This is a genomic window from Wohlfahrtiimonas chitiniclastica DSM 18708, assembly GCF_000375345.1.
Taxonomy (GTDB): Bacteria; Pseudomonadota; Gammaproteobacteria; order Cardiobacteriales; family Wohlfahrtiimonadaceae; genus Wohlfahrtiimonas; species Wohlfahrtiimonas chitiniclastica.
Genome location: NZ_AQXD01000002.1, coordinates 287,015 through 344,685, shown reverse-complemented (window position 1 = coordinate 344,685; position 57,671 = coordinate 287,015). Strand labels below are relative to the sequence as shown.

The 57,671-nt window shown below is 44.2% G+C and carries 56 protein-coding genes and 1 riboswitch (2 of these 57 running past the window's edge); of the genes, 24 read left to right on the top strand and 32 right to left on the bottom strand.

Annotated elements, in window-relative coordinates; translation table 11 throughout:
* Positions 1-10, top strand: partial view of a beta-ketoacyl-ACP synthase I gene (gene fabB, locus B143_RS0106245; RefSeq protein ID WP_008315707.1) — the end only. 1,211 nt of this gene lie to the left of the window's left edge; only the last 10 of its 1,221 coding nucleotides appear in the window; the start codon falls outside the window, past its left edge; its stop codon occupies positions 8-10.
* 59 nt (positions 11-69) lie between these two features.
* Here fabB and rlmH read toward each other — a convergent pair whose 3' ends face one another.
* A complete protein-coding gene (gene rlmH / locus B143_RS0106240) occupies positions 70-540 on the bottom strand; it encodes a 23S rRNA (pseudouridine(1915)-N(3))-methyltransferase RlmH (RefSeq protein WP_008315708.1) in 471 nt (156 codons plus the stop codon).
* A 1-nt stretch (position 541) separates the two neighbouring features.
* Positions 542-856 carry a ribosome silencing factor gene (gene rsfS / locus B143_RS0106235; protein ID WP_008315709.1) on the bottom strand — a complete coding sequence of 105 codons (315 nt, stop codon included), beginning with the start codon at positions 854-856 and terminating at the stop codon, positions 542-544.
* Between the two features lie 142 nt (positions 857-998).
* Here rsfS and hemL point away from each other — a divergent pair, with 142 nt between their 5' ends.
* The 9 genes from hemL to rpsT all read left to right on the top strand — a co-directional run bounded on the left by hemL (position 999) and on the right by rpsT (position 7,723).
* Positions 999-2,282 (top strand): glutamate-1-semialdehyde 2,1-aminomutase, encoded by a 1,284-nt coding sequence (gene hemL / locus B143_RS0106230; RefSeq protein ID WP_018122616.1) that lies wholly within the window; start codon positions 999-1,001, stop codon positions 2,280-2,282.
* Positions 2,283-2,285: 3 nt separating this feature from the next.
* Complete coding sequence (gene rpe / locus B143_RS0106225; RefSeq protein ID WP_018122615.1) at positions 2,286-2,957, top strand: ribulose-phosphate 3-epimerase; 672 nt, start codon at positions 2,286-2,288, stop codon at positions 2,955-2,957.
* A 60-nt stretch (positions 2,958-3,017) separates the two neighbouring features.
* Positions 3,018-4,055 (top strand): type IV pilus twitching motility protein PilT, encoded by a 1,038-nt coding sequence (locus B143_RS0106220; protein WP_008315712.1) that lies wholly within the window; start codon positions 3,018-3,020, stop codon positions 4,053-4,055.
* Between the two features lie 109 nt (positions 4,056-4,164).
* The gene (gene rpmB / locus B143_RS0106215) at positions 4,165-4,401 is read left to right on the top strand and encodes a 50S ribosomal protein L28 (protein ID WP_008315714.1); all 237 of its coding nucleotides are present in this window, start codon (positions 4,165-4,167) and stop codon (positions 4,399-4,401) included.
* An 11-nt stretch (positions 4,402-4,412) separates the two neighbouring features.
* Positions 4,413-4,580, top strand: a complete 168-nt coding sequence (gene rpmG, locus B143_RS0106210; protein ID WP_008315715.1) for a 50S ribosomal protein L33 — start codon at positions 4,413-4,415, stop codon at positions 4,578-4,580.
* A 135-nt stretch (positions 4,581-4,715) separates the two neighbouring features.
* Complete coding sequence (locus B143_RS0106205) at positions 4,716-5,732, top strand: methionine ABC transporter ATP-binding protein (protein ID WP_018122614.1); 1,017 nt, start codon at positions 4,716-4,718, stop codon at positions 5,730-5,732.
* Between the two features lie 3 nt (positions 5,733-5,735).
* Positions 5,736-6,473 (top strand): methionine ABC transporter permease, encoded by a 738-nt coding sequence (locus tag B143_RS0106200; RefSeq protein WP_018122613.1) that lies wholly within the window; start codon positions 5,736-5,738, stop codon positions 6,471-6,473.
* Positions 6,474-6,504: 31 nt separating this feature from the next.
* Positions 6,505-7,278 (top strand): MetQ/NlpA family ABC transporter substrate-binding protein, encoded by a 774-nt coding sequence (locus B143_RS0106195; protein ID WP_018122612.1) that lies wholly within the window; start codon positions 6,505-6,507, stop codon positions 7,276-7,278.
* A 178-nt stretch (positions 7,279-7,456) separates the two neighbouring features.
* Positions 7,457-7,723 (top strand): 30S ribosomal protein S20, encoded by a 267-nt coding sequence (gene rpsT, locus B143_RS0106190; RefSeq protein ID WP_008315720.1) that lies wholly within the window; start codon positions 7,457-7,459, stop codon positions 7,721-7,723.
* A 108-nt stretch (positions 7,724-7,831) separates the two neighbouring features.
* Here rpsT and secA read toward each other — a convergent pair whose 3' ends face one another.
* Positions 7,832-10,582 carry a preprotein translocase subunit SecA gene (gene secA / locus B143_RS0106185; RefSeq protein ID WP_018122611.1) on the bottom strand — a complete coding sequence of 917 codons (2,751 nt, stop codon included), beginning with the start codon at positions 10,580-10,582 and terminating at the stop codon, positions 7,832-7,834.
* A gap of 67 nt (positions 10,583-10,649) precedes the next feature.
* Positions 10,650-11,759: a glutamate 5-kinase gene (gene proB / locus B143_RS0106180; RefSeq protein ID WP_018122610.1), complete on the bottom strand. Its 1,110-nt coding sequence runs from the start codon at positions 11,757-11,759 to the stop codon at positions 10,650-10,652.
* A 109-nt stretch (positions 11,760-11,868) separates the two neighbouring features.
* Between proB and leuC the strand changes: the two genes are divergently transcribed.
* Genes leuC through alaS form a run of 3 tightly spaced genes read left to right on the top strand, consistent with a single transcriptional unit; the run spans position 11,869 to position 16,578 of the window.
* Entirely contained in the window at positions 11,869-13,269 is a 1,401-nt protein-coding gene (gene leuC / locus B143_RS0106175; protein ID WP_018122609.1) for a 3-isopropylmalate dehydratase large subunit, read from the top strand.
* A 9-nt stretch (positions 13,270-13,278) separates the two neighbouring features.
* Positions 13,279-13,944 carry a 3-isopropylmalate dehydratase small subunit gene (leuD, locus tag B143_RS0106170; protein ID WP_018122608.1) on the top strand — a complete coding sequence of 222 codons (666 nt, stop codon included), beginning with the start codon at positions 13,279-13,281 and terminating at the stop codon, positions 13,942-13,944.
* A gap of 27 nt (positions 13,945-13,971) precedes the next feature.
* Positions 13,972-16,578, top strand: a complete 2,607-nt coding sequence (alaS, locus tag B143_RS0106165) for an alanine--tRNA ligase (RefSeq protein ID WP_026165742.1) — start codon at positions 13,972-13,974, stop codon at positions 16,576-16,578.
* 63 nt (positions 16,579-16,641) lie between these two features.
* On the opposite strand, the gene B143_RS0106160 is transcribed toward alaS, so the two are convergent.
* A complete protein-coding gene (locus B143_RS0106160; protein WP_343231741.1) occupies positions 16,642-17,712 on the bottom strand; it encodes a zinc-dependent alcohol dehydrogenase family protein in 1,071 nt (356 codons plus the stop codon).
* Between the two features lie 300 nt (positions 17,713-18,012).
* Between B143_RS0106160 and B143_RS0106155 the strand changes: the two genes are divergently transcribed.
* Positions 18,013-20,040, top strand: a complete 2,028-nt coding sequence (locus B143_RS0106155) for a TonB-dependent receptor domain-containing protein (RefSeq protein WP_018122606.1) — start codon at positions 18,013-18,015, stop codon at positions 20,038-20,040.
* 71 nt (positions 20,041-20,111) lie between these two features.
* On the opposite strand, the gene B143_RS0106150 is transcribed toward B143_RS0106155, so the two are convergent.
* The 6 genes from B143_RS0106150 to rpoH all read right to left on the bottom strand — a co-directional run bounded on the left by B143_RS0106150 (position 20,112) and on the right by rpoH (position 25,652).
* The gene (locus B143_RS0106150) at positions 20,112-20,627 is read right to left on the bottom strand and encodes a PAS domain-containing protein (RefSeq protein WP_008315730.1); all 516 of its coding nucleotides are present in this window, start codon (positions 20,625-20,627) and stop codon (positions 20,112-20,114) included.
* Between the two features lie 108 nt (positions 20,628-20,735).
* Entirely contained in the window at positions 20,736-21,296 is a 561-nt protein-coding gene (locus tag B143_RS0106145) for an L-threonylcarbamoyladenylate synthase (protein ID WP_018122605.1), read from the bottom strand.
* Between the two features lie 3 nt (positions 21,297-21,299).
* Positions 21,300-22,766 (bottom strand): inorganic phosphate transporter, encoded by a 1,467-nt coding sequence (locus B143_RS0106140; RefSeq protein ID WP_008315732.1) that lies wholly within the window; start codon positions 22,764-22,766, stop codon positions 21,300-21,302.
* A gap of 56 nt (positions 22,767-22,822) precedes the next feature.
* Positions 22,823-24,160 carry a glutathione-disulfide reductase gene (gene gorA, locus B143_RS0106135; protein WP_018122604.1) on the bottom strand — a complete coding sequence of 446 codons (1,338 nt, stop codon included), beginning with the start codon at positions 24,158-24,160 and terminating at the stop codon, positions 22,823-22,825.
* Positions 24,161-24,169: 9 nt separating this feature from the next.
* On the bottom strand, positions 24,170-24,772 hold the full coding sequence (locus B143_RS0106130; RefSeq protein WP_008315734.1) for a BON domain-containing protein: 603 nt from the start codon (positions 24,770-24,772) through the stop codon (positions 24,170-24,172).
* 13 nt (positions 24,773-24,785) lie between these two features.
* The gene (gene rpoH / locus B143_RS0106125; RefSeq protein ID WP_008315736.1) at positions 24,786-25,652 is read right to left on the bottom strand and encodes an RNA polymerase sigma factor RpoH; all 867 of its coding nucleotides are present in this window, start codon (positions 25,650-25,652) and stop codon (positions 24,786-24,788) included.
* A gap of 192 nt (positions 25,653-25,844) precedes the next feature.
* Between rpoH and B143_RS0106120 the strand changes: the two genes are divergently transcribed.
* The 3 genes from B143_RS0106120 (at position 25,845) to B143_RS0106110 (ending at position 29,529) form a co-directional block, all read left to right on the top strand.
* A complete protein-coding gene (locus tag B143_RS0106120) occupies positions 25,845-28,166 on the top strand; it encodes an NADP-dependent malic enzyme (RefSeq protein ID WP_018122603.1) in 2,322 nt (773 codons plus the stop codon).
* Between the two features lie 115 nt (positions 28,167-28,281).
* Positions 28,282-28,980 carry a peptidoglycan DD-metalloendopeptidase family protein gene (locus tag B143_RS0106115; protein ID WP_018122602.1) on the top strand — a complete coding sequence of 233 codons (699 nt, stop codon included), beginning with the start codon at positions 28,282-28,284 and terminating at the stop codon, positions 28,978-28,980.
* A 117-nt stretch (positions 28,981-29,097) separates the two neighbouring features.
* The gene (locus B143_RS0106110) at positions 29,098-29,529 is read left to right on the top strand and encodes a TOBE domain-containing protein (RefSeq protein WP_018122601.1); all 432 of its coding nucleotides are present in this window, start codon (positions 29,098-29,100) and stop codon (positions 29,527-29,529) included.
* A 52-nt stretch (positions 29,530-29,581) separates the two neighbouring features.
* Here B143_RS0106110 and panC read toward each other — a convergent pair whose 3' ends face one another.
* On the bottom strand, positions 29,582-30,409 hold the full coding sequence (gene panC / locus B143_RS0106105) for a pantoate--beta-alanine ligase (protein ID WP_018122600.1): 828 nt from the start codon (positions 30,407-30,409) through the stop codon (positions 29,582-29,584).
* Positions 30,410-30,418: 9 nt separating this feature from the next.
* Positions 30,419-31,210 (bottom strand): 3-methyl-2-oxobutanoate hydroxymethyltransferase, encoded by a 792-nt coding sequence (panB, locus tag B143_RS0106100; protein WP_018122599.1) that lies wholly within the window; start codon positions 31,208-31,210, stop codon positions 30,419-30,421.
* Between the two features lie 83 nt (positions 31,211-31,293).
* Here panB and B143_RS0106095 point away from each other — a divergent pair, with 83 nt between their 5' ends.
* The gene (locus tag B143_RS0106095; RefSeq protein ID WP_026165738.1) at positions 31,294-31,908 is read left to right on the top strand and encodes a hypothetical protein; all 615 of its coding nucleotides are present in this window, start codon (positions 31,294-31,296) and stop codon (positions 31,906-31,908) included.
* Positions 31,909-31,949: 41 nt separating this feature from the next.
* Here B143_RS0106095 and B143_RS0106090 read toward each other — a convergent pair whose 3' ends face one another.
* The 4 genes from B143_RS0106090 to B143_RS0106075 are packed head-to-tail and all read right to left on the bottom strand — an operon-like array spanning position 31,950 to position 34,835.
* Complete coding sequence (locus B143_RS0106090; RefSeq protein ID WP_018122597.1) at positions 31,950-32,717, bottom strand: ABC transporter ATP-binding protein; 768 nt, start codon at positions 32,715-32,717, stop codon at positions 31,950-31,952.
* Entirely contained in the window at positions 32,710-33,555 is an 846-nt protein-coding gene (locus B143_RS0106085) for an ABC transporter permease (RefSeq protein ID WP_008315747.1), read from the bottom strand. Before B143_RS0106085 ends, B143_RS0106090 begins: the two co-directional genes overlap by 8 nt.
* Before the next feature lie 6 nt (positions 33,556-33,561).
* The gene (locus B143_RS0106080; protein ID WP_018122596.1) at positions 33,562-34,530 is read right to left on the bottom strand and encodes an ABC transporter substrate-binding protein; all 969 of its coding nucleotides are present in this window, start codon (positions 34,528-34,530) and stop codon (positions 33,562-33,564) included.
* 20 nt (positions 34,531-34,550) lie between these two features.
* Complete coding sequence (locus B143_RS0106075; RefSeq protein ID WP_008315749.1) at positions 34,551-34,835, bottom strand: YerC/YecD family TrpR-related protein; 285 nt, start codon at positions 34,833-34,835, stop codon at positions 34,551-34,553.
* Positions 34,836-35,131: 296 nt separating this feature from the next.
* Between B143_RS0106075 and B143_RS0106070 the strand changes: the two genes are divergently transcribed.
* Positions 35,132-36,487 (top strand): MFS transporter, encoded by a 1,356-nt coding sequence (locus B143_RS0106070; protein WP_018122595.1) that lies wholly within the window; start codon positions 35,132-35,134, stop codon positions 36,485-36,487.
* 33 nt (positions 36,488-36,520) lie between these two features.
* On the opposite strand, the gene B143_RS0106065 is transcribed toward B143_RS0106070, so the two are convergent.
* Complete coding sequence (locus B143_RS0106065; RefSeq protein WP_018122594.1) at positions 36,521-37,456, bottom strand: LysO family transporter; 936 nt, start codon at positions 37,454-37,456, stop codon at positions 36,521-36,523.
* Positions 37,457-37,605: 149 nt separating this feature from the next.
* Between B143_RS0106065 and murI the strand changes: the two genes are divergently transcribed.
* Positions 37,606-38,424, top strand: a complete 819-nt coding sequence (gene murI / locus B143_RS0106060; protein WP_018122593.1) for a glutamate racemase — start codon at positions 37,606-37,608, stop codon at positions 38,422-38,424.
* A gap of 48 nt (positions 38,425-38,472) precedes the next feature.
* Here murI and glsA read toward each other — a convergent pair whose 3' ends face one another.
* The gene (gene glsA / locus B143_RS0106055) at positions 38,473-39,396 is read right to left on the bottom strand and encodes a glutaminase A (RefSeq protein ID WP_018122592.1); all 924 of its coding nucleotides are present in this window, start codon (positions 39,394-39,396) and stop codon (positions 38,473-38,475) included.
* Positions 39,396-40,865: a glutamine/gamma-aminobutyrate antiporter GadC gene (gene gadC, locus B143_RS09740; RefSeq protein WP_018122591.1), complete on the bottom strand. Its 1,470-nt coding sequence runs from the start codon at positions 40,863-40,865 to the stop codon at positions 39,396-39,398. The genes glsA and gadC overlap by 1 nt, the downstream gene beginning before the upstream one ends.
* A 201-nt stretch (positions 40,866-41,066) precedes the next feature.
* Here gadC and B143_RS0106045 point away from each other — a divergent pair, with 201 nt between their 5' ends.
* The 3 genes from B143_RS0106045 (at position 41,067) to glnA (ending at position 43,604) form a co-directional block, all read left to right on the top strand.
* On the top strand, positions 41,067-41,750 hold the full coding sequence (locus tag B143_RS0106045) for an AzlC family ABC transporter permease (RefSeq protein ID WP_018122590.1): 684 nt from the start codon (positions 41,067-41,069) through the stop codon (positions 41,748-41,750).
* Complete coding sequence (locus B143_RS0106040; protein WP_018122589.1) at positions 41,751-42,089, top strand: AzlD domain-containing protein; 339 nt, start codon at positions 41,751-41,753, stop codon at positions 42,087-42,089.
* A 102-nt stretch (positions 42,090-42,191) separates the two neighbouring features.
* Positions 42,192-43,604 carry a type I glutamate--ammonia ligase gene (gene glnA / locus B143_RS0106035; RefSeq protein WP_018122588.1) on the top strand — a complete coding sequence of 471 codons (1,413 nt, stop codon included), beginning with the start codon at positions 42,192-42,194 and terminating at the stop codon, positions 43,602-43,604.
* 54 nt (positions 43,605-43,658) lie between these two features.
* On the opposite strand, the gene queE is transcribed toward glnA, so the two are convergent.
* The 5 genes from queE to B143_RS0106010 form a co-directional block, all read right to left on the bottom strand.
* A complete protein-coding gene (gene queE, locus B143_RS0106030; RefSeq protein WP_018122587.1) occupies positions 43,659-44,366 on the bottom strand; it encodes a 7-carboxy-7-deazaguanine synthase QueE in 708 nt (235 codons plus the stop codon).
* Positions 44,363-44,788, bottom strand: coding sequence for a 6-carboxytetrahydropterin synthase QueD (gene queD, locus B143_RS0106025; protein WP_018122586.1), 426 nt, complete (start codon positions 44,786-44,788; stop codon positions 44,363-44,365). Before queD ends, queE begins: the two co-directional genes overlap by 4 nt.
* Positions 44,788-45,450 carry a 7-cyano-7-deazaguanine synthase QueC gene (queC, locus tag B143_RS0106020; RefSeq protein ID WP_018122585.1) on the bottom strand — a complete coding sequence of 221 codons (663 nt, stop codon included), beginning with the start codon at positions 45,448-45,450 and terminating at the stop codon, positions 44,788-44,790. The genes queD and queC overlap by 1 nt, the downstream gene beginning before the upstream one ends.
* Before the next feature lie 4 nt (positions 45,451-45,454).
* Positions 45,455-45,499: riboswitch (PreQ1 riboswitch) on the bottom strand.
* A gap of 84 nt (positions 45,500-45,583) precedes the next feature.
* Positions 45,584-46,843 carry a sodium/glutamate symporter gene (gene gltS / locus B143_RS0106015; protein ID WP_018122584.1) on the bottom strand — a complete coding sequence of 420 codons (1,260 nt, stop codon included), beginning with the start codon at positions 46,841-46,843 and terminating at the stop codon, positions 45,584-45,586.
* Positions 46,844-46,929: 86 nt separating this feature from the next.
* On the bottom strand, positions 46,930-49,149 hold the full coding sequence (locus B143_RS0106010; RefSeq protein ID WP_018122583.1) for an NADP-dependent isocitrate dehydrogenase: 2,220 nt from the start codon (positions 49,147-49,149) through the stop codon (positions 46,930-46,932).
* Between the two features lie 143 nt (positions 49,150-49,292).
* Here B143_RS0106010 and B143_RS0106005 point away from each other — a divergent pair, with 143 nt between their 5' ends.
* A complete protein-coding gene (locus tag B143_RS0106005; RefSeq protein WP_018122582.1) occupies positions 49,293-49,841 on the top strand; it encodes a hemerythrin domain-containing protein in 549 nt (182 codons plus the stop codon).
* A gap of 21 nt (positions 49,842-49,862) precedes the next feature.
* Here the strand turns inward: B143_RS0106005 and gatB are convergent, their stop codons facing one another.
* From gatB to ccoG, 7 genes are all read right to left on the bottom strand, one after another.
* A complete protein-coding gene (gene gatB, locus B143_RS0106000) occupies positions 49,863-51,305 on the bottom strand; it encodes an Asp-tRNA(Asn)/Glu-tRNA(Gln) amidotransferase subunit GatB (protein WP_282705078.1) in 1,443 nt (480 codons plus the stop codon).
* A gap of 14 nt (positions 51,306-51,319) precedes the next feature.
* On the bottom strand, positions 51,320-52,765 hold the full coding sequence (gene gatA / locus B143_RS0105995) for an Asp-tRNA(Asn)/Glu-tRNA(Gln) amidotransferase subunit GatA (protein WP_008315771.1): 1,446 nt from the start codon (positions 52,763-52,765) through the stop codon (positions 51,320-51,322).
* 31 nt (positions 52,766-52,796) lie between these two features.
* Positions 52,797-53,087 (bottom strand): Asp-tRNA(Asn)/Glu-tRNA(Gln) amidotransferase subunit GatC, encoded by a 291-nt coding sequence (gene gatC / locus B143_RS0105990; protein WP_008315773.1) that lies wholly within the window; start codon positions 53,085-53,087, stop codon positions 52,797-52,799.
* On the bottom strand, positions 53,084-53,290 hold the full coding sequence (gene ccoS / locus B143_RS0105985; RefSeq protein ID WP_008315774.1) for a cbb3-type cytochrome oxidase assembly protein CcoS: 207 nt from the start codon (positions 53,288-53,290) through the stop codon (positions 53,084-53,086). Before ccoS ends, gatC begins: the two co-directional genes overlap by 4 nt.
* Positions 53,287-55,719: a heavy metal translocating P-type ATPase gene (locus B143_RS0105980; protein ID WP_018122580.1), complete on the bottom strand. Its 2,433-nt coding sequence runs from the start codon at positions 55,717-55,719 to the stop codon at positions 53,287-53,289. The genes ccoS and B143_RS0105980 overlap by 4 nt, the downstream gene beginning before the upstream one ends.
* Before the next feature lie 3 nt (positions 55,720-55,722).
* Positions 55,723-56,544, bottom strand: coding sequence for a FixH family protein (locus B143_RS0105975; RefSeq protein WP_018122579.1), 822 nt, complete (start codon positions 56,542-56,544; stop codon positions 55,723-55,725).
* 75 nt (positions 56,545-56,619) lie between these two features.
* Positions 56,620-57,671: the 3' portion of a cytochrome c oxidase accessory protein CcoG gene (gene ccoG, locus B143_RS0105970; RefSeq protein WP_018122578.1), read on the bottom strand. The gene runs 358 nt beyond the window's last position; the window shows 1,052 of its 1,410 coding nt (coding positions 359-1,410); its start codon lies beyond the right edge, outside the window; it ends in the stop codon at positions 56,620-56,622.

The following is a 57,671-nucleotide window of genomic DNA, read 5'->3' as shown; positions in this document are numbered from 1 at the left end:
TAAAGGTTAATGCATCCCACAACAAAAAAGCCTGATCAATGATCAGGCTTTTTTTATATCTCGTTTCAATTATTCACGGTGATACGGATGATTATGCAAAATGCTCCAAGCGCGAAACAACTGCTCTGCCACCAAAATGCGCACCATCGGATGTGGCAACGTCAATTTCGATAGAGAAATGCTCTGCTGAAAGCTCTGCTTGACGTCATCAGAAAAACCTTCAGGCCCGCCAATCAATAACGCAATATCAGTGCCACCTTGCAACCAGCCGGCCATCATTTGGCTCAACTCTGGCGTTGTCACCGCTTTACCCACCACATCAAGCCCCACAATGCGCGCACCTTTTGGCACGGCGGCAAGCATCTTTTGCCCCTCTTCTTTGAGGATTTTAGAGATGTCTGCATTTTTCTTGCGAGCTTGGGCGGGAATTTCCACCATTTTGAGTTGCACTTCATTACGAAGACGGCTTTGATACTCATCAAAGCCTTCTTTCACCCAACTTGGCATATTGTTGCCAATGGCAATGAGGTGAACAATCATACTAGATGAACAATTTTTCTAACTGATAAAACTCACGCGCATCTTTAGTCATGATGTGCACCACGATGTCACCATAATCTTGTAACACCCAGTTGCCGCTTTCCACGCCTTCAATGCCGATCACAGTATGACCTTGCTCTTTCATATTGATTTCAAGCTTATTGGCCATCGCTTTGAGGTGAGTTGAGGAAGTCCCTGTAACAATCACAGCCCAGTCGGTATACTTCACAATTTCGCTGACATCGAATACTTTAATATCCACACCTTTCATATCATCTAAGGTTGTTTCAACAATATTCTTCATTGCTTCTGACATAAAATTCATCCAATTAATTTAAAATTCATCAATCATTAATACACATAGTGTTGGTTATTGTACTTCATTTTAATTTAACAATTAAATCTTAATTAATTTTGCTAGAATATTAGCTTTATTTCTAAGTTTTGAAGGTTGAGAAATGGTCAGTTTTGAAGCACTTTACGAAGAAGCACAACAATACATTCCTGGCGGCGTGAACTCTCCTGTGCGCGCATTTAAACAAGTGGGTGGTGCACCTGTGTTTTTCAAAAAGGGTGAAGGCGCTTATGTTTATGATGTCAATGATAAAAAATACATCGATTATGTGGGTTCATGGGGCCCGATGATCGTGGGGCATGCGCATCCTAAAGTGATTGAAGCCGTTGTGGAAACCGCAAAAAATGGCCTCTCTTTTGGTGCGCCCACCGTTTCTGAAACCGCATTGGCCAAAAAAGTTCTTGAGATCATTCCTTCAATGGACAGCGTGCGCATGGTAAGCTCAGGCACAGAAGCCACCATGAGCGCCATCCGTTTAGCCCGTGGTTACACTGGCCGCAACAAAATCATCAAATTTGAAGGCTGCTATCATGGCCATTCAGATTCGCTTTTAGTGAAAGCTGGTTCTGGTTTATTGACCTTTGCTGAGCCATCATCACCGGGCGTACCAGCTGATTTAACGCAGCACACCATCGTGCTTGAATACAACAATCCTGAAGAGCTCAAAGAAGCCTTTGCCAAATATGGCAATGAAATTGCATGCGTGATCGTTGAACCGATTGCCGGCAACATGAACTGCATTCCACCGTCACGTGAATTCTTACAAACCATTCGTGATTGCTGTACAGAGGCAGGCGCTGTGTTCATCATGGATGAAGTGATGACCGGTTTTCGTGTACACAAACATTCCGCCCAAGGCTTATTTAACATCACGCCTGACTTATCAACCTTCGGTAAAGTGATTGGCGGTGGCATGCCCGTGGGCGCTTTTGGTGGTAAAGCTGAGATTATGGCGCATTTATCCCCAAATGGTGCGGTGTATCAAGCTGGCACATTGTCCGGTAATCCTGTGGCCATGGCGGCAGGTTTAGCCACATTAGAATTGGTGTCTGAAGAGGGCTTTTATGATGAGCTCAAAGCCAAAACCGATTACTTAATGGATGGGATTGCCAAAATCTTTGCCAAACATGATTTACCCATCCACATCAATCACGTGTGCGGCATGTTTGGTTTATTCTTCACCCATCAACCTGTGAACACGTACAAAGATGCGCTCACCAGTGACATCGAATTTTTCAAACAGTTCTATCATGGCTTACTTGAGCGCGGCATCTATTTAGCGCCAAGTGCATTTGAAGCAGGTTTCTTATCGAATGCACATACGTATGAAGATTTAGATCAAACCCTCAAAGCCATCGACGAAACATTAGCAGACATCAAAGGTTAACCCATGAAACAAACTCCTTGGATCGCCCCATCGATTTTATCCGCAGACTTCGCTCGCTTAGGCGAGGAAGTCGATGCTGTATTAAATGCAGGCGCAGACATCATTCACTTTGACGTGATGGACAACCACTATGTGGAAAACCTCACGTTTGGCCCGATGATCTGTAAAGCATTGCGTGATTATGGCGTCACTGCCCCCATTGATGTGCATTTGATGGTTTCACCGGTCGATCGCATGATCGAAGCGTTTGCAAAAGCTGGTGCAACCTACATCACATTCCATCCTGAAGCCTCTTTACATGTGGATCGCTCCCTTCAACTCATCAAATCATTGGGCTGTAAAGCCGGTTTGGTGTTGAATCCTGCAACCTCTATCCATGTGCTTGATCATGTTTGGGACTATTTAGACATGGTGCTGGTGATGAGTGTGAACCCGGGCTTTGGCGGACAAAAATTCATCCCATCTGCCTTAGATAAATTAAAGCAGCTGCGTGCAATCATTGATGAAAAAGGCTTAGACATTCGCCTTGAAATTGATGGCGGCGTCAATGCCGATAACATTGCAGAAATCTCTCAAGCAGGCGCGGATACTTTCGTGGCGGGCAGCGCGATTTTCACGCAAAAAGATTACGTTGATATCATAAATCGACTAAAATCAAATGCAAAATTAGACTGATGCTATTTTGTCGTTTAGAATACGAGCGTTATTTCTATTAAAAAAACTAATGAGAAAATTATGAACATTACAGATCTACTCACATTTGTGGTCAAATCCGGGGCATCGGATTTGCACTTGTCAGCAGGATTGCCACCTTTGCTGCGCATCGATGGTGACGTAACAAGAATCAATGCACCTGCGCTCAATAACGATATGGTTTATGATTTGATTTATGGCATCATGAATGATACTCAGCGCAGAACCTTTGATGCGGAGTTAGAAGCTGACTTCTCTGTAGATGTTCCTGGTTTATCTCGTTTCCGTGTCAACGCCTTCCACCAAAATCGTGGCGTTGGCGCTGTTTTTAGAACAATCCCTAACAACATTAAATCCATGGATGAACTTGGCATGCCTGCCATTTTCCGCCAAATGGTTTCGGTGCCTCGCGGTTTAGTGTTGGTGACAGGGCCCACAGGTTCAGGTAAGTCAACGACGTTAGCTGCAATGATTGACTACCTAAACAAGCATCATCCTTACCATATCTTGACGGTGGAAGACCCGATTGAGTTCGTACACACGCCAAGAAAATCACTCATCAACCAACGTGAAGTGCATCGAGATACTCTCTCGTTTAACAATGCATTGCGCTCTGCTCTTCGTGAAGATCCAGACGTTATCTTGGTGGGTGAGCTTCGTGACTTAGAAACCATTCGTTTAGCCTTAACCGCTGCGGAAACGGGTCACTTAGTATTTGGTACCCTCCATACCACATCGGCAGCGAAGACCATCGACCGTATCATTGACGTTTTCCCAGAAGGTGAAAAACCATTGGTTCGTTCAATGTTATCTGAGTCTTTGCAAGCCGTTGTTGCGCAATCACTTTTGAAGAAAAAAGGCGGCGGTCGTGTGGCTGCTTGGGAAATCCTTATGGGTACAAATGCAATTCGAAATCTGATTCGTGAAGATAAAATTGCACAGATGTATTCTGCGATTCAAACTGGCCAATCCTTTGGCATGCAAACCCTTGATCAGCACTTGATGCAGCTAGTTCGAGCGGGCATCATTGATGCGGAAGTTGCAGCAAGTAAGGCTAAGAACCCTGCTGATTTCACTTAATCAGTGTATTGCATATTTTTTTGAAATACGTATAATGACGTGTCTGTTTTTAAGGGCCGTCTTTGCGTTCCTCAAAGAATTTAATTTATTGAAATAGGTTATTTTAATTATGAGTAAAGTTTGTCAAGTCACTGGTAAAGCACCTGCTGTTGGGAACAACGTTTCTCACGCAAACAATAAAACTCGCCGTCGTTTTTTACCAAATCTTCACTCACATCGTATTTGGGTAGAAAGCGAACAGCGCTTTGTAACATTACGCGTAACATCTGCTGGTTTAAGAACTATCGATAAAAAAGGCATCGATGCTGTTCTTAAAGATATGCGTGCACGTGGTGAGAAAATCTAAGGAGCTTTATCATGGCAAAAGGTATCAGAGAAAAAATCAAATTAGTGTCAACGGCTGAAACTGGTCATTTTTACACTACAACTAAAAACAAAAGAACAACTCCTGAAAAATTAGAGTTCATGAAATATGATCCAGTTGTTCGTAAACACGTTTTATACAAAGAAGCACGTATTAAATAAGTTTACTTGTTTAAAAACACACAAAAGCAACCCTTGGGTTGCTTTTTTATTGCCGGAAAATCGTCTCATCTTCAAATTAACGCCGTATTATGCTAGATTGTGCGGTATCTTTTTAGACTGTAGATGATTCTATCCGTGATCACATTAGACCATATTTCAAAATCCTATCCGACTGCGAAAGGCGACATCATTGCCCTCTCAGACATCTCTTTGACCATTGAAGCCGGCGAAATCTTCGGTGTCATCGGGCACTCTGGCGCCGGCAAAAGTACATTGATTCGCTGCCTTAACTTATTGGAAAAGCCTTCAAGTGGCCACGTCATTTTAGATCAAGTGGATTTAACCACCTTAAGTAAACGAGAATTGATGCATGAACGCCGCAAAATCGGTATGATTTTCCAGCACTTTAATCTTTTCTCTAGCCAAACCATTTTTGACAACATTGCTTTTCCGCTTCGCTTAGAGAAAATGTCGAAATCTGAGATCAATGCCCGCGTCAACGAATTGCTAGAATTGGTGGGTTTAACAGAACATGCCAAAAAATACCCCGCGCAACTCTCTGGCGGACAAAAACAGCGCGTAGGGATCGCTAGAGCCCTCGCTAATAAGCCAAAAGTCCTATTGTGTGATGAAGCCACCTCTGCCCTTGATCCACAAACCACACAGTCCATTTTAGAGCTCCTACGCGAAATCAATCAAAAGCTCGGTTTAACCATTGTGCTCATCACCCATGAAATGGAAGTGATCCGTAAAATCTGCCATAAAGTGGGCGTCATTCATGCCAGTCAAATTGTGGAATGCGGCGCAGTTGAAGAGGTGTTTTTAAACCCTCAACACGAAGTGACCAAAGAGTTTATTTTAGACAATAGCCATTATGCTGAGCTTAAAGTTCATTTGAAAAATAGCCCAATGAAAGGGGCAAACCTTTATCAAATCACTTATTCAGGGGAAGATTCTTATCACCCACATTTAAGTGACATCATCAAATCCACCGGCGTGCATTTCTCAATCCTTTCTGGCAACATCAGCTACATTCGTGATTTGCCATATGGTCAATTGCTCGTGGCCTTAAATGGCAGTGCTGAGGTTCAGCAGCGCGCCTTAGAAGAATTTGCAGCGAAAAACATTCACACATTAGCGGTCACTTTATAAACTATGTCAAATCTCATCGAAACCTCTCTGTACACAGATTTCAAAGTATGGGCAGCGAATGCTCTTCAAGAATTCATCACGCCCTATTTTCCTAAAGTGAAAGTGAGCATGCTCTGGGAAGGCACCGAAGCCACCTTGCAAATGCTCTCCGCCTCTTGGGCATTGACCACCATTTTTGGCATCATGCTTGGGGTAATTTTATACCTCACCAGCCCAAAACAATTGATGCAAAATCGTGTGGTGTATCCGATTTTATCGATCTTCACCAATATTTTGCGCTCCATTCCCTTTTTGATTTTGATCATTTATCTATTGCCCTACACGAAAAATATTGTGGGCACCTCCTTCGGGGTCAAAGGTGCAATTGTGCCCTTAACCATTGGCGCGATTCCATTTTTTGCCAAATTGGTAGAAACAGCCCTTCGTGAAGTGGATCGCGGCATCATAGAAGCTGCCGTCAGTATGGGCACACCGATGCATAAGATCATTTTTTCTATCTTATTGCGTGAAGCACGCCCAAGCTTGATTGCAGGGGCAACCATTACAGGGATTCTTCTACTTTCCTTTACAGCAATGGCAGGCGTTGTTGGTGCAGGCGGACTCGGTGATTTAGCCACCCGTTTTGGCTTCCATCGCAATCAACCTGAAATTACCAATTTTGTGATTGTAATTATCATTATTATCGCGCAAACTATTCAATTAGTGGGGGATACATTCATGCGTCGCCTCACACGAAAATAACAATTGCCATCCAATATTTAGGAGTTTATTCATGAAGAAATTTGCAACAGCGCTTCTCATTTCTGCATTGCCATTTTTTGCCAATGCCAATGAAACCATCAAAGTGGCAGCATCTCCTGTGCCACATGCTGAAATTTTAGAACACGCGCAAACACTTGCCCCTAAAGATTTCAACATTGACGTGGTTGTGGTCACCGATTATGTGTTACCTAACATCATGCTCAACGAAGGCGAAGTCGATGCAAACTTCATGCAACATCAACCCTATTTAGATGAATTTAACAAAGCCAACGACATGACATTGGTGTCTGTGGGCGGCGTGCATTTAGAACCTTTAGGCGGCTACTCTAAAAAGATCAAAGATGTGAAAGACTTGCCACAAAATGGTAAAGTCGCCATTCCAAATGATCCCACCAACGGCGGTCGTGCTTTGATCTTATTGCACAACAATGGCGTGATCACATTGACAGATCCGACAAACATTTTAGCCACGATTCAAGACATCAAAGAGAATCCTAAAAACTTGTCGTTTGTAGAGCTTGAAGCGCCAATGCTTGCCCGCACCATCGATGAAGTGGATTTAGCCCTCATCAACACTAACTTTGCGTTAGATGCGGATTTAAATCCAGTGAAAGATGCTTTGATCATTGAAGACAAAAACTCACCTTATGTGAACATCGTTGTGGTCAAAGATGGCAACAATGAGAAAGAGAATGTCAAAGAACTCATGAAGATTCTTCACTCTGATGAGATGAAACAATTCATCGAAACAAAATATGAAGGCAGTATTTTACCTGCATTCTAATTTTGCAGAATATGCGCTATAATGATCCACAATAAGAGAGCTGCTCGCAGCTCTTTTTTTTCATTGAGCCACGTTGTCCGCTGTTTTAATCCGAAGCATGATTGACTTTTGCTTGGAAAAACAAGATAATGTTGCGTCTTATATTGTTTAAACTATTGGTTATATTTGGAGAATACCTTTGGCAAACTCAGCTCAAGCAAAAAAACGCGTACGCCAAGCGGAAAAAAGCCGTTTAGCAAATGCTTCATATCGTTCAATGACTCGTACTTATGTTAAGAAAGTATTGAAAGCGATCCAAGAAAATAACGTCACTGCTGCTCAAGATGCATTGAAAAAAGCACAAGGCGTTTTAGATCGCGCTTCTAACAAAGGCTTATTTCATAAGAAAACAACAGCTCGTTTAGTGAGCCGTTTGAACGCACGAATCAAAGCAATCGCTGCTTAATTCGAAATGCATTCAAAAGCCCTTTTTCAAGGGCTTTTTTATTGTCTGCCATTTATGCAAGCCATAAAAAATCCCGCAAAATGCGGGATTTTTCAATCATTTGACCAATTAGATTTTACCGTGGCAATGCTTATACTTTTTACCAGAACCGCATGGACATTCATCATTGCGGCCAACGGCGCTGAAGTCTAAACCTAACGCATCCATCACGTTATTTTGCTCTGGCGCTTGAACCTCATTAGAAACACCGGCATCACTGAATGAACGTTGCATCAATACTTCTGTTTCTTCATCTGAATTTTGCAAAGCTTCAATGGTTTTGGCATCTTCTTCTGTCACTTTTGGCAACTCGATCGTCAAACGGCTCAAGAAACCAATCGTTTCATAGTAAATGCGATCAAGCATCATCTCAAACATTTCAAAGGCTTCGCGCTTATATTCTTGCTCAGGACGTTTTTGTGCATAGGCACGCAATTGAATGCCTTGGCGTAAATAATCCATCGCCGCTAAATGATCTTTCCAGTTGCGATCTAATAACTGTAACAACACATTTTTCTCAAAGGCTTTGAAGTTCTCTTGATCCACAATGGAGATCTCTTCGCCCGTATCAGGCAATGTGATGTATTGCTTATTGCGATATGCTTTTTGATTCATCTCAATTAAGCGTGCGACCACACCTTCATAATCAAGCGTGTCATCCTCTTTGAGCCAATCTTCAAGCTTCACATCCATCATAAAGTCACGAGACAATTTTGCCTCTAAGCCTTCCATATCCCACTGTTCAGGGAATGATTGTGGCGGAATGTGTTTAGCCACAAGCTCACGGAACACTGTTTCACGAATTGCATCAATGGCAGGACCCACATCCGATGCCGCTAAAATGTCATCGCGCTGCTGATAGATCACTTTACGTTGATCATTGGCCACGTTGTCATATTGCAATAAGTTCTTACGAATCTCAAAGTTATGACCTTCCACTTTGCGCTGAGCATTTTCAATCGAGCGGCTGATCCATTTATGTTCTAACGGAATGCCATCGCCCATGCCAAGCTTTTTCATCATGTTGTAAGCTGAAGGCGAAGTGAAGATGCGCATCAAGTTATCTTCTAATGAAAGATAAAAACGTGATGAGCCCACATCCCCTTGACGACCCGCACGGCCACGCAACTGATTGTCAATGCGGCGGGATTCATGGCGCTCTGTCCCGATGATGTGTAAACCACCTTTAGATAACACATCATCATGGCGTTTTTGCCATTCTGCCTTCATCGCTGCACGCTCTGCAGCGGTGGCATCCGGATAAGCTTCCATTTCCATCTCAAAGTTACCGCCAAGCACGATGTCCGTACCACGACCGGCCATATTGGTGGCAATCGTCACCGCACCCGGTTTACCAGCTGCACCCACAATATAAGCTTCGCGCTCATGCTGTTTTGCGTTCAACACTTCATGCTGAATGCCGCGCGCATTGAGCATCTCTGCCAATAATTCTGACACTTCAACAGACGCCGTTCCCACTAACACAGGTTGCCCTGCTTCGCAGCACGCTTCGATGTCTTTAATGATGGCTTCATATTTCTCGCGCTGCGTTAAGAAGATTAAATCCCCATAATCTTTACGCTGAATGACTTTATTGGTTGGAATCACCACAACTTCTAAGCCATAAATTTCTAAAAGCTCTGGCGCTTCTGTATCGGCTGTCCCCGTCATCCCGGACAATTTTTTATAAATTCTAAATAAATTCTGGAACGTGATGGATGCCAATGTTTGATTTTCAGGTTTGATCGGCACGCCCTCTTTTGCTTCAATGGCTTGATGCAAGCCATCTGACCAGCGACGTCCTGCCAATGTGCGGCCTGTGTGCTCATCGACAATGATGATTTCATTGTTTTTAATCAAATACTCCACATCGCGGCGGAATAAATGATGCGCGCGCAAGCAGCTGTCTAAATGATGATACAATTTTAAGTTATTGGCATCATATAAGCTTTCACCTGCTTTGAGTAAACCTGCTTCCACCAATAAATTTTCAGCATGTTCATGGCCCACTTCTGTCAATAACACTTGGCGATCTTTTTCATTGATCGTAAAGTCATTGTCGCCATTGGCATCGGCTTTTTTCAAATAAGGCACGATCTCATTGATGGCTTTGTATAAATCTTCCGAACCTTCCGCAGGGCCTGAAATGATGAGTGGCGTTCTCGCTTCATCGATCAAGATGGAATCCACCTCATCGATCACCGCAAAGTTCAATGGACGCTGTACTTTATGTTCAGGATCAAAGCTCATGTTATCGCGAAGGTAATCAAAGCCGATTTCATTGTTCGTACAATAAGTGATGTCCGCTTCATAGGCTGATTTCTTCTCATCTGGCGCTTGATCAGACACCACAACGCCCACACTTAAACCCATCCAACGATAGAGCTTACCCATCCAGGCGGCGTCACGTTTTGCTAAGTAATCATTGACGGTCACAACGTGCACGCCCTTGCCTTCTAATGCATTTAAATACACAGCAAGAGTTGCCACCAATGTTTTACCTTCACCGGTGCGCATTTCAGCGATTTTGCCTTGATGCAATACAATCCCGCCGATCATTTGCACATCATAATGGCGCATGCCCATCACGCGGCTACTTGCTTCACGCAATGTGGCAAACGCCTCAGGCAAGAGCTTATTTAAAGACTCGCCATTTTGAATGCGCTCACGAAACTTGATGGTTTGTTGTTGTAACTCTTCATCCGTCATCGCTTGCATTGTCGGCTCAAGCGCATTGATTACTTTAACAGTCTTCTGAGCCTCTTTTACCAAGCGATCATTTCGGGTTCCAAAAATCTTTTTTGCAATCGCACCAAACATGGCTGTCCTTCTAATAATAAATATGAATTAACGGGGCATTTTAACGTATTTTGACGTCAAAAAGAACTTATTGATGGGATACCCAATTGTTTCTATGAATAATCTCTTCAGAAATCACATAACCAAGTTTATTAATGATGTCACTTGATGGCGTTTTCAAGAGCTTTTTCACTTCTTGTGAATGATAAGTAGATAAACCGCGCCCTAATTCTTCACCCGCCTCATTTAAACAGGCAATGATCTCCCCGCGTTGAAACTCACCATTGACGGCAATGACGCCAATCGGTAACAAACTTTTCTTATGCGCCATCAAGGCTTTTTCTGCCCCTTTGTCCACCACAACGCTGCCAAGCACATGGGCTTGATTGAGAATCCAACGTTTTTTCGCCGCCATGGTTGTATCTTCTGGCTCAAATTGCGTGCCGATCTCTTCATGATTGGCCACACGCAACAAACCGTTGTCCGCTTTACCATACACAATGTAAGTTTGCGTGCCGCTTGTGGCAGCCTTTTGTGCCGCCTTCACTTTCGTGTACATGCCGCCTTTCCCTAAGCTGCCGCCTTCTGGGCTGGCCATGTCCAATAAAGATGGATCCATCGCACGCACATGATGAAGCAGCTTCGCATCACTATTTTTACGCGGATCTTTATTATATAAGCCTTGTTGATCCGTCAAAATGATGTAAGTATCGGCTTCAATGAGGTTGGCAACTAAAGCGCCGAGCGTATCATTGTCCCCAATGCAAAACTCATCGTAGGAAACGGTGTCATTTTCATTGATGATGGGCACTACATTGTGATGGATCAGTGCATTAAGGGTGGCACGAATGTTTAAATAGCGGGTGCGATCCAATGCATCTTCATGAGTCAATAAGACTTGAGCTGCAGTCAATTGATGCTTTTGCAAAGCCATTTGCCACGCTTCCACAAGTTTTGCTTGCCCAACAGCTGCCGCCGCTTGCAACTCACTTAACTCTGTGGGTCTTGATGTCCACCCTAAACGCTTCATCCCTGCGGCCACCGCCCCTGATGAAACCACCACAATCTGATAACCTTTTGCCTGTAATTGTGCAATTTGCGATGCATAATCATCGAGCAAAGAATAGTCAATCCCAACACCGCCATTGGTGATCATGGCGCTGCCAATTTTAATTACCCAAAGAGTTTCTTTTTCCATACAATTCATATTATGATGTCTAGTTCGTGAGCAAATTAATTTGCATAAAAAGATAAGATTTGTTACGAGATTATCATAGCAGGATGTTTAATTTTAGGGGAGTTTTAAAATGGCCAAAACGCTTTACGATAAATTGTGGGATGCCCACGTTGTGCGCACAGAAGAAGACGGCACCGCTTTATTGTATATTGATCGACACATCATCCATGAAGTCACCAGTCCTCAAGCATTTGAAGGGCTGCGACTGGCAGGACGCGACCTTTGGCGTAAAAACTCCATCATTGCAACACCTGATCACAATACGCCAACCACACCGGGTTTTACGACGATTGATGATCCCATCTCTAAATTACAGGTGGACACTTTAGATCAAAATGCTCGTGCTGCCGGCGTCACCTATTTTCCAGTGGGCGACATTCGTCGCGGCATTGTCCATGTTGTGGGCCCTGAACAAGGCGCCACATTACCGGGGATGACTGTGGTGTGTGGCGACTCTCACACAGCAACCCATGGCGCATTTGGCGCACTTGCCTTTGGCATTGGCACCAGCGAAGTGGAACATGTGATGGCAACATGCTGCTTAGTACAAAAGAAATCTAAAGCCATGAACATCATTGTCGAAGGGCAATTGCAAGCCGGCGTGACGGCAAAAGACATCGTCCTTGCCATCATCCGTGAAATTGGCACATCAGGTGGGACAGGTTACGCCATTGAATTTTCAGGCTCTGCCATCCGAAGTTTATCGATGGAAGGCCGCATGACCATTTGTAACATGGCGATTGAAGCCGGCGCGCGCGTTGGCATGGTGGCTGTGGATGACACCACATTAGAATTTGTGAAAAATCGTCCGCTCTCACCAAAAGGCGAGATGTGGGATCAAGCGGTGGCTTATTGGAATACCTTACATTCTGATGAAGGCGCGCAATTTGATCATGTGGTGCGTTTAAATGCCAACGAGATCAAACCGCAAGTGAGCTGGGGCACGAGCCCTGAAATGGTCATTGCCATTGATGAGTGCATTCCTGATCCTGCCAAAGAGCATGATCCGGTAAAACGCTCAGGGATGGAAAAAGCTTTGGCCTACATGGATTTAACGGCCAACATGCCATTATCTGCCATTCCTTTAACCAAAGTATTCATTGGTTCTTGCACCAACTCGCGCATTGAAGATCTGCGTGAAGCGGCGGCTGTGGCCAAAGGCAAAAAAGTGGCACCGAACATTTTACAAGCCATGATTGTGCCAGGTTCAGGCTTAGTCAAAGCACAAGCGGAAGCCGAAGGCTTAGATAAAATCTTCACGGAAGCGGGCTTTGAATGGCGCGAACCCGGTTGTTCTATGTGTTTAGCCATGAATAATGATCGCTTAAATCCTGGCGAACACTGCGCTTCGACCTCTAACCGCAATTTTGAAGGTCGTCAAGGTGCTGGCGGACGCACACATTTAGTGAGCCCTGCCATGGCAGCCGCTGCTGCAATTGCTGGCCATTTTGTTGATGTTCGTACGTTATAAGGAGATCCCATGAAACCATTCACCACTCATCAAGGCATTGCCGTCGCCATCGATCGCCCGAACATCGACACGGATGCCATCATCCCAAAACAATTTTTAAAATCCATCAAACGCTCAGGCTTTGGCGTGAATCTATTTGATGAATGGCGCTATTTAGATGTTGGCGCGCCAGGCATGGAGAACAGCACGCGCCCAATCAATCCTGATTTTTCACTCAATCAAGCCCGTTATCAAGGCGCCTCCATTTTAGTGGCCCGTGAAAACTTTGGTTGTGGCTCTTCTCGTGAGCATGCCGTTTGGGCATTGGATGATTACGGTTTTCGTGCCGTCATTGCGCCAAGTTATTCAGACATCTTTTTTAACAACTGTTTCAAAAATGGTGTGTTACCGATTGTGCTCTCGGCAGAAGATGTTGATATAATCATTGAACTGATTCATCAGCATGAAGGCTTAGAGATCATCATTGATCTGCCATCACAGCAACTCATTTGTCAACTCGATGGGAAAGGATTACACTCACCGTTCACTTTTGATGTGGATGCGTTCCGTAAATATTGCTTGCTCAATGGTTTTGACGACATTGGTCTGACCCTTCAACACACAGATGACATCAAAGCTTATGAAGAGCGCATGAAACAAAAAACCCCATGGGTCTTTATGGATCACGCTCTGTAACTTTTAATTAAACCTTTGTATATTTTTATGAAAACTACTGAAATACGCCGAAAATTTTTAGACTTCTTTGCTTCAAAAGGGCACACAGAAGTCGCTTCAAGTTCATTGGTTCCGCATAATGACCCAACGTTGCTCTTTACGAACGCGGGCATGAACCAGTTTAAAGACCTATTTTTAGGCTTAGAAAAGCGCGACTATGTGCGTGCAACAACCTCTCAACGCTGCGTGCGTGCCGGTGGTAAACACAACGACTTAGAAAACGTAGGTTTTACTGCGCGCCATCATACATTTTTCGAAATGTTAGGGAACTTCAGTTTCGGCGATTATTTCAAAAAAGAAGCCATCAACTTTGCGTGGGAACTCCTCACAAAAGTGTATGGTTTTCCGGCTGAGAAATTAACCGTTACCGTTTTCCACAACGATGATGAAGCTTATGACATCTGGAAAGATGAGATTGGCGTCCCTGCTGAGCGCATCATTCGCATTGGCTTAAAAGAGGATGGCAGCTCAGATAACTTCTGGCAAATGGGTGACACAGGCCCATGCGGACCTTGTTCTGAAATTTTCTATGATCACGGTGAGCACATCTGGGGTGGCCCTCCGGGTTCTCCTGAAGAAGATGGCGACCGCTTCATCGAAATCTGGAACTTGGTATTCATGCAATTTAACCGCGATGAAGCCGGTGTATTGCATCCATTGCCAAAACCTTCTGTTGATACAGGCATGGGCTTAGAGCGCTTATCGGCGGTGTTACAGCATGTTAATGACAACTATGACATCGATCTTTTCCAAACCTTGATCAAAGCGGCTGCAACTGCAACGGGTTGCACAGATCTTAAACACAACTCATTGAAAGTCATCAGCGATCACATTCGCTCTGTGGCCTTCTTAATTGCCGATGGTGTGTTGCCTTCGAATGAAGGCCGTGGCTATGTGCTTCGCCGCATCATTCGCCGCGCTGTGCGTCATGGTTATAAACTCGGCCAAAAAGGTCTATTCTTCCACACATTGGCAAAAACTTTAGCGGATGTGATGGGTGATGCATACCCTGAATTGATCGAAAAACAAGCGCACATTGAAGCCGCCATTAAGCAAGAAGAGATGCGCTTTGCAGAAACTCTGGAAAATGGTTTGAAACTGTTAGAAGCGGACATTAAAGCCCTCAATGGTGCCACAACCATTTCTGGCGAAACGATCTTTAAATTGTATGATACTTACGGCTTCCCTGTTGATTTAACCAATGACATTGCCCGCGAGCAACAATTGGCCCTCGATATGGATGGCTTTGAAGCGTGCATGGAAGAACAACGTGCCCGCGCCCGTGCCGCGAATCAATTCAGCGCAGAAAAAACAGTCGCCATTGATTTAAGCAAACCGGTTGAATTTGTGGGTTATACAGAAAATCATTTAGACACAGTGATCCTAGAGTTGGCCAAAGATGGCGAATTGGTGGATGCATTGTCAGAAGGCGATCACGGCATTGTGGTGCTTGAACGCACACCTTTTTATGCTGAATCTGGCGGCCAAGTGGGCGACCATGGTGCGATCTCCATTGGTGAGAATCTATTCATCGTAGAAGATACGAAAAAGCAAGGTGATGCCATTTTACATTTTGGTCACATGAGCCGTGGTTCATTGACAAAAGCTGCCACTGTGCATGCGAAAATTGATGAAAGCTATCGCAATGACATTCGTAAAAATCACTCTGCCACGCATTTATTGCATCATGCCTTACAAGCTGTTTTAGGCGATCACGTTGAGCAAAAAGGCTCAATGGTGACCTTTAACCGTTTGCGCTTTGACTTCTCTCACAATGCAGCGATTCCATTAGAGGTATTGCAAGCCATTGAATCTCATGTCAATGCTGCCATCATCGCGAATGAAGCGGTAGCCATTGAAGTGATGCCCATTGATGATGCGAAAGCAAAAGGCGCAATGGCGCTCTTTGGTGAAAAATATGGTGACAATGTGCGCGTGGTTGAAATGGGTCATTCCATCGAACTTTGCGGCGGTACACATGTGGCGCGCACAGGTGACATCGGTCAATTTAAGATTTTATATGAAACAGGCATTGCCTCTGGCGTTCGCCGAATTGAAGCCACCACAGGTTTACATGCGCTTGCCATTACGCAAGAATCTGAGCGTTTGATCGCCACATTGTCTGAACTCTTTAAATCCACGCCTGAGCAGCTTGTCACTAAATCTGAGCAAACATTGGCAGATTTAAAAGCCTCTGATAAAGCATTGCAACAAGCAAAATCAAAACTTGCCTTAGCGTCAAGTGGCGAATTGTTGGCTAATGCTGATGTCATCAATGATGTGAAAGTGATCATTGCCCATGTGCCTGACGTTGAAACCAAAATGCTGCGCGAATTGGCAGATAAATTGCGTGATCAATCTCAAGGCATCGTGTTGTTAGGCTCTGCTGTGGATGGTAAAGCAACTTTGGTTGCCGCCATTGAGAAATCATTGACCGCTAAAGTGAAAGCCGGTGACTTTGTGAATGTTGCCGCTGCCATTGTTGGCGGTAAAGGCGGCGGTCGCCCTGATTCTGCAACCGCAGGTGGTCAGCATGGTGATAAAGTGGATGACGCTTTAGCCGCGGCATCCACTTGGATTAAAGCACAACTTTAATTCTCCATCATTCAGTTGAAATGAAAAAAGCGGGCATTGCCCGCTTTTTTATTGATGACATCATTAATAGTTGATGATCACTTTCATCGCCTTTTCATTGGCAGCATTTTTAAAGACTTTATAGGCATGCTCAAGATCATCAAATTTAAAATGATGGGTGATCATTTTATCTAATGGCAATTTACCTGAGCAGCAAGTTTTGAGCAGCATGTCTGTTGTGTTTGCATTGACTAAACCTGTGGTGATTTTCAGGTTTTTGATCCACAGTTTTTCAAGGGCAAAACTCACCGATTGACCATGCACGCCAACGTTGGCAATGTTGCCGCCCTCTTTCACCACATGTTGGCACACATCCCACGTTTCAGGAATGCCGACCGCTTCAATCGCACAATCAACGCCGCGTCCGCCAGTCTCTTTTAAAATGCGCGCAATGGGCTCTTCTTTCCCTGAATTGATCACCATTGTTGCACCCATGTCGAGCGCCATGTCTAAACGGTTTTCATCCATATCCACCACAATGATTTCACTTGGGGAATAGAGTTGTGCGGTTAACAATGCCGCCATGCCAATGGGACCTGCGCCCACAATCGCGACTGTGTCACCGGGTTTAACATCACCATATTGCACGCCAATTTCATGGGAAGTTGGCAATGCATCTGACAAGAGCACCGCCACATTTTCATCTAAGGCTTCTGGCAGATGATATAAGGATGTGTCCGCAAACGGCGTGCGCACATATTCAGCTTGCGTGCCATCGATCATATAACCCATGATCCAACCGCCGCCATTTAAACAGTGAGCATAGAGCTGTTTTTGGCAATTTTCACAGGTGCCGCAGCGAGAGACACAAGAAATGATCACCTCATCGCCCACTTTAAAATTTTTCACCGCGCTGCCCACTGCTTCCACAATGCCAATGCCTTCATGGCCTAAAATTCGGCCATTGAATGCGCCTGTTTTTTCTTTGGCAGTGGACTCAATTTCTGGGTTTTTGCCCTTCATGATGCCTAAATCTGTACCACAGATGGTGGTTTTGGTTAAACGTATAATTGCATCTGTCGGCTCGATGATTTTAGGTTTAGGGCGTTCTTCAAATCGCAAATCATTTTCACCGTAATACACCATTGCTTTCATTGTTTCTGTCATGACTAATCCTCCTATTTTTAGATTAATTGACTGAGATGAGTCTTGTGATTCTTCGGGACGAATCGATTGCATGACTCTTAGAATTAGCACAATTTTCAGTCAGATTCAAATTTATCCATTGAATGGGACATCCTAAGTTCACTTAAAATTCAGTCATTTGTGATAATCATCCTAAAAGCGAATGATTGATGTTTACAAAAGTAAACCATTATTCATTTGACTATTATTTCTATTTGATAATAATTATCATTCAAATATGAAAACAATGTTATCAATCAAAGGATCATTATGCCCACATTTAACCCACGCAAAAGCTTAATGGCATGTGCTGTCATTGCTGTTCTCTCCCCTGCTGCTGCACAAGTGAACGAAACTTTAGATGATTTAAACAATTACTCTGACGAAACTTCTATCATTGACCTCTCAAAAGTGGTGGTCACTGCCGGTGGTTTTAGCCAAGAAGTGAAAAGTGCACCAGCCTCCATCTCTTTGGTGTCTAAAGAAGCCTTAGACAATGCACCCTTTCGTGATGTGACCGATGCCATTAAAGATGTGCCCGGTGTTGTCATTACAGGGGGCGGCGCGAGCCAAGACATCAGCATTCGCGGCATGGCACCACAATACACATTGATGATGGTGGATGGTAAACGTCAAAACTCCCGCGGTTCTCGCCCAAACAGCGATGGCTCTGGCATTGAGCAAGGCTGGATTCCACCCTTAGCCGCCATCGAGCGCGTTGAAGTGGTGCGCGGCCCAATGTCTTCTCGTTATGGTTCAGATGCCATGGGCGGCGTTGTGAATGTCATCACCAAAAAAATCACCGATCAATGGATGGGCAATGTGCGCGCCGATTACACAGTGCAACACAATTCTGATCAAGGCAATTATGGCAACACAGAATTTTATTTAAATGGCCCGCTCATTAAAGAGACGTTAGGTTTGCAAGTGTATGGCAAATACAGCCATCGTAAAGAGGACAAACACCTTGAAGAGACCCCCGGACGTGATTTGACCAACATTGGCGGTAAACTCACAATCGTACCTGTTAAAGGTCAAACCTTTGAGCTTGAAGCAGCCACAAGCACACAAAAGCGCATTTATCATGTGGGCAAAACCTTAGCGGAAGGTTATGAGAATAAAAAAACAGGTCAATGGATCAAAAACGAAGATAAAACAGAAAAATATACCCGTGATAACTTTTCCGTGCGTTATTTAGGTGAGTTTGACAATGGCATCACCAGTGATTTGTTGATTGCCCATGAGAAAAATAACAACACCACGCGTAAAATGATCGTAAAAAATACGGAAGTCTCCGGCAATGTGATCATTCCGATCGCCACACATACTGTGACGGTTGGCGCACAATATCGTGATGAAAAACTCACAGACAGTAACAACCAATTGAAAAAATCTGTCAATAACATCTCCCGTAAAAGCTATGCCATTTTTGTGGAAGATGAATGGTGGATTTTAGATAACTTTGCCCTAACCGCAGGCGTGCGTTATGAGCATGATGAAAACTATGGCGGCGAAGTGACACCACGTTTATATGCGGTATGGAACATTGATGATGCTTGGACATTAAAAGGCGGCATCTCTTCTGGTTATCGCACGCCAAACATTCGTCAAGCAGTGGCTGACTGGGGTCATGGCACCGGCGGCCCTGGCGGCAATGGCGTGATTTTGGGCAATCCTGATCTTAAACCTGAGAAATCTTTAAACTATGAAGTGAGCTTAAACTTCTCACCAAATGATCAATTGAGCTTAGATGCCACAGTGTTCTACACCAAATTTAAAGACAAAATCCAAGAAATCACCGTATGTAAAATTGGTGATGCATGTGATCATGGCTTTAGATTCATCAACACTAATCAAAACGTAGACACTGCAAAACTCTATGGTGCAGAGCTTTCTGCACAGTGGTATCCGGTGGATACTGTTAAATTATCCACCAGCTACACCTACAATAAAACGGAACAAACCAGTGGCATCCATAAAGGTAAACCGTTAAATCGCATTCCTAAGCATGTCTTTAATCTCCATGCTGATTGGCAAATGACGGAAAAATCCAACCTTTGGACACAAGTCAATTACCGTGGTAAAGAGATCGAAACCAGTGGCCGCAGCAAAAAAGGGATCGACTACGTTTATCCTGATTACACCACATGGGATCTTGGCGGATCTTACCAAGTGACGAAAGATGCCAGCCTCTTTGCCGGCGTCTATAACATCACCAATCAACGTGTGAACCAAGACACTTATGGTAAAAACCTAGATGGCCGCCGTTATTGGTTGGGTATGAGCATCAACTTCTAAACATTCTTAGCCACAAAAAAGCCCAATGTGAATTGGGCTTTTTTTATGACTCTTGTTTAATGGGCTGTTGATTACTCTGCCGCCCACAATTTAGCAATGGTTTCCAAGGTTTGGTTCACCCCTTCTTGCGAAGGCTTACGGCGCACAGATGTGTATGCAATGATGTGACCATCATCATAGTTTGGGCTAGCGGTTGCATACACCCAATAATAACGACCATCTTTACGCAAATTCTTCACAAATCCACGCCAAGGCTGACCCGATTGCACAGTGTTCCATAAATCTTGAAAGATCACAGGTGGGACATCCGGATGACGCAAAATCGAATGCGGCGAGCCAATGAGCTCTTCTTCTGTCCATGCGGACATGTCCACAAACGCTTGGTTCGCATGCGTGATGATGCCATCGGTATTGGTGCGCGAAACAATCAAGCGACCATCAGGATATGGAACCTCTTCATCCACCACATAAATGCGGCGCGTTGATCCATCGTAATAGGTCAAGGTTTTCTCTTCATACTCTGTGACACCTTCTGGCAAATCAGAGAGTTCCATATTCGGGGGAGTTTTATAATCTAAATTTGTCATTGTGCTTCCTTTATGGTTTTCCATCAATTGGGGCTATTATGCCGCACTCAATTCAATCATAAACGCAAAAGGTTTTATTTTCTGCACAATTTTGATAGGAATCAAAATTTAGACGCGGTAAACCTCACCTGTCACCACATGCTGAATCTTTGTGGCTTGCGGAAGCCCGCCTAATTGACCATCAACCACGCCAAAGATGAATGGATGATCAAAAGCCAATGCATCTTCTTTCGTTAAAATGGAAGGCTCACCTTGGGCATTTGCACTCGTGGAAATCAGCGGTGCGCCCAATTGTTCACACAAAGCACGTGCGGTGGCATGTGTGGTTAAACGCACAGCTAAATCATCAGAATCGCCGGACAACTCAATCGGGCACTTTTCGGTTTTAGGCACCAACCATGTGTGATGAAAGCCGTAGTCTAATGTCTTCATGCGTTCTTTTTGCTCTTCGGTTAATGGAATGATCCAATCGTCTAAACGAGATAAATCATCCACCAATACGATGAGCCCTTTGTTTAAAGGGCGCCCTTTGATGGCACAGATTTTTTTGGCCAACTCAACATTGCGCGCATCGCCACCGATGCCATAAACGCCCTCTGTGGGGTAGACAATGATCTCTTGAGCGATCAGTGCCGCAGCCCCTTCTTCAACTGTTAATAATTTGTTCATAATCTAGATAAATAAATGGTTACCAATGTAATACAGTCCAAAGGCTAAAATGATGGACACAGGCAATGTTAATACCCAAGCCATCAAAATGCTTCGAACTGTGGAGGCCTGTAGGCCAGATTTATTGGCCACCATTGTCCCTGCAACGGCACTTGATAGAATATGTGTCGTAGAAACGGGTAAACCAAAATAACTGGCAGATGCAATCGACACACCTGCGGTAATTTGAGCACTCATGCCTTGAGCATACGTCATCTCTTTTTTACCGATTTTACCGCCCACAGTATTCACAACACGGCGCCAGCCAATCATGGTGCCACAACCAAGTGCCACAGCCACCGCCAAAATCACCCAAATGGGTGCGTATTGTGTTGTTTTTGTTAAATCTTTGGAAATGCTCTTGTACGTTTGACGATCCGCGCTTGATAACTCATCGGCGTGCTCTAATTTCTTAGAGATATTACCAAGACACAACACTTCATTGCGCACCGCCCAACGTTGATCCGTATCTAATTGACTGTAACTGGTGATGCCATTTAATAAACCCACCAATTTATCCGCATGCTTCACCATTTCTGATGGCTCACAGCTGAATAACGTTTTCATCTCGTGCGTGGGTTTCGGGAAAATTTGCTCCATCACCTCTTTGTTTTTATCATATGACGTCACAATCAATTGTGCGGCAACTTTTGTTTGCTGAATGTCATAGACGTTTGAATTCATGTTCACCACAAATTGCGCTGGCACGATGCTAAAAAGGACAAGCATCACAAGGCCAATGCCCTTTTGACCATCGTTTTGACCATGGGCAAAACTCATGCCCATTGCCGAACACACCAAACAAAAGCGCGGCCAAAATGGCGGACGTTTTTTCTTCTCAATGTTGTGACGAATGTGCGGGGTTTTGTGAATGTTGCTTTTTGGCTTCCATTTTAACAATAGAATCATGAATAAGCCGGCAATCCCCGCCCCAATGATGGGTGAGAATAAGAGGGAGAAAAAGACATCCCAAGCTTTGTGCCAGTTCACGCCTTCCACTAAAGAGCCATGCTCAATCAAAGCATTGGCCAAACCCACACCTAAAATTGAACCGATCAAGGCGTGCGAGCTCGATGCCGGAATGCCAAAGAACCATGTGCCTAAGTTCCAAATGAGCGCCGCAATCAAGAGTGAAAAGATCATCACCAAACCTTTTGTGGAGTTTGCCGTTGCCAATAATTCCATCGGCAATAGATTCACAATGGCATATGCCACTGCTAAGCCACCAAAGGCCACCCCTAAAAAGTTAAATATGCCCGATAAAAAAACCGCCATCCCTGGCTTCATGGATTTGGTGAAAATCACTGTAGCTACGGCATTGGCGGTATCATGGAATCCATTGACAAACTCAAAAGCTAACACCAGCCCAACGGACCCAATCAATATCGCGATTAACTGCCAATCAATCCCTGAGAAGAATTCTGCGAACATAAAAAAGCTCTTTTAACTACGAAAAGAGCTATTGTAATACAAAATGAATTTTAAGTTTAGCGCATTGTGACCAATTCTTCTGCGGAAGTTGGGTGAAGGGCCACTGTATCATCAAAATCTTGTTTCGTAGCACCCATACGCACCGCAACTGCAAAGCCTTGGAGCATTTCATCCACTTGTGGACCAAACAAATGCACGCCCACAACTTTTTCATTCTCGCCTGCCACAATGAGTTTCATGGCTGTTTTGACAGGGTTTGGCGTAAAGCTTGAATACATCGATGTGAAAGATGTGGTGTAACACTTAATGGCATCTTCACCATATTGGGCTTTGGCCTCTTTTTCCGTCATGCCCACAGTGCCAATCGGCGGATGAGAAAAGACAATGCTCGCAATGTTCTCATACGGTAAGTATCTGCCCTCTTTGCCACCATATAAACGATCCGCTAAACGGCGCGCTGCAGCAATGGCCACTGGCGTCAATGGGAATTTACCCGTGATGTCACCTAACGCAAACACACCTTTAACATTCGTTTCTTGGAATTGATCTGTGGGAATCACGCCATCTGCTTCAACGATGACAGAGGTATTTTCCAAACCAATGTCATCAGTATTTAAATCACGGCCAATTGCCCAAATGACAGTGTCCACTTCAATCGCGCCATGATTAGAGATCACAGCAATGCCATTGTCTCTTTGCTCTAATGCTTCAATTGCTGAATTTGTATGTAAATGAACCGTTTTTTCTAGTTCTAACTTCAATTCATCGGTCACAAAGTCATCAAAGCTGCGAAGCACATTGTCATGACGACAGAATAAATGAGATTCAGAACCTAAACCATGCATCAACTGTGCAATTTCAACCGCGATGTAGCCTGCACCAATGACAGCAATGCGTTTAGGTTGTGTTTCTAAGGCAAAGAAATCATCGGATGTGATGCCAAGTTCAGCGCCTTTCACATCAGAAGGCACACGTGGACGACCACCTGTTGAAATCACAATGTGATCTGCGGTGTATTGCTTGCCATCGACTTCAATGGTGTGATCATCCACAAATTTAGCCGCACCTTCCACATAATCGATGCCTAAGGATTCAATGTAACCACCGTACCAACCGGTGATGCCGTTGATGTAACCATCGCGCTTTTCCTTCAATGCAGCCCATGAAAAGCCTTTGTAATCCACATCAAAGCCATAACCTATCGCATTGTGAATGGTGTCTGCCACGTGGGATGCATTCCACATGATTTTCTTTGGCACACAGCCCACATTCACACATGTACCGCCCACAGTGCCTTTTTCAATCACTAAACATTTTGCGCCATAACTTGCTGCGCGCTCCACAACGGAGATGCCGCCGGAACCGGCACCAAGGGCAATCACATCATATTTCATTCTCTATCCTTATCCTTTCTTTTCTGGGTAATACGTTTGGAATAATGGCACCACTTCAATCACGCCAGAGACTTTGCGCGCAGCATCAATCACAGGTTGCATTTCTGTCGGTTTAAGTAAGCCCATTAAATAAACATAGCCTCGTTCTGTCACCACTTTGACGTTGCCTGCATAAAAATCAGGTGAGATGGTTAAAAGCGCAATCTCGCCTTTGACTTTTGCAGTGATGAAGGTGTCTTCTGCACGTTCAGCCATAGAAGATGGCGGTGCAATCACAAGCTCATTGTACACCTCAACAACGCCCGGAATTTTCTTCACTTGTTCTTCAAGCGTAATGCCAATGTCACGGGTGTACACTTCCCCGGCTAACAATACATGGCGATTATAACTCACCTTATTGATGTGGTTTTTAGAGCTGTATGGCAAATCACGAATGATGCCATCGATCTTAAATTCAATTTCCTGATCTTCAATGATCACGGAGTTTGCGCGGCGATCTGCCATAATCACGCCCGTTGTGCCAACGGTGCCAAACACCAAAGCGGGGGCACATCCTGAAAGGGGCAAAATCAATGCCCCAAAAACCAATGCTAAAATTTTTCGATAGCTCATACGCTCAATCCGATTATTCCACTAAAAACTTTTTCAATTTTGTCATCGCTTGCGCTTCGATTTGACGAATGCGCTCTGCGGAGACTGAATATTCTGCTGCCAATTCATGCAGCGTCGGTTTTTTACTGTCATCCACTTCCATCCAACGGCGCTGAACGATGTCACGGCTGCGATCATCTAAGCTTGCCATGGCTTTTGTCAAAGCTTCTAGACGACGATTATCCGTATCATCTTGCTCCACTTGCATCGATGGATCCATCTCTTCATCGGCCAACCATTCTGACGGTGAATAATGTTCATTGTCATCATCACTGTTTGATAAGTCAAAGGAAACATCATTAGAAAATAGGCGCGATTCCATGCGTTTGACTTCATCTACACTCACATTGAGTTCATCAGCAATGGTTGCGGCCTCATTTTCATTGAGCCAACCTAAACGCTCTTTAGAAGAACGCAAGTTAAAAAAGAGTTTGCGTTGTGCTTTCGTGGTGGCCACTTTTACAATGCGCCAGTTACGAATCACAAAGTCATGGATTTCCGATTTGATCCAATGGACTGCAAAAGAGATCAAACGGACGTTATATTTTGGGTCAAAGCGTTTGACCGCTTTCATTAAGCCCACATTGCCCTCTTGGACTAAATCCACTAAAGGTAAACCATAGCCAGAAAAGCCTTTGGCAATGTGTACAACAAATTTCAAATGGGCAATCACAAGCAACTGCGCCGCTTGGATATCATTGTGTTCAATCAAACGGGTTGCAAGCTCGCGCTCTTCTTCTGCCGTTAAGGTTGGGATATCTGCAATGGCAGAAGTGTACGCGCTAAAATCATCACTGACTGCTGGCAATGAATTCGCTCTTAACACTAAGGATTTATTCATGTAAACCTCCCTAAAATTGATGGGACGATTATAGCACAGATCATCGACAACGATGTTGTGCTCGACCTCTATTATATTTCTAATACTTTATATAGAATAGTCAATAATTACATTTTTTGGTAACATTAACCATTAAATTTTAGCATTTTTATGCGTAAATTTTACACAATTTAACAAAATTCTGGAGGAATCATGACAACCAACGATAAAGCACAAAAAGAGATAGAGTTTAGAAAAGCGGCACTCAATTATCACCGCTTTCCTAAACCCGGTAAAGTGGCGGTTGTTCCCTCAAAACCCGTGAGTGATCAACGCGACCTTTCCCTCGCTTACTCACCGGGTGTTGCCTATCCTTGTGAGGAGATTAAAGAAAATCCCTTAGCCGCCCTTGATTACACTGCAAAAGGTAATTTAGTGGCGGTGATTTCTAATGGGACCGCTGTTTTAGGCTTGGGCAATATTGGTGCCCTTGCTGGTAAACCTGTGATGGAAGGCAAAGGCGTCCTCTTTAAAAAATTTGCAGGCATTGATGTATTTGACATTGAAGTGGATGAACAAGATCCACAAAAATTCATTGAAGCGGTGGCCAGTTTAGAACCCACTTTTGGTGGCATTAACTTAGAAGACATCAAAGCGCCTGAATGCTTTGAGATTGAAGCGGCGTTAAAAGCGCGCATGAACATTCCTGTGTTCCATGATGATCAACACGGCACCGCCATCATCGTGGCTGCCGGCATCATGAATGCCTTAAAATTGGTGAATAAACCGATTGAATCTGTGCGCTTAGTGTGTAGTGGCGCAGGTGCTGCTGCCCTTGCCTGTTTAAACTTATTGGTCTCCCTTGGCCTTAAAAAAGAGAATATTTTGGTGTCTGACATCGATGGCATCATCAATACGCGCCGCCCTGAAGAGACTTTAAATCAATACAACAAAGTCTATCAACAAGAAACGCCGCACAACACCTTAGCCGATGCCATTTGTGATGCAGACATTTTCCTAGGTTTATCTGCGCCGCGCGTGTTAAAGCCTGAAATGGTTCAAACAATGGCGCCGAACCCAATCATTTTTGCCCTCGCCAATCCTGAACCAGAAATTCGCCCTGAATTGGTGTTAGAAGTTCGCCCAGATGCCATTATGGCCACAGGTCGATCAGATTACCCTAACCAAATCAACAACGTATTGTGCTTCCCATTCTTGTTCCGCGGTGCATTAGATTGTGGCGCCACAGAAATCAACGAAGCCATGAAAATTGCGTGCGTCAATGCCATTGCCCGCCTTGCACAACAAAGCGCAAGCATCAACATGCCGCATTCCCGTAAAGGCATGACGGCAAAATTTGGCAAAGACAGCATCATCCCAAAACCTTTTGATTCGCGCCTCATCATTGAATTGCCAGTCGCTGTTGCCAAAGCTGCCATGGAATCTGGCGTGGCTAAGCGCCCGATTGAGGATTTAAACGAATACCGCCAACATTTAACCTCGCTCGTGTATCGTTCATCCATGATCATGAAGCCTTTATTTGATGAAGCTAAACACAATTACCGCACCATCGCCTATGTGGAAGGTGAAGATGAGCGCGTATTGCGTGCTGCTGAAATCATCTTCAATGAACAATTGGCCAACCCTGTGTTGGTGGGCCGAGCGGAAGTGATTCAAGCAAAATTGGCAGATTTATCCATCACTTTACCCACAAAAGTATTGGGACGTGAAGACACCATCAGCCGCACCAATCGCGATTACGTACAGATCATCGATTACCGTGATCCACCACATTTAACTGAGTGTCATCAAGCGTATTATGCCAAAATGTGCCGCAAAGGTTTAACGTCTGATTGGGCGTATCACCGCTTACAAATGCGCCCAAATGTGTTAAGTGGCATGTTGCTTGATCAAGGTTTCATTGATGGGATTGTGGCGGGTACATTGGGTCAATATCAAAACCATTTAGAGCACATTACCGATACCGTGGGCTTAAAAGATGCCCATCAAGCGCCTTCAGCCGTGAGTTTATTGCTTTCATCAGAAGGCCCGCTCTTTTTCACGGATACACATGTGACGGTTAATCCATCAGCCGCGCAACTCGCTGACATTACATTGGCAGCGACGAAAATTGTGGAACGTTTTGGGTTAACGCCAAGCGTTGGGCTGATTTCTCACTCAAACTTTGGTTCTGCGGACACAGAATTCTCCCGTAAAATGCGTGAAACCTTGGCCATTTTACAAGAGAAAGCGCCAACATTAGCAGTCGATGGCGAGATGCAACCTGAATTGGCGCTCTTTAAACATCATCGTGATGAATATTTACCCACCAATCATTTAGCGAACAATGCTAATTTATTTGTGTTCAACAATATTGATTCTGCAAACGTGACGTACAACTTTGCCAAATCCATTACGCAAAGCGTGGTGGTTGCCCCGATTTTAACGGGCTTTGCCAAACCTGTACAGATCCTCACGAACATTGCCACAGTGCGCCGTGTGGTGAACATCACCGCGATTTGTGCCACGGAGTAATGGCTCAGAATCATCAGGATGTTCGCAAAATTAATCCTTTACAATCTCAGTTAAAGTGGTTATTTTGCGAACTTGTTTAAATTTTTGGAAGACTCATAAAAAGACAATGAAATCTATGCGTACAACCCTCATCGTTCCGTTCATGTTAGTGATTGCTGCCTGTTCTAGCCATGGTGTGTATACCGTTCGCTCTGGCGACTCTTTAAACAGCATTGCCAATCGTTACAATCTTTCGGTCGCTGAGTTAAGTCGCATGAATAACATTTCTAATCCTGATCACATTCGGGTGGGTCAACAATTGAAGATCAGAGGCGGTGCTAAAGTGCGTGACGGTCGCGCGGTGGCATCGACTCAAACATCAACTTATAAACCGAATAAAACAACAGCGACTTCTGATCATACGATTAAAGCGCCAAGCACATATAACAATCAACCGATCCCCAAAATGGGCGGCTGGCATAAGCCGACACAAGGCAAAGTGGTGCGTAACTTTAACCCGAATTTACCAGGTCACAAAGGCATTCAGATTGCTGGCAATCTCAATCAACCCGTCACCAGTGCCAACAATGGCCAAGTGGTGTATGCAGGTGTTGGCAGCGGTGGATTTGGGCAATTGGTCATCGTTAAGCATTCTAACAATGTTTACACCGCCTATGGCTATTTATCCTCCATCTCTGTGCGTGAAGGTGAACGCGTGAAAAGTGGTCAGCAAATTGGCACCATGGGTAAAAGCTCAGAAGGTCGAAACATCCTTCATTTTGAAATTCGTGTGAACGGTTCCCCAATCAATCCAACACGTTATGTGAAATTTTAATTTCGCGCGCCCGCATTTTTAGGGCTATCTTCCGGCCTGCGAGATGGTGTATGATTTCAAATGCGTTCGATCAAAGAACCATTAAAAGTACAACATAAGTAAAGTAAGGAAGGAAACATGAAAACAACAGCACGCAACCAATTTACAGGCACCATCGAAGCCATCCAAACAGGGGCGACCAATGATGAAGTGATCATTGACATCGGCCATGGCTTAGAAATCGTCGCGGGCATTACACAAGGCAGCACTCGTCGTTTAGAATTATCTGTCGGTCAAGAAGTGATTGCACTCATCAAAGCGCCATGGATCATCCTCGCAGAAGACACGGATGAATATGAATTCTCAACACGCAATCAATTCAGTACGACAGTCTCTGCGGTTAAAACAGGCGCTGTTAACAGCGAAATCTTTGTTAAAACGGCTGAAGGCATTGAGCTTGTGGCCATCGTGACCAATGAAAGCGTTGAAAACTTAGATCTTAAAGAAGGTCAAAAAGTTAAAGCCCTCTTTAAAGCACCGCACGTTATTTTAGGCGTCAAAAAAGCATAATCAAAAAAAGCATATCTCGCTTGAGATATGCTTCTGTGTCCATCACATACTGTTAAATTCTTAAATTATCTAATAAACGCGTTGCGCCCATTTTTGCAGCCGCCAAGACAATTAAATTGCCAGTGCGCGCACTTGCCACGGCCAATGTATCCGCATCACGAATGGATAAATAATCCACCTGCCAACCTTTGGCATTTAAATGATCCATAGCCTTTTGCTCAATCGCACGTAAATCCTCATTGCTCTCTAAAATCGCCGCACGCACCGTATGCAAACACTCAGACAATTCGATGGCTTGGGCTTTCTCCTCAACAGATAAATAACCATTGCGGCTCGACAGTGCTAAACCCTTTTCATCACGTTTAATGGGTACAGAGATGATCTCTATCGGGACATTGAGCTCATTGACCATCTCTTTGATGATGTGCAGCTGCTGAAAATCCTTCTCCCCAAAGCATGCACAATCTGGCGTAACGATGTTAAACAGTTTTGTCACAACGGTGGTCACGCCATTAAAGTGCCCTTCACGGGTTGCGCCGCACAGCTCATTTTGAATGTCTGAAGGCACCACACGCACAGATTGCACGCCAGATGGATACATCTCTTTCGCGCTTGGGGCAAACACCGCCGTCACGCCTGCTTTGGCCAATTTTTCACAATCGGCTTCGAGCGTGCGCGGATAACTGCCAAAGTCCTCATTTTCGCCAAACTGAATGGGATTGACGAAAATGGAGACAATCACATGATCCGCTGCTGCCTTTGCTCGCTCAACAAGGGACAAATGCCCATCGTGCAAATTGCCCATTGTGGGCACTAATGCCACGGATGATAATGTTTGACGAAGAGCGCGCAACTCTTTAATGGAATGGATGATTTTCATGTAATCCTCTTATGCTTCAAATGTATGAATGGATTCAGGAAAAGTCCCCGCTTTAACCGCCGCAATGTATGATGATATGGCGGCTAAAATGGAGTCTTGACCCTGTAAGAAATTTTTCGAAAATTTCGGTGGTTTCGGATAAATGCCGAGTAAATCTTGTAACACCAAAACTTGTCCATCGCAATCTTTACCTGCACCAATGCCAATGACAGGAATGCTTAAAGCTTCTGTCACTTTTTTAGCCAAAGGCGCCGGAATGCACTCTAATACCAACAATGCAGCGCCGGCGGCTTCATGGGCTTTTGCTGCGGTCAATAATGCTTCTGCTGCGCTTTCATCCCGCCCTTGCACACGATAACCGCCAAGGGTATTGACGGATTGCGGCGTTAAACCTAAATGCGCACACACAGGAATGGAACGCGCCGTTAAATATGCTGTTTTCTCCACTTGATGCATGCCACCTTCTAATTTCACCATGTGTGCGCCTGCCTTCATTAAGGCGGCTGCATTTTGATACGCGCTGATGGTATCGGCTTCATAGGTGCCAAAAGGTAAATCGGCGAGCAATAACGCCGCTTGATTGCCCCTTGCCACATTTTGTGTGTGATAGATCATCTGCTCTAAGGTGACAGGCAATGTGCTCGTGTACCCTTGAACCGTCATGCCCAATGAATCACCAATCAATAAAATCTCAACGCCTGCGGTTTCCATCACGCGGGCAAACGATGCGTCATAACACGTCAGCATGGTGATTTTTTCTTGCTTTGCCTTCAACTGTTTCAATGTGGTCACTGTAATCATGATCATTCCTACTTGATAAAAGGAGCTTGATTATAACGCCGCCCACAAAAAGTGCTATCCTTGAATCATTTAGGAGCATCGCTGTGCAGGCTCGACTCGAACGATCTCAAGTGAGTATTTATCTCATCACCCTTGGCATTGCCATTGTGGTGGGATTATCTATGCCCTTCCATTCGATGGATTATTTACCCATCGCGCTTGGCATCCTCATGTATGGGATGTTTGTACAGATTCCTTTTTTAAAATTTCTCGATATTTTAAAAGCACCGCGTTTTTTATGTGCGATTTTGCTCAGTAACTTTGTGATCATTCCGCTTGTCTTGAGTGTAGCTTTTCCCTATTTTCCTGATCATCCTGCCCTGCAATTTGGCATTTTATTGGTGTTACTCACGCCTTGTATTGATTATGTCGTTGTGTTCACAACCCTTGGCAAAGGCGATGGCAAATTGATGCTGGCCGCGACGCCAATTTTATTGATCCTACAAATGCTGCTTTTACCCATTTATATTTATCTATTTTTGGGGCAAGGCTTTGTGGCTGCGCTCTCCATTCAGCCCTTTGTGGAATCGTTTTTTGTCTTAATGTTATTGCCCAGCGAATGGGTGCTGATGGCCATCACTGCAATTGTCACGCAAACATTGGTGGAGCTTGTGGGCGAACTCATCTATGTGCGCATCACGCCAAAGATTCATGGATAAAAAAAGCCCTGCAATGCAGGGCAACTTTATGAACAACAGGATTATACATCCGCAAAGTCGGCTTCAAACATTGCCGCTAAAGCCGGCGCTGAAATGTTTTGCTTCTCTTCACGGGTGAATGTTTTTAAGAACTGACCATTTTTAAGGAGCATCGTGCGATCACCATATTCAATGGCGTGATGCATGTTATGGGTGATCATTAAACAGGTTAAATCTGAATCTTCCACAATTTTGTTGGCCAAATACATCACCGTTTCCGCAATTTTTGGGTCAAGGGCAGCAGTGATTTCATCTAAGAGTAAAATCTTAGAATCTGCCAAAATCGCCATGATCAAGCTCAACGCTTGGCGCTGCCCGCCTGATAAATTCATCACAGAATCGGATAAGCGATCCTCAAGCCCCATGTTCAATAACGATAAACGATCTTGGAAAAACTCACGCTGAGCCTTGCCATTGAAAAATTGCAAGCCTCTGAATTTGCCACGTTTAGCAGCAAATGCCATGTTTTCTAAAATCGTCATGCGTTCCATGGTGCCCACACGCGGATCTTGCATCACAATCGACACGTCTTTTGCGCGCTTTTGTTGGGATGCATTCGTCACGTCCACATCATCAATCAAAATGCGACCTTTCGCAGGCTTCATAAAACCTGAGATCACATTAAACAAAGTGGATTTACCTGCGCCATTGCCGCCAATGATGACGGAAAACTCGCCTTTTTTTACTTCAAGATTTAGGTTAGAGAGCACTTCTCGCTCAAGCTTTGTGCCTTTTGCCACAACCACATCGATGGATTCTAATTTAAGCATTTTTACGTCCCGGCATTGCCATAATCACCACAATCAATAAACCTGCAATCAAGTTAAAGTCTGAGGTTTGAAGGTGTAAGAATTCAACGTTTAAGGCCACCGATGTCACCACGCGATATGCAATTGAACCAATGACGCAGCTCAATAATTTCACCCAAAGGGAGCGAAATGGCAAGATTTTCTCACCGATGATCACCGCAGCAAACCCTGCAATGATCGTCCCAATGCCTGAGGTTAAATCCCCAAAGCCTTGCTGCTGAGAGAACAACGCACCGCCAAGGGCAATCAAACCATTGCCGAGCGCCACGCCTAAAATGATCATCCATTTAACATTCACGCCGCCATTTAAGCATAAACGCTTATTTTGACCAATGGCGCGCAGTGATAAACCTAGATTGGTGCTCAAAAACCAAGTGAACACCGCCACAAGCACAATGGCAATGATGGCTAAATAGATCAGTGGTGAGAAGGTGAAAATCGTCGTTTTACCCAACAATGAAATGTTAGGAATGCCGCCCATCACATGGATATTGACGGAATAGAGCATAAATGCCACCAAAATCCCCGCCAATAAATCCGTCACTTTAAAATAGCAATTTAAAATGCCTGTGACAGAACCTGCAAGCATGCCGCCTGCAATCGCCATCAAGAGTGAAAAATAGGGATTGTATCCATATTTAATCATCACGCTTGAAATGGCTGCACCTAACACAAAACTACCATCGCAGGTTAAATCTGGGAAATCAATCACGCGAAACGTTAAATAGATCCCCATCCCGACGATCCCATAGATGAGCCCTAAAATCAGGCTCATCTCCAACTCATACATACTGATCATGCAACATTAATCCTTTTTGATGATTTTTGCAGCTTTCGCTGTCACGGCTTCTGGGAATGTATAGCCCAATTTATCTGCCGCATCTTGGTTGATGTAAAGTTCTAAACCACTTGGGAAACCCACATCAATGGTGTTGATGTCTTTGCCATCTAACACATCGGCGATCATTTCTGCGGTGTCTAACCCTAAATCATATTGATTAGGACCAAGGGCGGCCAATGCGCCTAATTCAACCGCATCTGTATCTGCCACAAACACAGGTTTTTTCTCTTTTGTTGCCGCCATGACGATGCTTTCAAGCGCCGCTAAAGCAGTATTATCACCATAAATGAAGAGCGCATCTGTTCTGCCCGCTAAGCGTGTGGCGGCTTGTGGTACGTCTGAGGTTTTATTCACAGCTTGCTCAACAATTGTTAAGCCCAATTGTTTGGCCGCTTTTTGTACATCATCTAACTGCTGAATGGAGTTCGCTTCTGCAGGATTATAGATAAAGCCAATGGTTTTAAGGTTTGGCAATAACTCTTTAAACAATTCAAACTGTGGCACCACATCCACTTTGTTGGACATGCCCGTCACATTGCTGTTTGAGCCTGATAATTTGGTCACTAAACTTGCTGTTAATGGATCAGTAATGGAGGAGAAAATCATTTTGGTTTTCCCTTCATTGGCAGCTTTAACGAGGCTTTGGGCTGACGTTGTGCCAATGCCCACCGTCACATCTGCTTTTTGGCTCACAAATTTAGAGGAAATTTGGCTGGCTAAGGCAATGTTGCCTTGCGCAGATTCCACGCGATAATCTAAGTTTTCACCTGCTTTATAGCCACGTTTTTCTAAACCATCTTTAATGCCACGCGCCGTTTGATCTAATGCCGGGTGCTCGACAATTTGATTCACATAAACTTTTTTCATCTCAGCATATGATGCACCGAATAAAGTCACCATACCAAGCGCTGCTGCCAATACTGTCTTTTTCATTCCATACTCCTGATGTTTAATTATGCCTGATCAATCTTTGCCAAAACGGCGGTGTAACCATTGTTATTTTCATCTTTTAAGAAGCGTGCAACACGCCCAATTGTGGTCAAACTTGCCCCAGTGAGGGCATGAATTTCACGGTATGAGTATTGCTCTTTTGCCAACAAGCGACACACACGCCAGCGCTCCACAAATGCGGCATATTCATTGGGCGTACAAAGATCACGTAAAAAAGCGTTCATGCTTTCTGCATCCTCTATCGTCAATAATGCGTCACATAAGGCTTTATAATCTTCATTTTTCATACTCGAAACTCCCAATCCAAACTGTACTACCATGATAGTACAGTTTGCTATTTTGTCAATTTATTTTCATCATTTTTATGAAGAGGCTTGCAATTATTTCAGAACAATTGTACAAAAGATGACATGAACAAAATGATTGCACTGGTTTATTTCTTTTATTTCTATTACTTCAAGCCCTGCGGGACTCGGAGCTTTTTTGTGATGCAGAAATAAAACCACACAATTTTCCCGAAACCCGCCAAATGGCGGGTTTTTTATTACCACCACTATAAAAATCATCAAAAAAGGAGTCACCCATGAGTGAAATCGCTCAGCCCACATCAAGGCGTCAGCCTTTGACAAAAGAGGATAAGAAAACCCTCTCACTTTCTGCATTAGGCGGAACCTTAGAATTTTACGACTTTGTCATCTATGCGCTTTACATTGAAACGGTGGTCAAACCCCTATTTTTACCTGCCGACCTTGCCGCAGGCTTTTGGGGTGACATTTTCGCATGGGGCGGCTTTGCTGCCGGTTACTTAGCGCGCCCGATTGGCGGCGTTGTGATGGCGCACTTTGGCGACACTTTAGGACGCAAAAAAATGTTCACCCTCAGCATTTTTATGATGGCCATCCCGACATTATGCATTGGCATCATGCCCACATATGAAACCATTGGCATCTTTGCCCCCATCTTATTGATCCTCTTTCGCGTGTTACAAGGCGCTGCCATTGGTGGTGAAATGCCAGGCGCTTGGGTGTTCATTGCTGAACATGCCCCAAAAAAACATTACGGGCTTGGCATTGGCATTTTAACGGGTGGCATTGCCGGTGGGATTTTATTAGGCTTTTCCATCTCCCTTGGCATTGACATCATCTATGCGGACAATAAAGCGGCCATCACCGATTATGCTTGGAGAATTCCATTCATTATTGGCGGGATTTTGGGCTTAGTGGCAGTTTATTTGCGCCGTTTTTTATCAGAAACCCCTGTATTCCAAGAAATGGCAAAAAAACGTGCATTGTCCAAAGAGATTCCGATTGTCGCCGTTGTGAAAAAGCACCGTTTGGCTTGCTTATTAACGGGTTTACTCACATGGTCATTGTCAACCACTGTGATGCTTGGGATTTTATTTACGCCTGTTAAAGTATTGCAAGGCATTTATGGGATGGATCCCCTCATTACACGCGCATCAGGGTTAGTGGCAGCTGTTTTCATTGTCATTGGCTGCGTGGTGTGCGGCATGATGGAAGATCGCATCAAAACGCGTCAAGCCTCCCTCTTCTTTTGGGGCGGATTGATCATAAGCTCAGCCGTATTTTACACCACATTGATGTACAACCCATCTGTGCCATTGATGATGACGTTATACGCAGTGATGGGCTTTTTTGCAGGTTGTACATCATTGCCGCCGATCATTGCCACACGTATGTTCCCACCGGCGATTCGTTTTAGCGGATTATCCTTTGCTTACAACATCTCTTATGCCATTTTCAGTGCATTGACACCTGCGATTGCCATTGCACTGCTTAAAATGACACCGATGGGCGTTGCGTACTACTTATGGTTCATTGCGGCATTGGCCATCGTCATTGCCTTTATACCGCTGGCCTACAAAGGTTGGCAGGCAGAAGATGAGGCTGCACCTCTTGCGGCTGCGCCTGCACTGTAATTCCACACAAAACCTACGGCAACGTAGGTTTTTTTATTGCGCTAAGCTGCCAAAAAAGACCAAGAAAAATGGCGCCACTAAATTGATGATGAACCCAAAGCTGATGGCGATGGGCACCACTTTGATGCCGCCTGTTTTTTGGATTAATGGCAACACAAAATCTAAAGATGTTGCCCCGCCCGATGCCACTGCAGATAGTGGATAACGCGCCATTAAAAGCGGAATCACTGCAAAAGCAAAAAACTCACGAAAGAGATCATTAAAAAAGGCAATGCTGCCTACGGTGGGCCCTAAACTTTTTTGCAACACGCTTGCGGACAATGAATACCAGCCAAAGCCTGAGCTGATGGCGAGCCCTTCTAGCACTGGGCGACCATTGAACCATGCGGCGATGATGCCGCCCACAAAAGAAGAGATGATCACCGCCACACTCAAAATCAAACCATAACGATTGAGGAAAACCGCCTTTAAACCAATGCCATTGCTGCGAAGCTGTATGCCCACAAACAATAACAACAGCATCAAAGCGCCCTGCCCGAGCACATCGTTGATCACTTTAAAGTCATGCATCGCCAACATATTGAGGGCTAAAATTCCTTGCCCCACAAAAATCCCTGCCACAATTGCGCCAAGGAGCTTTGCGGCATTCCACACAAGCCCCCAAGTCGAGGTTTGATAATCGGCGGCCTTTTGTGTTGTGACAGGCAAGGCACGATCTAAATAGATGCAAAACAGAAGATTCATCCCCAAAATGCAAACGATGTAAATCGCCGTTTGCCAAAGAATATTACCAAGCTCGCTGTTGAGGTTTTCCATCGTGGCCAAGCTTAACCCCATCACAAAAAGAATCAAATAGATCAGGATCATTAAGCTGTGGTCAATCAGCTTCAAAAGTGTTTTCGAGCGCACAACCGTAAAAAAGCCAATGAATAACGGCGCTAAAATCCACAGCAAGTTAAGCAACATCATGATGAATCAACCACTCAAAAAAACGGAACCACAAAGAGTAACAGACATCTTGCTCAGTTGCCAATGCTTACATAATCACTTTAAATATTTATAATTACATTTTATTAATATAATATATAAATTCCTCATTTAAAATAGGATTGATAATTATGGAAAATATGCAAAATTTACCCATTGCTGTTATTGATTCTGGCGTTGGCGGACTCACATCTGCGAAAGAAATCATCAAGTTACTGCCCCATGAAAATATCATCTATTGCGGTGATAATGGCAATGCACCTTATGGCAATCGCTCAGGCGATGAGATCATTGCATTGACAAAAAAGATGTTTGACTTTCTACAAAATCAAGAGGTTAAATTAGTAGCGGTGGCATGTAACACCATCTCCTCGACTTTTCTTTCAAAAACTTATGAAGGCTATGAAAAGCATTATCCTTTTCCTGTCATCTCAGTGATTAAACCTGCAGTTGAAGATGTACTCAAGCAACCGTATCAAGATGTGGGCGTCATTGCCACTGCCTTTACCATTAAAACAGGTTGCTATGATGCATTAATCCATGAAACAAAGCCGGATATGCCCGTCTATGGTGAACCCAGTGAAAATTTAGCCCATCTCATTGAACAAGGAGATTTAGATGCGCCTGCCATTAAAGAGGATGTCAAGCATCATGTGCATAATCTTTTGTCTAAGCACCCGAATTTGAAAGATATCATCTTAGGCTGTACCCATTATCCGATTGTGCAATCTCTCTTTAAGAATGCCGCGTCCCAAGTGCAATTCATCAATCCTGCGCATGATCAAGCAGCGGCGGTGGCAGATTATTTAAAGCAACACAATCTACTCAATCCACAAACTTCTGAAGGTACACTGAACATTTATACCAGTGGAACAGATGCTATTTATCACACGATTTTAAGCGAACTTGGCATCACAAAAACACCGCACATCACAGTGATGAAGTTTTAATACTCCATAGAAAAAGGCTGCCTCAGCAGCCTTTTTATCCTTGTCATGTCATGCTTTAAATAGATTAAAATTCAAAGCATTGGCAACCTGTGCAATCATCTTTTGTCCACGAACACTGTTGCCCATCTCATCTAATTGTGGTGAAAATGCAGCAATCGCCATCACACCCGGCACAACGCTGACAATGCCGCCGCCAACGCCACTTTTCGAAGGCAAACCCACACTATAAGCCCATTCACCAGAACTGTCATACATGCCTTCCATCATCATTTCTGCCAAAATATAAGGCGTGTGCTCAGGATTTAAAACCTGCTCACCTGTGATGGGATTTTGCCCTCCATTGGCCAAAGTTGCGCCCATCGTTGCAAGCTCAACAACATTTAACAATGTGGAACATTGGCGTGTATAAACATCACAAGCCTCCATCGGATCACTGTAAAGATAGCCCGCTGAATACAACAACCACGCAATCCCTTTATTATGAGCATTGGTGCTTTGCTCGGATGTATTAAGCTCATCGGATAAAGCAATTTGGTGCGAACCCATTTTTTGTTGCATGGTTAAAATGGCTTGCCAGCGTGCTTCGCGATCTGCCGCCGTTAATAAACTCACTGTAGACATTGCACCTGCATTCACTAAAGGCGAGAGAGGCTTTCCACCATGCAGCTCTAACGCTAAGACAGAATTAAAAGGCATGCCTGTTGGACTCGCACCAATCTTATCTTTGACCACCTCAGGACCTTTTTGTGCCATCGCTAATGCCAGCGTACACACTTTAGAAATGGATTCTATGGCAAAGCGATATTCATCATCGCCTAATTGCCAAGTATTGCCCTTCACGTCCACAACGGCAAGTGCACAAAGCTCACTGGGAATATTGTTTAAAAATGGGATGTAATCTGCATTATGACCACCTTCTGCGCCATGAAATTGCTCAAAAGCATTTTCTAAAATATTTTGTAAGTGATCCATTATAACTGCCCTCCTTTTTCCCAAGTAAAGGGCTCAAAATCAGAATTGGGATCTTTCCATTCAGGTTTACGACAAGCATAAATGATGAGCGGAATGGAGACAAAGATGACAACCAATATAATCAAATATAAGAAGTAGGCTGTAGGGCTGCCAATAGCAATTTGAGAGGGTGGAATGAAGCTTAAACTAAAAGCTGTCAATGCCCCCACTAATCCCAATCCTGCCCAAAAATACATGCCTGGCACTTTATACGGGCGCTTAATTGTTGGTTGGCTATGACGCAAATACATCGCCCCGGCAAACATTAAGATGTACATCACTAAATAAAGCAATACCGTCAATTGGGACAAAATCTGGAAGGCTGCTTGTACAGAAGGCATGATCACAAAAGTGATGGCTAGAATTGTGACAATCACGCCTTGCGTTAAAATCAAATTCACCCCCATGCCGTGACGATTGGTTTTTTGGAACCAACGAGGCAAGTAACCTGCTTTGGCAATGGCGAGCATCCCTGTATTTGGTCCTGCAATCCATGTCACAACGCCACCTAATACGCCAATTGCCAACATAATCGCAACTACTGAGCCTAACCACTGTGCATTGATCCAAGCAAACAATAAGTCATACGCCATTAATAAACTTTGCGTTAAGTTGATGTCTTTACTTGGGATGATAAAAGCAATGCCAAGCGTGCTGAGTAAGAAAATCGCCACTGTGCCCAATGAGGCAATCGCAATGGCAATGGGATATTTTTTCGTGGGATTATCCAGCTCATTAATGTGCACCGCATTCATCTCCATCCCTGCGTATGCTAAGAAAATACTCGCTGCAAGTACAACATTACTGAAATGCGAAAAATCAGGGATCAAAGCACCCCATGACATTTCAATCAAAGGCTGATGACCACTGAAAAAAAAGTAAGAGAAACCTAAAATCGTAATGATGATGGCAGGCACGATCGTGCCAATGATGCCGCACCATTTTGAAACACGTGCAAAGATGCCAACGCCATTGAGAGCAATTAATACGGATCCCCAATACACCGCAAGCACAAAGAACATGATGTAGAATTTATTCGCCGCAATTGACTCTGCAACACCCACCTGTGGATCAATAAATGCCACCGATACAGCACCAAATGTGAGCACCGTTGGAAAATAAGGAATCACTTCAATCCACACCATCGCCATGGCTAAAAAACCAATCCGTGGTCCAAAGGCTTCACTCACCCAACGAAATACGCCCCCACGCTGAGGATATGTTGTCGCTAATTCTGCTGCCACCAACGAAACAGGCACTAAAAAGACAATCGCCGCAAAGGCAAAATAGAAAATTGAACTCAAACCATACATTGCTTCAGAGGGTAAAAATCTGAGACTCACTACAGCCGTAATGTTCATCACAGCCAGTGTTAAAATACCCATTTTACCTGTAGATGCGCCAGGCGTTACTTGATGATCTTTAACCATTTTTGCCAACCTCGCTGATAGAATGTGAATAATTATTTTATATAATTTTTATATTAACATATTATTTAAAAATTAATACCTATATATAAATCTCCCGTTAAGCGTTTACTAATGCGCTATACAACCCGAAAAATCTCTTATAGAATCATGCGCATCAATTGAACATAACTATAAACTTAACCACTGATAAACGAGGATATTATGGAACGCTCCACATGGAAAGAGGCACTGAAAGTCTCAACGCCTGTTGCAATGGGTTACATTCCTGCGGCCATGGCTTTTGGCGTATTATCAAGCGCCGCGGACATTCCCGCATGGATCTCAATTTTCATCAGCATCACTGTCTTTTCAGGTGCGGCTCAATATGCCGCAATTCAGCCCGTTGCCATGGGCGCATCGGTGTTAGATTTAGCCATCAACACATTTGCCATTAACCTTCGCCACATTTTTTATGCGCTGCCTTTAATGGATGCATTGCCTGAATCAAAACTCAAGCGCACCTATTGCCTCTTTTGCCTCACCGATGAAGCATTTTCATTGATGACAACCTTGCCAAAGGAAAAACAAAAATCCCTCTTTTTGAAAATTGCCACCTGCGTGCACAGTTATTGGATCACGGGAACCATTTTAGGCGTCATTGCCGGTCATAAACTTGGGCAATGGATTCCGAATTTGGAATTTGCCCTCACCTGCCTATTTGTCATTTTGTGGTACGAGCAATGGAAGCAGAAAAAAGTCCTTTATCCTATGTTGATTGCATTGCCTGCCTTTTTGATCGCTTATGTGCTCTTTCCAAAAGCATTATTGATCATCGCGCTTGTGATCACCATTGCAGGCATTTTGCTCCATTATGTCATGCAACAAAAACAGAAAGTGGAGGCTTAAATGTTACCGATTCCATTGTTACTGATTGGCATTTTAGTGATGGGCGCGATCACCCTCATTCAGCGCGCCTTTCCAATCTTAGTGCCCCAGCGATTATTAAGGCAACGCTGGCTTGTGGCATTAAACTTTGCCTTGCCGATGGCGGTGATGACCATTTTAATCCTCAGCAGTTTAGATGCCTTTAGTCCAAATCCTGATCTTTTTAAAATTTTCTCAGAAGCCCTCGCCTTAGTCTTAGTTTTGCTATCATATATCCGCTTTGGCAATGTGTTCATTAGCCTTGCGGTGGGCATTGGTGCTTTAAATGGATTTTTAGCCCTCTTTGCGATGATGCAATGATGCCCATTTGAAAAGTTGCGAAAAGGCTGAAGAAATATTTGGCGGACCCTTCGCAATTTGATTACAATTAATTCTTTCTGCGCTCTTAAAAGGATGCTTATCATGTCTGAGTTTACTGCTTCTTCCATATTATCCTTCATTCAAGATGAAGAGGTGAAATACGTTGATTTACGCTTTACGGATATCAAAGGGTTAGAACATCATTTAACCGTGCCGGCACGCCAGATCAATGAAGATTTCTTTGAAGAAGGCAAAATGTTCGATGGATCAAGCTTCAAGGGTTGGAAAGGCGTTGAAGATTCTGACATGATTTTGATGCCAGATCCTAAAACTGCACGCCTTGATCCTTTTTATAATCACAAAACATTGATGATCCATTGTGACATCGTGGAACCTTCCACATTGCAGCATTACCCAAGAGATCCACGCTCCATTGCAAAATTGGCGCAAAATTACTTGGTGTCCACAGGCATTGCGGATGATGCATTTTTAGGGCCAGAAAACGAATTCTTCATTTTTGACAATGTGTCCTACAGCACAGAAATGGGCAATGTGGGTTACACAGTTGATGCTGAAGAAGCTTCATGGAACTCAGATTTAATGGAAAATAACCTTGCCCACAGAAATGGCGTCCAAGGTGGTTATTCTCCGATTGCCCCGATTGATCGCTTACATGAATTGCGTGCAGAAATGTGCGAAATGATCGAAGCCCTAGGCATTGAAACAGAAGTACATCATCACGAAGTGGCAAGCGCAGGCCAATCTGAAATTGGTGTCAAATTCAATACCTTGGTGGCCAAAGCCGATGAAACGCAATTGCTCAAATATGCCATCAAAAATACGGCGCACCAATATGGTAAAACCGCCACATTCATGCCAAAACCTTTGCACAATACCAGTGGCTCTGGCATGCATGTCCACATCTCTTTGATGAAAGATGGTAAAAACCTCTTTACCGGTGAAAACTACGCGGGATTGTCAGACACTGCCCTTTACTTCATTGGCGGCGTGATTAAGCATGCTCATGCGCTCAATGCCTTCACCAACCCATCAACGAACAGCTATAAGCGTTTAGTGCCTCATTTTGAAGCACCTGTGATGTTGGCTTATTCAGCAAAAAACCGCTCTGCTTCCATCCGCATTCCATACATCAATAACCCGAAAGCACGCCGCATTGAAGTGCGCTTCCCGGATTCCACTGCCAACCCTTACTTAGCATTTGCAGCGTTATTGATGGCGGGTTTAGATGGCATTCAAAACAAAATTCACCCAGGTGAAGCGATGGATAAAGATTTGTATGATTTGCCAAAAGAGCAATTGCAAGACATCCCACAAGTGTGCTTTAGCTTAGAAGAAGCCATCAAAGCCTTAGATGCAGATCGTGCTTTCTTAAAACAAGGCAATGTTTTCAGTGATGATTTCATTGATGCGTACATTGCGCTCAAAACAAAAGAGTACGAATATGTGAACCGCATTCCACATCCTGCGGAATTTGAGTTGTACTATTCACTCTAAGAAATCTTCCAACAAAAAAGGCGCGCCATGCGCCTTTTTTATTTGCTGTACAAACTAAACGCCGCGGCGATTGCCCCAAAGCAGCGCATGCATTTGCGGCAGCACGCGCACATTTTTAAGCACAGTCGAACGCATCACTTCATCCACAAGCACCGCATAGCGCTTGAGTAAATGGAGCGATGTATTTGCTTCATCTGCCTCCAATGTTTGATCATTGCCCGCTTGGACAAACATCGGGACATGCAGATAACGCTGATGGATCATCTCTGCATAGAGTAAATCCATGCGATCAAACACCACCACTTTCAGGGACACATTGCGCCCTTCAAGCTCCGCAATCATCTGATCGAGCACTTTAAAATCTGTATTCATGCCACTTGACGGTGGCTTTGGGGAAATCGTCACTTCATCAATAAACTTAAGCCCCTCATTCCAATGGGAACCTTGCGTCTCAATCGCCGTTTGATAACCTGCATCATTCAATGCCAGTACCAATTGATCAAGCCCTTTATACAAAGCAGGATTGCCACCGCTGATGGTGACGTGATCCACTTGATCCTCATGCAATTGATTGACAGCCTCAATGATCATGGGAATTGTCATCACATCCGGTTTCATAGAACCATCCCACGTGAATTTAGAATCACACCATACGCATTGATAATCACATGCCGCTAGGCGAATGAAGCAAGTTTTGCGCCCAATGACCATCCCTTCACCCTGCACTGTTGGGCCAAAGATTTCCAAGACGGGAAAATTCATGCAAAATCCTCCGCACGTGGCAAATAACGCACATAAGTGGTGGGCGTTTCTCGCACCAAAATCTGAACGCAGCGCGGCTGATTGTCTAACTGATTCAAATGATCCTGAATGCGGCGCCAAATGCACTCTGCCACAATTTCTGTAGACGGCGGCGCGCTGTTAAAATCCGCATGATCATTCAATAACGTATGATCATATTCACCATGCACCAAATGTTTGAGGGTTTGAAAATTCACCAAAAATCCGCATTCATCCAATTGATCACCCGCAATGGTGACATTGGCAAAATAGGTGTGGCCATGCACGCGCTGACACACACCCGCAGATTCATTGGGAATGAAATGGGCAGCGGCAAAGTGCATGTCTTTATTGAGCTCATAACGAAAGGCATGCGTCACGGTCGGGTAAAATTGCTGTAGCATTATGCCTCCCCTTTTGCTTTTTCGGCCAAATAAGTCTCTAATCCATTTTGACGCAAAACACAGGCCGGACATTTTCCGCAGCCCGCTGCCGGAATGCCTTCATAGCATGTGAGCGTATGATCTCTGACAAATTCAAACGCCCCTAATTCATCTGATAAAGCCCAAACAGCTGCTTTATCGCGCCACATTAATGGCGTATGAATTTCAAAGGGCGCTTCCATGGCTAAATCTAACGTAACATTGAGTGATTTAACAAACTGATCCCGACAATCCGGATAACCACTGAAATCAGTTTCACTGACGCCCACCACAATGTGTTTGGCATCCTTTTGATAAGCCACCATCGCTGCAATGGAGAAAAATAGATGATTACGACCAGGCACGAATGTTGAAGGCAATTCACCTTCTGCCATTTCAATGGCAACATCTGGCGATGTTAAAGCATTTTTGGTGAGTTTTTGAAACAGATCCAACTCAATGGATAACCATTCGACTCCAAGCGTGTTTGCAATCGCTTTTGCATGCTGAACTTCGTTGCTGTGTCTTTGTCCGTAATCGAAAGTCAAGGCAATGACTTCTTTGAATTGTTTTTGTGCCCAAAATAGACAGGTTGTACTGTCCTGACCGCCACTGAAGACGACGATCGCACGATCTTTATTCACAATGATCTCCTTAGTTTTTTATAGAGGGTTGCGCTAGAACCTCTGCTCATTAGCGTTTGCATAGTATAGCAATCTCCATAAAAAAAGCCATTGAAGTTCCCCTCAATGGCTCAAAGTCAATGAATTGACACAGTTATGGTGTTGGTACCGCCGTCAACATACTGGTGAACATTGGCAATTTCAAGAAACCTTGAATCACAATCACGTTCACAAGATCGATGAAGAATGCGCCCACCATTGGTACCACGATGAAGGCAACCGGTGCAGGACCATATTTTTCTGTCACCACTTGCATGTTTGCAATCGCAGTTGGCGTTGCCCCCATACCAAAGCCACAGTGACCGGCAGACAATACTGCCGCAGTATAGTCACGACCCATTAAGCGGTAAGTGATGAAAATCGCATACATGGCCATCACCACCGTTTGTACAGTGAGGATCACCAACATTGGCACCGCTAATGTTGCCAAATCCCACAATTTCAAGCTCATCAATGCCATGGCTAAGAAGAGGGATAAACAGACGTTACCTGCGATGGACACCGCGCGTTCAAAGATTTGATAGCTTGGCACAAAGTTCACAACGTTGCTGATGATCACACCCACGAACAATACGCACACAAATGTTGGCAATTCGACAGCGGTGCCTTTTAAGTAGCCAGCAATTGCAGTCCCGACGCTCAAACAGATGGCCAGCATTGCGATGGTTTCTAACATGGAAGAGGCTGTGATTGCACGGCGAATCGTTGGACGATCAAATGCTGTTAAGCTGTCTGCACTGGCCGTTGGGTCAATTTCCACTTGATCCGGTTTACGATTAATGAGGAAACGGGCAATTGGCCCACCGATCAATCCACCTAACACCAAACCAAAGGTTGCACAAGCCATCGCAATTTCAGTGGCGGAGGTAAAGCCATATTTTTCAGCAAAGGTTGCACCCCAAGCAGCGCCCGTACCATGACCACCTGATAAAGTGATGGAGCCTGCCAATAAGCCTAATAATGGATTTTGATCCAATGCTGTTGCTAAACCCACACCCACAGCATTTTGGATGATCAATAAACCCACCACGCCAATTAAGAAGATCGCGATCATTTTGCCGCCCGCCATCAATTGCTTGATGTTTGCGTTCAAACCGATGCTCGCAAAGAACATGAGCATTAAAGGATCTTTCAAACTTTGGTCAAAGTTGATCTGAATGCCCTGAAAACTTCTCAAAGCAAACAACGCCAGTGCGGCTAACAAACCACCTACAACAGGCGATGGAAGGGTTAAACGATTGAAGATCGCTAAACGCTTCGTTAAAAAACTCCCCAATAACAACACTAAACTTGCACAAAGCAAGGTGTTATAAATATCCACTGGGATTTCTGTTATAGTTTTCGCAGCTTCCAAAATGTACCTCCAATAAATAAAAAGCCACTACGCCATTTTCATAGCATAGTGGCGGCGGCAGACATTCTACCTTAAATTTTTATAAATTATAAGCTTGTAACATATTGATTTAAGGTAATACTTGGGCGCATCAAGGAATTCAATGCTTTATCTGTTGGCAAGTAATAACCTTCAATCTCTTGATTTGGCGTTTGTGCATCGATCAATTCTTTCACAATTTTTGCTTCATTTGTAGCTAAATTGTTGTAGAACTCTGTGAATACTGCTTTCAATTCAGGATCTTCATCTTGGTTCGCCAATGCTTTAGCCCAATATAAAGTCAAGTAGAAATGAGAGCCACGCGTGTCTAATTGACCAGGGCGTGATTGTGGGGATTTATTTTCCACTAAGTATTCAGCATTTGCAGCTTCTAAGGCTTTTGCGATCACAGCAGCACGTTGATTGTCATTCGTGCGCGCTAAATGATGCAAAGATTCTGCCAACGCCATGAATTCACCGAGTGAATCCCAACGTAAGTGACCTTTGGCCAAATAATCTTCCACCAATTTAGGGGCAGAACCGCCCGCGCCTGTTTCAAATAAACCGCCGCCTTGCATTAAAGGTACGATCGATAACATCTTCGCAGATGTGCCCAACTCTAAAATTGGGAATAAATCTGTTAAATAGTCGCGCAATACGTTACCCGTCACAGAGATCACATCTTTACCCGCACGGATCAATTCCAACGTTCTTTTCGTGGCTTTTTCAGGGGATAAAATCGTGATGTCTAAACCGTTAGTATCGTGATCTTTCAAATATGTTTCCACTTTTTTGATGAGTTCACGATCATGGGCACGATTTTCATCCAACCAGAAGATTGCAGGCATGCCAGATAAACGCGCACGCGTCACGGCTAATTTCACCCAATCTTGGATCGGTGCATCTTTCACTTGGCACATGCGGAAAATATCACCGGCTTCAACCGATTGGCTCATCAAAACATCGCCCGCTTGATTGATCACTTTCACAGTGCCATTGTCAGCCATTTCAAATGTTTTATCGTGCGAACCATATTCTTGTGCTTTTTGCGCCATCAAGCCCACGTTTGGCACAGTGCCCATTGTGGTTGGATCTAATGCACCGTTCTCTTTACAATCATCCACCGTCACTTTGTAAATGGATGCATAGCAACGATCAGGAATCATCGCAATGGTATCAGCTTGCTGACCATTTTTATCCCACATTTTACCGCCTGAACGGATCATCGCTGGCATGGAAGCATCGACGATCACATCGGATGGCACATGGAAGTTTGTGATGCCAAGATCAGAGTTCACCATCGCTAAATCAGCCGATGCATCAATGATCGCTTGGATGTCCGCTTTGATTTGAGCTTCTTTGGCGTGACCTGCGATTTTTTGTGTCAAATCACCTAAACCGTTGCGTGCTGTGATGCCAAGCGCTTTGAATTCTTCGGCATATTTTGCAAATAATTCTTCAAAATACACTTCGATCAATGCACCAAAAATGATGGGATCAGACACTTTCATCATCGTGGCTTTTAAGTGGGCAGACAACAATACACCTTCTGCTTTCGCACGCGCAATGGCATCTTTCGCAAAAGCTTTGAGTTTGTTCACATTCATCACAGATGAATCGATGATTTCACCCGCTTGAAGCGGTGAAAAATCTTTAAGCACTTTGGTTTCACCCGCAGTATTTTCAAATACGATGCTGTATTCAGTTGCGGCATCAATCGTCACAGCTTTTTCTGAGCCATAGAAGTCGCCTTCTGTCATGCTCACTACATCTGTTTTAGAATCTTTCACCCATTGACCCATGGAATGTGGGTTTTTGCGTGCATATGCCTTCACAGCTTCTGGCGCACGGCGATCTGAGTTACCTTCACGCAATACAGGATTCACGGCTGAACCTAAAACTTTTGCATACGCTTTTTTAATCGCCGCTTCTTCATCATTGGCAGGGGCTTCAGGATAATCAGGCACATTGTAGCCTTTAGCTTGAAGCTCTTTGATCGCACGCTTTAATTGTGGAATGGATGCTGAGATGTTCGGCAATTTCACAATGTTGGCTTCAGGGGATTTGGTTAAATCACCAAGCATCGCCAATGCATCATCAATGCGTTGCTCTTCTGTCAAACGCTCTGGGAACAATGCAATGATGCGACCGGCTAAAGAGATGTCCGTCAATTGCACATCAACATCTGCGTGTTTTACGATGGCTTGAACAATTGGTAAAAATGAGTATGTGGCCAAAAGTGGCGATTCGTCTGTCTTAGTATAAAAAATGGTGTTGCGATTGGTCATTTCTATCCTCCGTTATATGATGACGCACCTTAAAAAAATAGTTACACGTTAATATTTATTTACTTTACAATACATTTGTCTTTACAATATACGTTTAATGATTCAATTGCCCGCTTGATATTTAAAATGATCCTAAAATAGCCATGTTCAAACAATTCATCACCAAAACCATTCCGCATGAGAAGCTTTCACCTGCGATGCTCACTGATCGTGCTTTTTCAGCAGATCAAACATCGACAAAACATCTTCCCATTTTTGATGATTATAACCCAGATCTGATCGAAAATTTGACTAAAGAGCACAAAGAGATCCTCAAAACCTGTTTTATCATCGAACACTTAGCCTCTGAGCAAGAATGGGAAAAAACTCAAGCGGCCATGCAGTCCCTCTCGCATCTTTTAAATCGACATGTGGATAAAGAAAATCATATTTTGTTTCAATCACTTGAAGATGCTTTAGAGGATGACAGCCAAGAAATTGAGATGGTGCAATACATTCGCCGTGACCTCAATCAATTGAGCGGTAACCTCAGAAATTTCATTCATCAATATTGCAACATGCCACATGATGCCATCAATGGTTCACAGTTTTGTAAAGAATTCGCATTGATGCTGCGCTACGTTGAACGGCGCATTGAACTTGAAGAGAGTGCCCTTTACCCTTTGTACGAAATCCTCTATAAAAAAACCTAGTCAATGACTAGGTTTGATTGTTTACTGTAATTTTTCTGCCATCAATGCATTGATCGCGGCAGGATCGGCCTTGCCCTTACTGAGCTTCATCACCTGCCCCACAAAGAAGCCAAGGAGTTTGGTTTGTCCACCCTTGTATTGCGCCACTTGTTTCGGGTTTTTCTCGATCACTTCATTGACCCAGCCTTCGATTGCGCCTGTATCAGTCACTTGTTTTAAGCCTTCAGTTTCAATGACTTCATCGGCGGTTTTTGATGATTGCAGCATCAACTCAAACACTTTTTTCGCAATTGAGTTAGAGATGGTTTTATCGGCAATGCGCGTCAATAATCCAGCTAAACGATCGGCGGAAATCACAAAGGCATCAATGCTCACACCTTGTTGATTCAAGGTTGCCGACACTTCACCTAATAACCAGTTCGCCGTCATTTTTGGATCCGTGCCATTGGCCACCATTTGACCAAAGTAATCACACATCGCGCGCGATTGCGTCAAAACAGATGCATCATATTCAGATAAACCATAATCACTGATCAAGCGTGCTTGTAACATTTCTGGCAATTCCGGCAATGTTTCGCGCACTTTTTCGATCATCTCTTCGGTGACCACAATCGGCAACAAGTTCGGATCAGGGAAATAGCGATAATCGTTCGCCTCTTCTTTCGTACGCATGGAGCGCGTTTCATTTTTATCCGGATCATACAAACGCGTCTCTTGCACCACTTCACCGCCCGCTTCGATGATCTCAATTTGGCGTGCCACTTCATGATTGATGGCATCTTCAATGAAACGGAAAGAGTTGATGTTTTTGATCTCTGCGCGCGTACCAAAAGGCGTGCCCGGTTTATGAACAGAAACGTTGGCATCACAACGGAAAGAGCCTTCTTGCATGTTGCCATCGCAAATGCCAAGCCAAGTCACCAATTGATGCAATTGACGCAGATACTGAATCGCCTCTTTTGCAGAGTTGATGTCAGGCTCCGTCACGATCTCAAGTAAAGGCGTGCCGGCACGGTTTAAGTCAATGCCCGTCATGCCGTACACTTCATCATGCAAGGATTTACCGGCATCACACTCCATATGCGCGCGGTTGATGCGAATTTTTTTCTCGCTGCCATCATCCGCCGTCACCATCAAGTGACCATTTTGTACAATCGGCAACGCCAATTGGCTGATTTGATAGCCCGTCGGTAAGTCAGGGTAAAAATAGTTTTTACGCTCAAACACTGTTTTCGGTGCAATCTGTGCATTGATCGCTAAGCCCAATAAAATGGCTTTGTCCAACACGGCGCGGTTAAACACAGGCAATGTGCCCGGCATCGCTAAATCATAGAGGCTTNCTTGCGTATTAGGCTCAGCACCATATTGAATGCTTGAACCGGAAAACAACTTCGTTTGCGTTGTAAGCTGTGTATGTACTTCTAATCCAATGACAACTTCCCAAGTCATGGTCAATTCCTTTATTCTGCGTGGCTCAATTAATCCAAAGTTGGCAATTTAGTGTGCCAATCCGTCTCTTTTTGATAAGCATGTGCCACATTTAAGATTTTTCCTTCGTCAAATGCACGGCCAATGATCTGTAAACCCACAGGCAATCCCTCAACAAATCCTGCAGGAATCGACATGGCAGGTAAACCGGCTAAGTTTGCGCCCACCGTAAAGATGTCACTCAAATACTCATTGGTGCCGCCTTTGCTGTCTTGTCTAAAAGGTAGATCAGGTGAGGTTGGCCCCATGATCACATCCACTTGACTCAACACAGAGTTGTAATCATTTGCCACAAGACGGCGCACTTTTTGTGCTTTGACATAATAAGCATCATACGCACTGGCACTTAAGGCATATGTTCCCATAAAGATGCGTTTTTTCACCTCTTCGCCAAAACCTTCGGCGCGACTACGCATGTATAAATCTTGTAGATCTTGTGGATTTTCACAACGGTGGCCATAACGCACACCATCAAAACACGCTAAGTTACTCGAGGCTTCTGCCGGCGCAATCGTATAATACACAGGCACCACCACATCGGTATTTGGCAATGTGACTTCAACTAACGTTGCGCCCATCGCTTCATACTGTTTTAATGCATTTTCAATCACGGCGGCAATTTTAGGGTCTAAATCTTTAGATAAAAACTCTTTAGGAATCCCGATGCGTAAACCTTCAATGGATTGATTGAGTAGATCTGAATATTTTGGCACAGCCACATGATGGGAGGTGGAATCTTTCGCATCGTGCCCCGCCATCGCTTCAAACATATAGGCACAATCTTCTGCTGTTTTTGCAATCACGCCCGCTTGGTCAAATGAACACGCAAAGGGAATCATGCCCCAGCGCGAAATGCGGCCATAGGTGGCTTTAATGCCTGTTAAGTTACAAAAGCTCGCTGGCTGACGGGTTGAGCCGCCGGTATCTGACGCCGTTGCCGCTAAAGCAAACCCTGCACTCACTGCCGCAGCTGAACCGCCTGAAGAGCCGCCTGCCACATGATCACGATTCCATGGATTATGCACAGTGCCAAAGTGACTGGTGCGGTTACTGCCGCCCATGGCAAATTCATCCATGTTCACTTTACCAAGCACCATGACGCCCGCTTGATCTAACTTTTCAACCACAGTGGCATCATATGGGGACACAAAGTTCTCCAACATTTTAGAGGCTGCCGTTGTTTTAATGCCTTTGGTGCAAAAGAGATCTTTATGGGCAATCGGAATGCCCGTCAGCATCTTTTGCTCACCTTTAGCGATCGCTTCATCGGCCTTTTGCGCTTGGGCTAAGGCATGATCATACGTTTTAGTGATGAAGCTGTTGATCTTTTGATCATGGGTTTCAATCTCTGTTTTGAAGTGCTCTAACACCTCAACGCTTGACACCTCTTTAGTATCTAGCGCTTCGCGTAATGCTTTAATGCTATAGTTTTTCATAATGCCTAAATTCTTTCGATGGATAAATGGGTTATTCGATCACTTTCGGAACGAGATACAAGCCTTTTTCAACGGCTGGCGCCACCACTTGATACTCATCACGGTGATTCGTTTCCGTCACCACATCGTCTCTAAAAGGTTGTGTACGATCAAATGGGTCACTCATCGGTTCGATATTCGTGGTATCCACACTTTGCAACTGATTGAGGATCGCTAATGTATTTTGTAACTTCTCTTCTAACATCGGCAATTCATCGTCACTGACGGCAATCTGTGCCAACGTCGCAATTCTCTTGATATCAGAGGCTTTCAATTGACTCATTTCTTTTCATCCTTCTCTTCTAAAGTCTTCTCTTCTTTGTCCACACCTATTCGATAATAATCATCATCTTCATCAAATAAAATGCGATGGGCAGGGCCTTCTAAATCATCAAACTGTTTAGAGCGCACCGCCCAAATAAATCCAATCGCTACGGCCACCAATAACAAGAATGATAGCGGCAGAAGAAAGTACAGAATTTTCACTCTTTGTCTCCTTCTCTGATTCTTAATGTGTTGCCGATGACGAGCAGTGAACTTAAGCTCATCCCAAGTGCTGCCATCCAAGGCAGAATAAAGCCCATCATCGCGGCAGGTAATAGCAGAATATTATATAGTAAAGCCCACGCGAGATTTTGAATAATTATTTTATGAGTGCGTTTTGCAACTTTTATGCCATCAAGGAGCGGCGTCAATTCTGTGGAGTGCATCAAGATCATATCTGCCGTGGCTTGGGTTAAAAGTGCCCCTTGACCAATGGCAATCGAAACATCCGCTTGGGCTAAAACAGGCGCATCATTGATCCCATCGCCAAGCATCGCCACAATTTTTCCAGATTGCTGCAATGCTGTCACATACGCCAATTTATCCTCTGGCGTTTGATCCCCAAGGGCATGATCAATCCCTAAACGCTGATTCATGTGCTGCACTGTTTCTGTACGGTCGCCACTTAAAATGTGCAACGTATAACCGGCTGCTTTTAAGGATTCAATCACAGCGATGCTGTCAGATTTTAATTCATCTTTTAAACAATAGAGCGCTAAAAGCTCTTCATTGCTGCCAAGTGCAATCCAAATGCCATCATCTAAATCATAATCACGGCTGGCATTGAACCAATCGACGCGCCCAATGCGATAATTGACGCCATCAATGTAACCTTCTAAACCTTTGCCCACGATGTTATCCACATCTGTCACAGTCAAAAGCACATCATCACGATGCCCTTTTTTAAAGGCAGAAGCGATCGGGTGATTCGAACTGGCCTCTAATGAACGGGCAATCAGCATCAGTTGATCTTCTGAAAAGCGATCGGTCAATAACTGCGTTTTCACCAACGTCAAATTGCCTTCTGTGAGGGTGCCTGTTTTATCAAACACAATGTCCGTCACTTGGGACAAAGCTTCAATCGTGCCGGAGCGCGTGCCAATCAATCCCTTTTCAATCATCACTTGATTGCCTGTGCTGATGGCAGAAGGCGTGGCAAGCGCTAAAGCACACGGGCAAGAAACCACCAAAACAGAGAGCATCACTTCAAAGGCGCGTGCATCATCCACAAAGAGCCACGCCACATATGTACCAATACAAGCAGCAATCAAAATGAGCACAAACCATGTCGAGACAAGGTCAGCGAGTTTGACAAACTTTGGCTTCTCGCTCATTGCGCGTTCGATCATCAAGGTCATTTGTGAGAAAACGGTATCGCCACCCACTTTTGTCACCTTCATTAAAAGGGATTGCTCTTGATTGATCGCTCCGCCAATCACTTCATCATGGCGCTGCTTTTCGACAGGCAAGCTTTCACCCGTTAATAATGACTCATCCACCCATGCAGTTTCTTGCAATAAAATGCCATCGGTCGGGATTGATTCGCCGGGTTTAACACGCAATACATCGCCAATGTTGATTTGATTGACGGCAATCAGTTCACTTTGTCCATTACTGAGCATGCGCTCTGCAATGTGCGGCTTTAATTTTAACACGTGATCCGTCATCATTAAGGCTTTGTGACGAGCATTCATCTCAATTAAGCGCGCGCCTAACAATAAAAAGCCAAACATGGTGACCGATTCAAAATAGATTTCGCCGACGTTAAATATTGTGTTCCAAATGCTTGCCAGCGTCCCTAAAATGATGGCCAGCGAGATGTTCACATTCATGGTCAGCCGCTTATTTTTCAAATCATAATAGGCAGATTTATAAAATGTCCAGCTTGAATACGTCACGCATGGAATTGCCATAATGAAACTTGCCCAACGCAAAATGAGGCGCGAACCATCACTGATGCCATCATAATGACCAAAGTAAAGGCCAAAAGAGAACATCATCACTTGCATGGAGAAAATGGCGGCAACACCAAACTCTAAAAAGAGGGTTTGGCGTTCTGCTTTAAGTTTTTTCTGTTGCGTTTGCTCATCATACGGCGTTGCTTCATAGCCTAAATTATAAATGGCCAACAAAACCTTTGAGAGCTGCACTTGATCGGGATTGAATTCTAAATATGCGCGGTGCGTTGAATAGTTAATGTCAAACTTACGCACGCCTGGCAATTGCTTAATCTGATGCTCAATGAGCCACACACATGCTGCACACACAATGTTGTCAATGATGAGGCTCAAGCGCGAAAGATTTTCATCCCCTTCTGTTTGCGAGGAGACAAATTGCTTGGCAATCTCAGGATGATCATAAAAACTGAGCTCATCACGCAGCTCCTTTGGCACCAAATCGCCAATGGAATCTGGGCGCAATGCAGCCTCTGTACGAAATTCATAGTAATGCAATAATCCTGAATCACGGATCATCTCACAAACGGCTTTACAGCCTGAGCAACACATCGGCTGCGGTTGATCCTTGATGGTGACATAAAAAGGGGCATCACCATGAATCGGCTGCGTACAGTGGAAACATTGTGTGGACATAGATTAAGTCGTCTTTTTAGCAGGTGGAATCACTTCAATGAGGTTATCGTTCACATCTTGATAGACTTCGTCGCCTTTTTTAATGTGCACTTCAAAGTCCCAACGCCCTAAGCGTTCAAACATCATTGGCGCTTCATAGATGCCCTGACCCACTTCAGTAAATGGCACAATGCGGTTGAGCTCTTGCTCTGCTAAGCGTTTTAAATTGATGGACACTTCGGCATGCTCAATCGGTACGCCTTCACGATCCACCACTAAAAAGCTCATGATGTTCTCTTCATTCATGCGCGGTGGATTGTGTTCAAATTGATAGCGCACTTTCCAGCCACGTTCGGCTTGTTCACGCATTTTAGCTTTATGGGCATTAAAATATGCCTCTTTTTTATGATAAGCATTCGGGACTTCACCGGGGAAGCGCGTATTGACGCTTTTCACGCCGCCATCTTGATCCACATATTGCACGCGTAAACCTGATTCTGCCATAAAGACAAATGCACCATCTAAAATGGTGAGCACCACAAAAAAGCCAAACACAGTAATCGGCACCCAATGGGTGCGCTTACCATCTTTGCCTTTTAGAGCATTCGTTTTTTTGCCCACTAAATAGTAAGCATAACTCGTTAAAATGTTACATGAGAAATAGAGGGCAGCCACATCGCCACCCGTCCAATTCATAATTAAGTAAGGCACCAATACGGCAATGCTCAATAACCCTGAGATCACAGAAGCTTGTAACCGTGTAAAACGCAACACATGATGCAACAGTAACGTCACCACTAAAACACTGACGATCCCGGTCATCATTACGGTTAAAACGTCATTCATTTCTACTATTCTCCTTCAAAGTTATCTCACATGAAAAATAGAGCTTGCGCTCTATTTTTCACGGTTGTTGCCGGTTTACTTGGTCACAAATTTAGAGTTCAGATGATGAGTTTCAATCACCTTACCCTGATCATCTTTGACCAAAATTTCCACATCAATCGGCTGGCTTGGCGCGCCTTTTACGGTTTGATGCACCAATACACGCCAGTTTTTACGGTCGCCCGCTGCGATGGTTTCGTTGTTCTCAGAGACCACTAAATCTAAATCTTTAGTGTCCACTAACTTCACTTCCACCATTTTTGGTGTCATGGTGAGGTTGTTGAGTTTTAACATATAACGGTTTTGAATCAAGCCGTTACTCATCACGGTGTAGGCAGGTGTTCTTGTTTTTTCAAGCAAGAAAGACATCTGTGCACTCGTAACCATGCTCCAAATCAATACACCAATGACCACTAAAATCACCAAACCATAACCGATGTTACGGGGTTTAAAGAAGTGCGTTTTCTTGCCTTCTAAACCATTGAGTGAGTCATAGCGAATCAATCCCGTTGGATAGCCTGTTTTGGTCATCATGGTATTACATGCATCAATACACAAGCCACACGTGATACACTTATAGTTTAAACCTTCACGAATATCAATCCCTACAGGACACACTTGCACACATAGATCACAATCTACGCAATCCCCGTGACCGGCTTCATGACGTGTTTCTAAATCACGCAGCTCTTTTGTGGGTTTCGCGCGGCCTTTCGCTCCTTCACCACGTTTTTCATCATAGGCCACCACCAATGTGTCTTTATCAAACATTACGCCTTGGAAACGGGCATACGGGCACATGTAAGAACACACTTGTTCACGGGCAAAGCCAGCCATCACAAAGGTTGTGGTGGTGATGAATAAAATGGCACCATATGCGGCAAATGGCGCATCCCCTGTGATCACTTCCTTCAGTAACTCTGAAGATGGCACCCAGTAAGCGGTGAAGGTAAAACCTGTCCAAATGGCAACTAACAACCACACCAGCCACGTTCCGCCCACTTTGATCAGTTTTTCACCGTTCCAAGGCATTTCATACAACTTGCTGCGCTTGTTACGACCGCCTTGAATCCAAGTTTCGATCTTCA

What these genes read in the sequence shown, in the direction of transcription:
- panC (WP_018122600.1), bottom strand. Translation starts at nt 30,409, where the DNA reads ATGAAAATCATCCATTCCATTAAAGAGTTGCGCGCTCTTCGTCAAACA.
- gadC (WP_018122591.1), bottom strand. Translation starts at nt 40,865, where the DNA reads ATGGTTAAAGATCATCAAGTAACGCCTGGCGCATCTACAGGTAAAATG.
- alaS (WP_026165742.1), top strand. Translation starts at nt 13,972, where the DNA reads ATGAAAACTACTGAAATACGCCGAAAATTTTTAGACTTCTTTGCTTCA.
- B143_RS0106010 (WP_018122583.1), bottom strand. Translation starts at nt 49,149, where the DNA reads ATGACCAATCGCAACACCATTTTTTATACTAAGACAGACGAATCGCCA.
- B143_RS0106195 (WP_018122612.1), top strand. Translation starts at nt 6,505, where the DNA reads ATGAAGAAATTTGCAACAGCGCTTCTCATTTCTGCATTGCCATTTTTT.
- rpoH (WP_008315736.1), bottom strand. Translation starts at nt 25,652, where the DNA reads ATGAATAAATCCTTAGTGTTAAGAGCGAATTCATTGCCAGCAGTCAGT.
- queE (WP_018122587.1), bottom strand. Translation starts at nt 44,366, where the DNA reads ATGAATTTTCCCGTCTTGGAAATCTTTGGCCCAACAGTGCAGGGTGAA.
- proB (WP_018122610.1), bottom strand. Translation starts at nt 11,759, where the DNA reads ATGGAAAAAGAAACTCTTTGGGTAATTAAAATTGGCAGCGCCATGATC.
- B143_RS0106160 (WP_343231741.1), bottom strand. Translation starts at nt 17,712, where the DNA reads ATGAAAGCAATGGTGTATTACGGTGAAAATGATTTGCGATTTGAAGAA.
- B143_RS0106005 (WP_018122582.1), top strand. Translation starts at nt 49,293, where the DNA reads ATGTTCAAACAATTCATCACCAAAACCATTCCGCATGAGAAGCTTTCA.
- B143_RS0106065 (WP_018122594.1), bottom strand. Translation starts at nt 37,456, where the DNA reads ATGATGTTGCTTAACTTGCTGTGGATTTTAGCGCCGTTATTCATTGGC.
- B143_RS0106080 (WP_018122596.1), bottom strand. Translation starts at nt 34,530, where the DNA reads ATGAAAAAGACAGTATTGGCAGCAGCGCTTGGTATGGTGACTTTATTC.
- hemL (WP_018122616.1), top strand. Translation starts at nt 999, where the DNA reads ATGGTCAGTTTTGAAGCACTTTACGAAGAAGCACAACAATACATTCCT.
- B143_RS0106200 (WP_018122613.1), top strand. Translation starts at nt 5,736, where the DNA reads ATGTCAAATCTCATCGAAACCTCTCTGTACACAGATTTCAAAGTATGG.
- B143_RS0106090 (WP_018122597.1), bottom strand. Translation starts at nt 32,717, where the DNA reads ATGCTTAAATTAGAATCCATCGATGTGGTTGTGGCAAAAGGCACAAAG.
- B143_RS0105975 (WP_018122579.1), bottom strand. Translation starts at nt 56,544, where the DNA reads ATGAATGACGTTTTAACCGTAATGATGACCGGGATCGTCAGTGTTTTA.
- B143_RS0106045 (WP_018122590.1), top strand. Translation starts at nt 41,067, where the DNA reads ATGGAACGCTCCACATGGAAAGAGGCACTGAAAGTCTCAACGCCTGTT.
- leuC (WP_018122609.1), top strand. Translation starts at nt 11,869, where the DNA reads ATGGCCAAAACGCTTTACGATAAATTGTGGGATGCCCACGTTGTGCGC.
- B143_RS0106155 (WP_018122606.1), top strand. Translation starts at nt 18,013, where the DNA reads ATGCCCACATTTAACCCACGCAAAAGCTTAATGGCATGTGCTGTCATT.
- secA (WP_018122611.1), bottom strand. Translation starts at nt 10,582, where the DNA reads ATGTTTGGTGCGATTGCAAAAAAGATTTTTGGAACCCGAAATGATCGC.
- B143_RS0106040 (WP_018122589.1), top strand. Translation starts at nt 41,751, where the DNA reads ATGTTACCGATTCCATTGTTACTGATTGGCATTTTAGTGATGGGCGCG.
- B143_RS0106150 (WP_008315730.1), bottom strand. Translation starts at nt 20,627, where the DNA reads ATGACAAATTTAGATTATAAAACTCCCCCGAATATGGAACTCTCTGAT.
- B143_RS0106220 (WP_008315712.1), top strand. Translation starts at nt 3,018, where the DNA reads ATGAACATTACAGATCTACTCACATTTGTGGTCAAATCCGGGGCATCG.
- glnA (WP_018122588.1), top strand. Translation starts at nt 42,192, where the DNA reads ATGTCTGAGTTTACTGCTTCTTCCATATTATCCTTCATTCAAGATGAA.
- queD (WP_018122586.1), bottom strand. Translation starts at nt 44,788, where the DNA reads ATGCTACAGCAATTTTACCCGACCGTGACGCATGCCTTTCGTTATGAG.
- B143_RS0106110 (WP_018122601.1), top strand. Translation starts at nt 29,098, where the DNA reads ATGAAAACAACAGCACGCAACCAATTTACAGGCACCATCGAAGCCATC.
- gatA (WP_008315771.1), bottom strand. Translation starts at nt 52,765, where the DNA reads ATGAAAAACTATAGCATTAAAGCATTACGCGAAGCGCTAGATACTAAA.
- rlmH (WP_008315708.1), bottom strand. Translation starts at nt 540, where the DNA reads ATGATTGTTCACCTCATTGCCATTGGCAACAATATGCCAAGTTGGGTG.
- murI (WP_018122593.1), top strand. Translation starts at nt 37,606, where the DNA reads ATGGAAAATATGCAAAATTTACCCATTGCTGTTATTGATTCTGGCGTT.
- glsA (WP_018122592.1), bottom strand. Translation starts at nt 39,396, where the DNA reads ATGGATCACTTACAAAATATTTTAGAAAATGCTTTTGAGCAATTTCAT.
- B143_RS0106120 (WP_018122603.1), top strand. Translation starts at nt 25,845, where the DNA reads ATGACAACCAACGATAAAGCACAAAAAGAGATAGAGTTTAGAAAAGCG.
- B143_RS0106130 (WP_008315734.1), bottom strand. Translation starts at nt 24,772, where the DNA reads ATGAGCTATCGAAAAATTTTAGCATTGGTTTTTGGGGCATTGATTTTG.
- rpmG (WP_008315715.1), top strand. Translation starts at nt 4,413, where the DNA reads ATGGCAAAAGGTATCAGAGAAAAAATCAAATTAGTGTCAACGGCTGAA.
- B143_RS0106140 (WP_008315732.1), bottom strand. Translation starts at nt 22,766, where the DNA reads ATGTTCGCAGAATTCTTCTCAGGGATTGATTGGCAGTTAATCGCGATA.
- leuD (WP_018122608.1), top strand. Translation starts at nt 13,279, where the DNA reads ATGAAACCATTCACCACTCATCAAGGCATTGCCGTCGCCATCGATCGC.
- gatC (WP_008315773.1), bottom strand. Translation starts at nt 53,087, where the DNA reads ATGAGTCAATTGAAAGCCTCTGATATCAAGAGAATTGCGACGTTGGCA.
- B143_RS0106070 (WP_018122595.1), top strand. Translation starts at nt 35,132, where the DNA reads ATGAGTGAAATCGCTCAGCCCACATCAAGGCGTCAGCCTTTGACAAAA.
- rpmB (WP_008315714.1), top strand. Translation starts at nt 4,165, where the DNA reads ATGAGTAAAGTTTGTCAAGTCACTGGTAAAGCACCTGCTGTTGGGAAC.
- gorA (WP_018122604.1), bottom strand. Translation starts at nt 24,160, where the DNA reads ATGAAATATGATGTGATTGCCCTTGGTGCCGGTTCCGGCGGCATCTCC.
- B143_RS0106115 (WP_018122602.1), top strand. Translation starts at nt 28,282, where the DNA reads ATGCGTACAACCCTCATCGTTCCGTTCATGTTAGTGATTGCTGCCTGT.
- rsfS (WP_008315709.1), bottom strand. Translation starts at nt 856, where the DNA reads ATGTCAGAAGCAATGAAGAATATTGTTGAAACAACCTTAGATGATATG.
- panB (WP_018122599.1), bottom strand. Translation starts at nt 31,210, where the DNA reads ATGATTACAGTGACCACATTGAAACAGTTGAAGGCAAAGCAAGAAAAA.
- B143_RS0105980 (WP_018122580.1), bottom strand. Translation starts at nt 55,719, where the DNA reads ATGTCCACACAATGTTTCCACTGTACGCAGCCGATTCATGGTGATGCC.
- B143_RS0106075 (WP_008315749.1), bottom strand. Translation starts at nt 34,835, where the DNA reads ATGAAAAATGAAGATTATAAAGCCTTATGTGACGCATTATTGACGATA.
- rpe (WP_018122615.1), top strand. Translation starts at nt 2,286, where the DNA reads ATGAAACAAACTCCTTGGATCGCCCCATCGATTTTATCCGCAGACTTC.
- B143_RS0106145 (WP_018122605.1), bottom strand. Translation starts at nt 21,296, where the DNA reads ATGAACAAATTATTAACAGTTGAAGAAGGGGCTGCGGCACTGATCGCT.
- B143_RS0106085 (WP_008315747.1), bottom strand. Translation starts at nt 33,555, where the DNA reads ATGATCAGTATGTATGAGTTGGAGATGAGCCTGATTTTAGGGCTCATC.